This is a genomic window from Photobacterium sp. GB-210 (assembly GCF_003026075.1).
Lineage (GTDB): Bacteria > Pseudomonadota > Gammaproteobacteria > Enterobacterales > Vibrionaceae > Photobacterium.
In genome coordinates this window covers 1-57,671 of record NZ_PYNU01000026.1, presented here as the reverse complement: position 1 = coordinate 57,671, position 57,671 = coordinate 1, and the positions used below count along the sequence as shown (strand labels likewise).

Genomic DNA, 57,671 nt, shown 5'->3' with positions numbered 1-57,671 from the left:
GATTGGACAGTTACTCCTTTTAGCTTAAAAATTAACTCAAAATTTTAACTCATCGTCGCCTTAATACTATTGGCTATAGATTCCGCTTTAGGACCTAAAATTACCTGTGCACTTTTCTTACCAATCCGCACTACACCTTTTGAACCAAGGGCTTTAAGTGCTTCTTCATCAAATAAACTACAGTCATTCACACCTAAACGAAGTCGTGTAATACACGCATCAACAGAGATAATATTACTTTCGCCACCCAACGCTTCAATATAAGCCACAGGATTAAGCCCGACTTCTTGTGATACTTTACTTTCGTCATCATCAACTGAAGGTGTAGGTAATTTAAATACCTTGATAACAAAGTAGAAAATCACAAAATAAATCACAAAATAAGCACCAATTAATGGCACCAGTAACCATGGCTTCGTTGCTAGTCCCCAGTTGAGAACAAAATCAATCAATCCAGCTGAGAATCCAAAACCATGTAAGATACCCAGTGAGTTACAAATCACCATCGATACACCAGATAACAGTGCATGAATACCGTATAAAACTGGCGCGATAAATAGGAAGCTAAATTCAATCGGCTCTGTAATACCGGTTAAAAATGCTGTAAAAGCAAGTGATAACAACATTCCACCGACTAACTTACGTTTGTTTTTCGGAGATGCTAGCGTTAAGGCTAGAGCCGCTCCAGGTAAACCGCCCATCATTACTGGATATGCCCACGCCATATAAACACCAGCAGTTGGGTCGCCAGCAAAGAAACGATTTAAATCACCACGGGTTGTAATATCAGCAATCTTAGTAATAACTGAACCATCAATATTCGGCACCATTTGCCCTATTGATAAATGTGAAACAATACTTGGGTTTAAACAAATCTGATGCAGTGATGAACCGAGTTCATACGACACTTTGGTACATTCGCCAAGACTGAACCAGAACACAGAATGTAGGAAGTAATGTAGACCTAAAGGTATTAACGCACGATTTAATACGCCATAAATAAATTCACCGATATAGCCACTATGAGCTATCCACCCACTGAAATTATCAATGCCTTGCTGCACATATACCCATACTTCACCGCATACGACAGCCATAATTAAACAGCACAATCCAGCAACAATCGGGGTTAATCGCTTCCCTGAGAAAAACGCTAAGAAATCAGGCATTTTTGCTTGATAGGAATAATTATAAGCATGCCCTGAAATAATACCGGCGATAATGCCAGCAAAAAATCCTAGTTTTACGTCAGGGTTAATCGCAGTTGTCGCTTGCGTCAAAATAAAATAACCCACAACCCCAGCTAATGCTGCAGCACCTGAACCGTCTTTTGATAAACCTACCGAAATACCTAAAGCAAAGATTAAAGGAAGATTATCAAAAATACTGCTACCCGCTTTGGCAATAAAAGAGATGTCTAACAAATCGGGTTGTCCAAAGCGCAGCAATAACGCTGCTATCGGTAATGTCGCGATAGGCAGCATCAGTGCTTTACCTAATCGCTGAAAATAAGCGAAATTAACCATATATGTATGCCTTTTTAGAGGATAGATAAGGCAGGTGAAATATAAGGGGGAATTTATATTTCACCATGAAGTATACGGATAACATTCATTGTTTATCCCTACCTTGCCTTTAGCCATACAATAATCCTTTCACCAAACAAGCTTTGATACTTTTTTATCAGTTAGTAGTACTTTTTCATCACAAACGTATTTTTAGCGATAATTTCGATACTATATTGCTAGAAAATAATACTTTTCAATCAGGTCTTATTTTTTAGATAAAATAATCTTAGGAGATCGGAATTTGAAAGCGACATTAGAAAAGGTACCACAACGTATAGGCTGCTCATGGCGATTTAAAAAAATTCTCGAGCCAGTAAAAGATTTCAGTTGGCATTATCACCAGAAAGAATTTGAGTTACTGATCCACCGTAACTTCCGCTCACGCTGTCATATTGGTCATTACCAAGGTGACTTCGATCAAGCCACGATGATCTTAATTGCACCTAATGTGCCGCATGGTATCGAGTCAATTAGCCCTCCTGATAGCAAAGACTATGAAACTTTGGTGGTGTGGTTTAAGCAAGACTGGATCGCGAATATGATGTTCAGTTGTCAGGAGTTAAGGAAAGTTGACTCGCTACTAAAACGCGCAGAGAAAGGCTTACTTTTTAGCCCAGAGACGACACAAAAGGTGATCACTATCGTCGAGGCTATCGATGAAAAACATTTTGATCCGATTAACTTATTGGCTGCCTTGATTCATATATTTGAAGCGCTTTGCCAAGATAAAGCCAGTCAAACCTTGCTCTCCCATAATGTTGAAAGCAAAAACCACGACCAATGTAATAAAGAGAAAATTGAGCGTCTGTGTGCATTTATCGATCAACATTACGCTGAACCTATAACGTTAGAAGATGTGGCTAACTTTATCTGTACCAGTGAAAGCACTATTCATCGCTTATTTGAACAGCATTTTAATGAAACCTTTATCCAATATCTGAAGAAACTTCGCTTAAACCATGCATCTGAATTATTGGTATCAAGCCGTGACCCGATTTCTCATGTTGCAGAGCAAGTCGGTTATCGAAATCAAGCCAATTTTAACCGCCAGTTTAAACAATATAAGAGTATGACTCCGCGTGAATATCGGCGTACTTATAAACTTGATGCTAAGGTCTAAAAGGTGTGTTTTAACTTTCTGGTTAGAAATGATTAGGCCGATTAAGCGTTGATAAATAAACAAACCTTTTATTGTTAAAATGACAATGATTCAATCGCATCATCTATTGCTCTAAACTGAATTTTGGTTAAACACATTTCTGCTTTTGAAAATTCATGGGCTTGAATCAAAGCTGTCACGGCCTCTAATGATAGAGGCTCACCTTGCATTTGAAAGCAAAACGTATTGTTTTTGGAAAGAGTAAACGTAAACTGTTGACCATCACTATCGACGATAACATCTGCATCACTCCAAATAAGTGACTGGCATTCATCCATTAAGTCACTTTCTGAGCCTAGGTAAATGAGTTCATCATCACCTTCTAACTTAAAGAAACACGGCCAATTAATCATCACTCTTACCTCTTAAGTAAGTCGATATTTATCAAAAAAGAACCACAATACAAACACGGTTTACTGTCCGATAAATGGCTAAAATAAGCGCTATACCATGTCACCAAAGATGAGTCGTGCTGCTTTTAAGTCTGTTTCCCTATCAGAACTAAAAATACTTTCATGATATTGCTCACGATTTAGCATATATAAGGTATAATATTCAGAACTCAATACCCTACTCGCTGAAAACACTGCGATTTGGTGTATTGCGAGCGTAAATACGAAGGTAATGAAAACACATGAATTTAAACCAAGAGCTTCAAAATCTTAATAACCGTATGGACAAGTGCCAGCGTAAACTTGCTGCTGCTATTCAACGAGATGACAAAGTTATCATCAAACAGTTTAAAGATGAGCTTACCAAGCTAAATAAAAAAGCTCAAAACGTTAAACACCGTAAATCATCTGAAGTGAGTAGCAAAGGTAAAGATGTTAAGTCTCTTGCTTTTAACCGTGTACTAACTAAAGCTGAACAAGCAGATATGGGCAAACTGAAGAAAACAGTTAAAGGCCTAGTTGTTGTTCACCCTATGACGGCTTTAGGCCGCAGCATGGGTTTAAAAGAAGTTACAGGTTACGCACCTAAAGCATTTTAATAGACTTTAAGTGTCAAAGAAAAAGGCGAACATTCATTGTTCGCCTTTTTGCTTTCTAAACGACTTTCTAAACTATAAGTTATTAAATAAAAATCAACTCAGCTCATCTTCTTTAACCAATACTATACGATAAAAGCATTAAGACGCTTTTGCTGTTAATTCTGCTGATAAATGCTGATCAAAACCGTAACTGACTAAACGCTCAAACGCATCCCATACTTCATTAGGTATTGGTTGTGGTGTTGAGAATCCTAACTCTGGGTAAAAACGGATACGCTGTAAATCACCAACCATCACGTTAATCAAATCACCAAAACTGATTGTATCATTTGCATAATCATCAAAACGAATTACCGGAGATGTCACGATAGCTTTCATGTTAGGCCATTGTTGTTCAAACGTCGCCAGTGTACGTCGCTCCATAAAAGGCTTTTGAACGAGAATAAAGCTGCTCGGTGTCAGCCCTTTTTGCTGTAATAAACGACGGGTAAAAAGGACATTCTCACCTGTATTGGTTGACTCAGGCTCAATCAAAATCGCCTCTTTTGGCACCCCCATATCTAGCGCTATTTTTGCAAAATGTTCGGCTTCTGAAGTGTTAAATAAGCCTTCGGTTAGCTCACCGACGCCACCAGAGAAAATGATACAAGGTGCAAGTCCTTGCTTATAAAGTTCTACCGCTCGCTCAGCGACACGTTCATCGTTACTTCCTAGCACAAAGATACAATCACTCTTTACTATCTCATGATTCAACTGGTGATAATCCCAAATTATGGTTGCTAGTTCATAAATTCGTTTAGGCATAAATCGTCCTTATTCGCAGCAAGATGAATGAATACTCTCTGATATTTCACGCTGTTGATACAGCCCTACATTGTTTTGTAATAAGGGATAAGTGGCATAATGCGTCTTAGTTATGATTGCATAATGACAAAGATAAGAAACTCACTTAATACTGATAAAACTGTTTCAATATTGATAATCATAATTAATCACAACTTACAAAAACGTAAAGCTGCTACTGCTTTATTATATAAGGCACCGACTAATAAAAACTGAATCAAATCATAAAACAAGCAAAAAAAAGGTGACATAGACTCGTCTACGTCACCTAGTATGTTTGGTCTTAACATTATAACTTACGGTATGACACGTTTAACTCGCTACTAATCCACTTCGGGGTTATGTCGTAAATTATTCGTATACAACCAATGTTAAGCGAAACATTTAATAATTAAAATTAGCGCTTCCACCATTCAGGGATGATTGTTACGTTCGCATTCGCCGCACTCAACCAAGCCTGTTCACCTTCGATTGTTAGCTGTAATTGCATGGTACGTTCCACCACACTTTCTAGCTGTTTCAACACTTCATCGCGAATATAGACCACAGAAACATTATCTAATGCATTGATTTTACTTTCATTTGCTTGCCACCAAATAGAAGCTGCATTATCACCATAAGCAAAAATAATCACCTTCTCTGATTTATGTGACGCTTTACGGATACGTTTCTCATCAGGCAAGCCAAGCTCAACCCATAATTCAATATCGTCAATTAAACTTTTCGTCCATAAATCAGGCTCTTCCGTACTACTTACACCTTTTGTAAACTGCAAGTTGTGATCCGCATTTAAGCCCCAAGCAATGACGCGTAACATGAAACGTTGTAAAGTTTCTGATGGATGACAAGCAATAGTATGTTGCTGATCTAAATAGACATGTCGATCCATGTCTGCCACGTTCATTTGTACTTTGTAAATAGTGGCATTGGTAGCCATATAGTAAACCTTATTATTGTTCTGTTGCATGTTATACGCCCTCCGTTGAGGTTATGTCTTACATAATTAGTGCCATTTCTGGCGCGCATAACAGTAAAATTTTTGTCCTTTCGGCTAACTGTTTAAAAACAATTAGTTATCAATATGCTTTACAGCGGATGAGGATTGTATGTTACTGCGGCTTAATTTTGCGGAAATAACAGATAAAGATCAGTGTTTATTTTTATTAACTGTTCTTTGCGTGCTCTAGTCAGTGTTTTTTTTATTTTATATTCAAACACCATCGCATCACGCTTATTGAGTACTTTTTGCGACCAAGCCAATGTGAGTGGTCCTTTTCCTTTAAGGTACTTTGCACCTTTTTTACCGTGTTGATGCTCTGCAAACCGACGATCTATATCGGTCGTTACACCGCAATATAACGTATTAGAGGAAGTTCTGATTAAATAGACATACCAAGATGTTACGTCTTTTGTCGTTTCTTTACTCATCCAATACTCATCTCATGAAAACAAAAACAGGTTCAGCAATGCTGAACCTGTTCGTGTGGGTATTCAATCATGGATGGTTTAATAGCGCAATAAAACAATGCTAAACGTATCCATTTAATCAGATCTATTCAGTTAATGAAGTAATGATTGCCTGTAACTCTGCCACTTTTTGTTTTAATTCTTCTACATCGTTTTCAAGTTGGCTAATACGTTCATTATTGCCTGAACCACTTGTTACAGCTTGTACTGCACTTTCATATGCTGAAATATCAATCTGACCACTTAGCAAATGCATGTAACGACAATCACGTTTACCTGGCTCTCGAGGTAGTTTTACAACATATGGGCCTTTCTCATCACTTGATAGCTTAGTTAACACAGCTTCAGCTTCACGTACGTCCGTAAATTCACATAACCGATTAGTACGAGTACGGATTTCACCGGCAGTTTGCGGCCCTCGAAGTAATAACACTATCATTGCTCCGAGCTCTTGTTTTGTAAATTGTAAACTACCAAACTCGGTATTACAGAAGCGATGTTGAAATTTCGATACTCGACTACCAAAACTGCTGACATCGGCAACCATACGTTTTGCTTTTAATTCCTCAACAGTGTCGAGTACTGTTGCTTCATCAAGTGACATAACAGGTTCACGGCTACTTTTTTGATTACATGCCGTGGTTAACGCATTAAGTGTCAATGGGTATTGATCTGGAGTTGTGATTTCTTTTTCAAGCATACAACCAATTACGCGAGCTTGATTTTGCGTTAAATTAATTTCCATGCCCATCTTTCACCCTTTATAAAACTAACTCATTAAAATTAGATAATATCGATATATTAACGACTACATTGAAGCTTTATTTTTGTTCTTAACAAGAGATTATCACGTTATATGTCAACAGCAAGCTGTAAAATTACAGTTTGTCTGCTTTTCAGACAACAATAACTTACTCTATTAACTCACAATATTAGTTTTCACTTTGATCAACAGGTAGATTAAGGTAATCCGCAGCAACATAATGATTACGCCCTTTTGCTTTCGCTTGATAAAGCAACTTATCTACTTCCTGATATAAATTCTCAATACTTTCTAAACCTGTAGGTATCCAAGAAATAGCACCTTGGCTCACGGTTAAAATTTTCGCTGTATCAGAATATTCATGTTTAATTGCTAAAGAGATAATCCCTTCTTTCAAGCGTTCACACTCTTTGATAGCTTGTTGGCTATTACAATTACTTAGAAGGATAACGAACTCTTCACCACCATATCGTGCACAAATTTCTCCCGCACGGCTGAATTTAGTTTTCAACTGATATGCCAACAGCTTTAAGATAGTATCTCCTTCAATATGACCATAATGATCATTGAATGATTTGAAGTGATCGACATCAAGCATAATAATCGTTAACGGCAAACCATTTCGGCCATGTAGCGACACTAGCTCACTCAATTTTTGATCGAGATAACGACGATTGGCTAAAGTAGTAAGACCATCTTCATTGACTTGCTGTGACAATAGATCATTTGCTTGCTGTAGCTGAATTGAGGTTTGTTTTAATTGGCGTCTCATGACCGATATACGTTGCATAGCTTTAATTTTAGCCGATAGCACCATGCTATTAACAGGCTTGATCAGATAATCATCGCCACCTTTATCAATCGCCTCTGCGATGAGTTCAGGCTCTGAATGCGCACTCAGAAATATAATTGGTACCCATTCAGGAAAACACGCACGTATTTTCTGTGCAAGTTCAGTACCTTGCATATCTGGCATACAGATATCTAAAAGCACTAAATCGGGATCAAAGCTAGCATAACTGTTAAGTGCATCCTGTCCTGAAGAAAAAGCTTTAACCATATGACCCAGATTTTTCAACCTTAGTTCAAGATACAGTCTTTCAGATAAGACATCATCAACTAATAAAATGTTCATCGGTTTCATCAAGATACCTTAAGAGTATTTTTAGTCTAAGTTATTAAGCATTTTACATGCCTAATTTAATTTAGGCTTACAATGGATCAATAGTTGAGATAAAAACAAGCTTTTTAAGCATGATGGGACAATAATCACATCAAGGTAAAACATCGATTTATTACTGTTCTCTACATGATATATTGACATTTGACGTTAGAAATATAGGATTCTCCTCCTTAAACTTATGCTGTAGGAAAAAGCCATGTCTGAGATGAACAAAAACGATGATCAAATCGTTGAAGAAGAAACGTTAACGCTAGAAGACTGTTCACCAGAACTTCGTCAAGTTGTAAAATTTGAGAAAGTACCAGCAGAACTTATTGATATGCTAGTTAATGTCTACAAAGTTTCTGAGCCAAGTACACGCGAAGCATGGAATTCACTGCCTGCAAGTGCGCAAAATGTATTAGATAACTTCGAGCAATTTCATGCTCTAGTTGCACTAAGCCAAAGCTACTCAGGTGTTGATTTCCTAAGTGAAATGCAAGGTACAACGTTCCCTGAAGACATGAGTGCTGAAGAGCAAGCAGAATACAAAGCATCTGCACTTGATAAAGTTCTTCATAGCTGTGTGAAAGATATGTGTAAGCAACTTAAGAAAGCACGTCAAAATCCACCAATGAAACGTGAATTCAATATGATCTTTCAAAAGTAGTTATATTTTTATAACTATAGAACATAAGGAGTAGCATTTGCTGCTCCTTTTTTTGTTGGAAAAATGAAGTGCGAATGTAATCAAGATAACAAAGGAATAAGCATAACATCAATTTATAAAATGATATTCAACGCCTCAATTTGTCTTTTTGACTGCTGATATTGTTTTCATTTTACTAATCATACTCTACGGTTAAATCCCCTCTTAATTAAAAAGTTGCAACAATTTAAAATGCTCAATGCAAACTTAATGCAGCAGTTTTACATAACTTCGTGATATTATACAAAATTGAATGATTTCAATAGTTAGAGGTTCATGGATGCCAAATACTGAGCAGATAAGATTCCAGACAAATGTGTGTTATGTAGAGAGCCAAGGCGTTCTTAAAACACCAGAATCTACGCTCAAGTTAAACTTATCTGAGCAATACATTTTATCGTATCTCATAGATAATTATGGTAAACCCGTAACAAAAAATGAACTCTTAAATGTAGGTTGGCCCGATCGCATTGTAACTGAAGCTTCTTTATTTCAAGTCATTCGCGCTCTACGTGTGAAGCTGAATGAAGAAAAAAAAGGTGATGTAATAGAAACATTGCCACGTGTCGGTTATCAAATTCGAGAATTCACTCGAGAGACGGTTGATTTATCAGACTCTCAACGTTTATCTCCATTAAAGAAAATCGGAAAAAAAACAATCGCTCTTTCCGCCATTAGTTTAGTGGTGATTATCAGTGGAATCGCTTGGATGAAATATCCTTATTCTGGATCGCCAAAATACTATTTAATTGATAAAGATCGAGTTGGTAGCAATGATTTTACTTATATAGCGTCAAATGCTGAAGATCTCGCAGATCTACGGGGTAAAGTAAAAGAGATTATTAATCAACAAGTTAATAAGTTCGGTTCAATTACGACTAAAAATCAACGAGTCTATCTTTATAAGACAGATAGTTTTTATTCTGCGGCATGGTGCACTGTAGACAGCAATAAAGTTTGTAAAAAAAATAGTGATTTTAGCTATAAAATAGTACCAAATGAGTGGTCGACATTTGCTGATATTGTCGTTAACAATAAAAAGAACTATCACGGTACACCGATTATTCATACTGAGAATACGCAAGAACCAACGTCAATTGCCTACACGTCATATATTGATAAATCAGGTATTCAATCAAAGGTTACGCATCTCTTTCTTACTCCAACAAATAAAAACGGCATCTTTAATTATTCAATGATGTCTTTTATTCAAGAGAAAGAGAGTGGCATGTTTCACCCTCTCTCTATCAGCGCAGCCAAAGCAATATTGTATGATAAAGGTTCTCAATTTTTGAAAACGGTAAAAATTGAACCTGAAATGTTTCACTGGTCTTATCAACCAAGTGTAAATTTTGATGAAAAGAAATCACTAGCTTTAAAGCATAGTAGTTTAGTTGAACAAGGTTTTCAAAATAATAAACCTTTTTTTAGTTACTTAGTGTACGAGCAACCTCATCTAGTATTAATGCTTGATAATACAACAGGATTTGTCTGGAATAACACCAGTGAAGCAAATCCTTATGCGATTTTTTCATACTCTTCATCAAGCTCAACAAATAAATAATTAAATGCGCAGTACTCTGTACTGCGCATTTTTTATTATGAAGGTTTTACAATTAAGGTTATTCCTTCTACATCAACGACCACAACCTTCTGCCCTTCAACTAAATCAACGTCTGTTTTAACACTCCATGTGGTATCACCAAGTTGCAATCGGCCATTTCCAGCATTCATTGCTTTTTCTACTGTAATAATTTGACCAATCAATTGAGCGCCACGTTGATTTAATTTTGAAACAGAGGCATCCGTTTTGTCTTTTTTATGCTGGTATCTCCACCATAACCAAGTGGTAAATAGCGCAAATACTGCAAAACAAACCCACTGTAAGGGCCATGAAACAGGTAACATTATTAATAAGACGCCGACTAGAACAGCTGAAATACCAAGCCATAATAAATACCCAGCAGTGCCAAGTAGTTCAAGTAGCAATAACACTAAGCCTAATGCTATCCAATGCCAGAAATTCATTTGTTCTAGTAAGTCGATCATGCATTCCCACCTTTATCTGTTTTATTACCCCATAACTCGGCAATACCGGCAACAGAACCCATCAAGCCCGTGGTTTCTAATGGCATCATGATGACTTTACCATTCTCAGACTGCCCTATCGCTTTTAGTGCTTCCGTATAGCCTTGCGCGACAAAGTAATTAATTGCTTTAACATCACCGTTCGCTATTGCATCTGATACCATTTTCGTTGCTTTGGCTTCAGCTTCGGCTTCACGCTCTCTCGCTTCTGCTTGCAGAATCACTGACTGTTTTTCACCTTCAGCTTTTAAAATTTCTGATTGCTTTTGTCCTTCAGCACGGAGAATTTGAGCTTGGCGCACACCTTCAGCTTCCAAAATTTCAGCACGTTTGTTTCGTTCAGCTTTCATCTGCGCGTTCATTGCTGCGGTTAAATCTGTAGGCGGTTGTACGTCTTTTATTTCAATACGAGTGATCTTAATACCCCACGGATTGGTTGCTTGATCGACAATTGTGAGTAGGCGGCTATTAATGGTATCTCGTTGCGATAACATTTCATCAAGCTCCATAGAGCCCAACACCGTACGCATATTCGTTAACGTTAGATTACGAATAGCGAGTTCAAGATCTGATACTTCATATGCTGCTTTTGCCGCATCGAACACTTGAATAAAACAAACTGCATCAATTGTTACTGAAGCATTATCACGAGAAATAACTTCTTGCGCAGGAATATCTAACACTCGCTCCATCATATTCACTTTATTACCGACTTTATCAATAAAAGGAATAATCAAATTTAGACCTGGACGAAGTGTTTTGGTATAGCGTCCAAAACGTTCTACTGTCCATTCAGATCCCTGAGTAACAGTTTTGACACAGGATGCAATAATGACTATCGCAACAAAAATAAATATAGCAATGGTGATTAACGAATCGTATGGCATAGCGTCTCTCCCTAATAGGCGTTAAAGCATTGTACCATCGGGGTAAGTAAATATGCATCAACACACAAGAAATGAGACATAGTTAAAACAGAACAGTAAATCGTAGTTGACCAGAAAAAGATAACGCCAAATGAATAAACATTTGGCGTTTAATTAAGTACTTATTGTGTATTGGTGATTGCTACATAATTAGCATTTACGCATAGTTACATCTTCAAACTCACCATCAATCACTGTATGTGCTGATTGTTGACGGTAATCCGTGTCAACTTTGCGATCTCGTCCAGCAAAACCTTCACTAAAAGTACGCTCTTCAAATTGAACACCTTCTGATGCTAATTTGCGTTTAATAAATGGTTTTGCAATTAATGCCACGACGCCCATTAAAAGAGCCATTATCGCAGCAAAAGAAACAGTAAATAATCCAATAACTACAGCAACAAAACCAGTAAGTAAATTTTTCATGGCTAAGCCTCTCTCTATAAAATTTAGATAGAACAATAGTTAACTCACTTGTTACTATTTTCTTTCTAAACTGATCTGCACTCTCTCGTAGCAGTTATTTTTAGCTTACAACTAAATTAACTGACTGAAGATGAACCGAAGATGAACATATAACCTATTGTTCACAATCTACGTATTCTCTAACGAAAACTGAAACTTACAAAAGACCGTTAGTGATAATACAAACTATAAAGAGCCTGTTTCTATATAAGGTGGGAGGTAGGACTATGGAATACCTACAACAATGAGTCAGCTCCGATCTCATCGAACCTTAATCCCGCCATGTCGGCGATGTCCTAACTTAACGTCACCGCAAGTTAGGTCGGCACAACCCGTGATAAGCCAGATTATAGTCGCTGATTACTATTATTCTCTGCACTCCCTGCTTCAAGCCGTCGCCTAAAGCTTTAAAACTATAACACTTTAAAATTTATAAAAGCAATAATAAACAGCGAGTACGTGTTGTTTTACACAGCTTCCACTGATACTTCACACTGTATGCGGCTAATCTTATGATCTGCTAATAAAAAAAATGCATTTTGTGGTAAATCTTGCTCAAAGGTTTCACTGTAGCTCATGGCAGCATATACCCCTCTGAACACTGCACCTGTTAGACCATGTGAAACAACGATAAGATGATCAGGAATTAAGTCATCATGTAAAAAATCTTTAATTCGATGAACAACTGATTCATATGATTCACAATTTGGTGCTGAGAGATACCAATCACGATGATTCAATAGCTTCGGATTATTCTGAACTAAATCAGGAATAAAACATTTTTCCCAGTCACCTAAACTAAACTCTTTTAAGCGCTCATCAGTCGTTATTAAATTGCTATCTATTCCTAACTCTTCACAGACTATTTTGGCTGTTTCTATCGCTCTGCCAAGTGGACTGCAATAAACAGCCCAATGCTTTTTATTACCAATTTTTAGATTGATAGATGAGCCAATCATAGATGCTTGTTCTTTTCCTAATTCCGTCAAGCCTGAGTTACAATGTCCTTGTAAGCGTTGTTGAGCGTTAAACGTTGTTTGACCATGGCGTAATAGATAAATGCTTTTTGACATTGTATTCCCCTTGCGATAAGAAGAAATTACACCACTTACTACCTTACGACAAGTTGAATAGCCTTTTAATAGCAAAAAGGCATACATCAAGCCTTAACATAATGAACACAATGGGAATGGCTTGGTTTACAGGAACAAGAACGAATCAATAGTCTAACTGTTCTAAATTAAAAGTATCGTCTATATAGATCAAGACAACTCCTCCTTGAGGATAGTCACAACGCAGATTGCTAAATCGACTACGTGCATGTGTGCAGAAGGAGAAAGGAAAGAGAGGGAGAATAGTGAGTAAACCTTCTCCCATACATATGGTATAGCTATATATTTAGCGGCTCATCCAAATATCACTGAAGCGCTGTGTTGATATATGAAAAAACAAATCATCTTTTTGCTTATAAACATTAACAAATGTTTTTTCTATATCTACAAATTCTGTATTTCTAAATTGAGATACAACAAAGGTTAAATCATTATTAGTTTTAGGTGTATAAGCCCAGTAATTCAAATTGTCTTCATTTCTCTTACAATGCTTTTCCATCTCAATTTTCTTGCCATTAATGAGCATGGATACGGTACCATTAAGACCTTGAATATTGCATTGACTTAAAAAACGCTCAAAGCCATTATTGTTATACTTCGCTTTGTAGAGTTTAAAGAATAACTTTTTTCCACCGAGTTCTGGTGGCGTGATCAATGCAGATAAAACGTAATGTCCGTCAATACTTGATGAGTTCCAATCCTCTGCTTTCACATTTAATGAACACATCATCATTAATAAAGATGCGATACATAACAGCTTACTCATATTATTCCTTTAACATCAATAACAGCCACAATAAAAGAAGAACGTTCTTTTTAATCAGTTTAACAGCAATGTTATGCGTCATCAAAAGAATCATTGGACCCATTAAAGCTAAACATGAAATTTTTATACATACTTTCTGTATTTTATTACCAACCTGTAAGGTAATTAATATTATGAATAGACATTGAACTGTATAAATCTGGGATTTATATCACTTTAATCTTCAGTCAATATTACTATTACATACTTAAATTTGCCCCTTATCGCAAAATGGTCAATTAAAATTTCATTTAATTTATGAGAGATTAACCGCACAAAATAACAACTAAGTAATCAAATTACTTGCTTAATTGTGAATCCTTTTCAGATTTCTCAATAGTATAACCCCATGTTAAGACTAGTAATATATTGACAAAGATAATACTAAATTCTCTATAAAAATAATTATTGTCAACTCCACTGCCTTTAAATGAAGGGATTTAATACCGCAGTTAAACCACTACTTGATGTTATATTTTTACATATATCCAATAAGTACCACGCCTGGCAATAAACTACATACTTAGCTTTTCCATTTTTTATGTCAATAGAATAAAAAAAGTACGTATTAAATATTATAAATACGTAGATTACTTGATATAACTTAATGATAGCGTTTGTATATACCGCGTATTCCAGTAATAGAAAACCAATATAATATATTAATAACTATCTTTTGGATTCGACTAACTAAAACCCTAAGTTATTTAAGTCTAAATACTGCTCTACTGCATCTGCAATTATGTTAATCCCATCTTCTTTCGTTTGTTGAAAATCAGAAGTTCGGATATCTGTTAAACCAGCCCAAGCTAAGATTTCATTACAAGCCGATTGCAGCTCAAAGATCCCATGTAAATACGTACCAAAAACTTGATTATCTACACCTAACATACCATCCACTCCATCGATGAGTTTAATAGGCGCATCTTGCTCTGTTTCAACAGACGTAACCCCCGCATGGATCTCGTAGCCTGTGACAGCAACGGTATTATTCGCGGTTAATGTTAAGGAGCCAGAAACTTGCTTAAGTTGCTTATGCTGCTTAATTTCAGTCGTTATAGGTAAATACCCAAGCCCTTGTGTATTTCCACTTTCCCCTTCAATACCATAAGGATCTGAAATTGACTCTCCAAGCATTTGATAACCGCCACATATTCCCATCACTTTGCCACCGAAACGCAAATGACGTTGTATCTGTTTATCCCAATGTTGAGATCGTAGATAATCTAGATCGCTGCGCACACTTTTAGAACCCGGTAAGATAATTAAATCAGCAGGGGGGATCGCTTGTCCTTTACCAATAAATTGTAGGTTAACCTGTGGGTGCATCCGCAACGGATCAAAATCGGTATGATTACTTATACGTGGAAACACGGGCACTATAACCGTAATAGCATTATCTTCTGCATCGATTTGTTGAACGTTAATGGCATCTTCAGCCTCTAGCATTAGACCATGCAGATAAGGCAACACACCAATAACCGGTTTACCTGTTTTTTTCTCAAGCCAATCAAGCCCTGATTCTAATAATTTAATGTCTCCTCTAAATCTATTTATAACAAAGCCTTTCACTCGCGCTTGTTCAGATTCAGATAATAGAGCTAATGTGCCATAGAGATGCGCAAATACTCCTCCTCTGTCTATATCAGCAACAATAATCACAGGGACATCCGCTTCTTCAGCAAAGCCCATGTTGGCAACATCATTTTCACGAAGATTTATTTCAGCAGGACTACCAGCGCCTTCTATGATTACCGCATCATATTCTTCCGTCAGCCGCTGGAAAGATTCTAATATAGGCTTCATAACAACTTTCTTATAGCTGTTATAGCCAATCGCATTCATATCTTCCAACACCTTACCCTGAACGATTACTTGGGCTCCAATATCCGTATTGGGTTTTAATAACACTGGATTCATATGAACGGTGGGCTCAATACCACAAGCGAAAGCTTGTACGGCTTGTGCTCGACCAATTTCGCCGCCATCTTTCGTTACAGCACTATTAAGCGCCATATTTTGTGATTTAAATGGCGCAACACGAATGCCTTTACGCGCAAGTACACGACATATTCCAGCGACAAGCACACTTTTCCCTGCATCTGATGTTGTGCCTTGAACCATTAATGTCCGTGTTGTATTCGCTATTTTATCCATGTTTTGTTTTATTAAATCCTATAAAGATATTGCAATTAATCACAAAATGGCGGCCATTGTAGCTGAGGCCAATCTTGTTGATTATCATGATAGACAGTAATGCGCATTCTGGCGGCATAAGGTAAATGAATGCGATGAAGGTAGGTGTTATTACGTGGCATTTCTAGTAACAGACGTAACAGCTGACGCATAACGCCAGAATGCGTAACCAATAAGATTTTTTTTCCTTTTTGCTGTGTTAATAAATCTTGCCAAGCTCGCTTTATCCGAATATCAAACTGCTCTAGCGTTTCGCCATTATGTGGCGCTGTTCCGTCTTCACAAACGTGCCAGGGATCGTGCCAATAATGGTCAATATTATCCCCAAGTTGTTCAACTAACTGCTGACGCGTTAACCCATCCCAATCTCCAAAATCCATTTCTCGCCAACTATCGCTATGCAAAACATTAATCATGAATTTTTGTGCCATAAAATCAGCAAATGAAGAGCAACGTTGTAATGAGGAGCTTACAATACAATCAAGGTCTTTGAGATTTTCGATGGCCACCTTCATTTGCTCAAAACCTTGTTCAGTTAGTACAAAATCAGTGTGGCCTCGTAAACAATTATCACCTTCAGGTAAACCATGCCGTAGAATATCTATTTGGGTTATCTTTGCCATTAGATCCTCATCCTTTTATACAACGCTTAACGTCGGGCCTTTTAATACTTGTGGTATACCAGCAGTTACAAATATTACCCGTGCAGATTGTTTCGCAATCGCTTGATGCAGCCAACCACTCTCATCGACAAATCGACGAGAAACTTCACCTAGCGGCACTATTCCTTGCCCTACTTCATTACTCACTAAAATGATATGCCCTTTTGCTTCACTAATAGCGTGTAGAAAGTCTGTTTTTGCCTGTTGCCATGAATGGTTACCAATAGGTTGAAATAAGCAGTTATTTAACCATAACGTTAAACAATCGATCAGTAAGCATGTCTGATTGTTACTATGTTCACGAATAATATTTGCCAAATCATAAGGCTCTTCAATCAGCATCCACTTAGAAGGACGTTGCTGTTTATGAATTAGAATGCGTTCAGCCATTTCATTATCACAAGCGGTTGCTGTTGCTACATATTTAACAACCAAGCCAGATTGTTCTGCGAGCTGTTCCGCTAAACGACTCTTACCAGAACGTGCGCCACCCAAGATCAATTCTGTACCCAGCAACGGCTTTACATGCATAATAAACCTATTAATTATATAAAATACAGAATGTTAACTTATTAATACCATGCTGTATTGTGGCATTTCACAGTTATGAACATGGATAGAAAATATTTACAGTCACCAAATTTCAAACGGCAGCAATAGAAGCCAAAAGTGTCTTAATTTCAAGATTGCCTAGCAATAAAAATTCTCTTTCATTATGAGTAAATTTGATTTTTATTATTAAAGACTAATACTTAGACTATGAATTAAACAATCTATTAGGAAGAAATTATGGCTTCTCAACAAGTACGACTGGTTGATGTGTTGAGACTTCCAACGGTTTTGCTTTCCTTAGATTCAAGATCTCTCTACCAAATTATTACGGAAGCTCGATATTTATCATTACTAGGACAATTAAAAAAAACCTGTGAACGTAATGAAATTTGGCAAGATCTTCCTCTTTTCTTCCAGCAACAGCTAATTTCAGGCTTTCATAGTTATGAAAAACAAAAGCAATCATTAGAATTTGAACATCAGGAGTTAACCAAACAGTTTCAAGGTATATTACCGTCATGGCGCTATATTCGCGGTAGCGCATTACAACTTTCTGAAGTTGAGGCATTTTCAGGTAGGATTAAAAACAATATTGAGATATTAATTTCTAAGTCATTTGTAGAAGCTGTTTTACAACGGTTGTTAAATAATGGATGGCGTTATAAATATATAACCGACTACGAGGAAACTTTCTATTGTCGTTGGTCTCAGCAAACGACGCCGTTAGTTCATAAAGAAAGACGAACTGAGTTAGCTATTCATTATCATTTATTACCTAAAACACTAACCCATAAATTAAAAGAAGCACCTTTACTTCACCATCATATATCTCCCAGTATTGCCCTACCAGCAACGCTTTTATCTCCTGAGGCTATGGTACTTCATCAGGCTATTATGCTCTTTAATCAAGTTGATTTTCATCATGGCTTACGTGATATATACGACTTAAATTTACAATTTCAGCATTATGGACAACAGCGATTATTCTGGCATAACTTAATTCAACTTCACCAGCAAATTGGAAAAGATAACAGCCTGTATCTTGCACTTTCGTTATGTCACAAATTATTCGATTTACCGATTCCTAGCAACATGCAGCAATATTTAAATCAATCACAATTCCAGCGTACAATTTTCTGGCTTTATAAAGATAGATTTACTGAAGTTATCAATCATGCTTTTCCAAAACACCAAAACTCTCATTACCATTTTGCAGTTAAATCATTACGCTTTCGTGGCCGTTTAAAACGTATGCCTATTTATGCAATTGTGCCGCACATTATTAAACGGAGTGTGCTTAATTTGATGCCACATGAGGAAGATGAAGAAATCATTTACTAATGCATTTCTCTTTAATCAAAAAACCTCTTAAGCACTTTCAACCAATAAGTAGTCTAGTGTGTTTAAGAGGCTTTATAGCGAAGATCTACTTTAGAACTTTAAGTATTTCTTCATTTTACCGACGCTTTTTTCGCCAAGCCCTGTTACCTTTTCTAAATCTTTACTACTTTTGAATTTTCCATTCTTTTTGCGGTAGTCAACAATCGCTTTTGCTTTTGCTTCACCAATACCAGGAAGTGATGCTGCAAGCTCTGAGGCTGAAGCAGTGTTCACATTAACGGCTTTAAGTTGCTTTTTAACTTCTGTTTTTGACTTTGTCGTGGACGCTTTTTTACTATCAGTGACTTTAGATGAAGATATCTTTTTTGCTTTATCTGCTTCTTTTTTCGCAGACTTCTTCACCTTGGTAATACAATCCATTTTTTTCTGCTTATCTGCCTTATATTTGGTTTCACATTTCTTGATAAGCTTAGTGGTATCGGTTGTAGCAGCCTGAGATGCAAATGGCACAATGAACGCAAGTGTTAATAATAATTTTTTAAACATTAGAAAACTCCTTTATAGATAATCCAGTGTAGATTAAAGACGATTGATACAAAAAAATAAAATAAAACATCATAAAGCGTTTAAACCATCGTTTTTATTCACCTTTACGGCTTAAACCATCAGTAAAGACTCTCACTTTCTTTTATTTATAGATTTATCCATATGTTTTTAAAGTGATTTTTATATCTAGTAAAGAAAACATAGCATGTAGTTTAATTTGTGTTCAATGTAGTGTTGGGTTATGCGATCTTGTTAGAATTATTACAATTATTCATTACTAAGTGGCTACCTTTGGCTATAAGATAGCTATCTTGTGGTCAGGTGAGCTAATAAATAACACCATGCTATGATTCACGCTTCTTGCGTATAAAGGACTTTTGATGACAGACAACATGCTTTTTTATAAAACCTACCCGCACCCAAGCAGTAATGAATGGGTAGTGTTTGTGCATGGTGCCGGTGGCAGTTCAGCAATTTGGTACAAACAGATTAAAGCGTATAAACAACACTTTAATTTGTTACTTCTCGATCTACGTGGTCATGGTAAATCCAATAACATGTTCAAAGACATGATCGCTAATCCCTATACCTTTAAAAGTGTGACGAAAGATATCGTTCATGTACTTAATCACTTGAAGATTCAATCAGCACACTTTGTCGGAATATCTCTGGGCACAATCATTATTCGTAACTTAGCAGAGATAGCACCAGACAGAGTTAAAACGATGATTTTAGGTGGCGCAGTAACACGTTTAAACACTCGTTCTCAAATTTTAGTGAAACTAGGTAATATGTGTAAGCACATTATTCCTTATATGTGGTTATATCGTTTATTTGCCTATGTTGTTATGCCGCAAAAAAATCAACGCGAGTCTCGACATTTATTCGTCAGAGAAGCGAAAAAGTTGTGTCAAAATGAATTTAAGCGATGGTTTAAACTGGCAACAGAAGTAAACCCCATCATGAAGTATTTTAAAGAAAAAGAACTGTCGATACCGACATTGTATTTGATGGGGGCAAATGACTATATGTTTATCAAGCCAGTAAAAGAGATGGTTCAACGACATAAATTTAGTTTTTTGACTGAATTAAAAGATTGCGGGCACGTTTGCAACGTAGAAAGACCGGATGATTTTAATCAACACTCGATCGAATTTATTAAACAACATAAAGCCAGTTATACGGCTTAACATTTCTATTATAAAAAAGGCATAACGCTGCTTAATGATCTTTTTCTAGATCTTTAAGTGCACGTCATGCCATTTTTTTCTGTTTATTTATTAATTAGCGTTCAATGTGCTTAGCTAAGAAAGCTTCAAGTTGCTTGGTTACAAATTCAGGTTGTTCCAAGTTACTAATATGCCCAGCCTCTGGGATCAATACATATTCGCTATCTTTGATCTCATCATGCATCAACTGCGCTTCTAGTGGCGGACGTGGATTATCTTCCATACCTGATAAAATCAAAGTAGGTGCTTTAAGTTGCGCTATATCGTCAAACGTATCTCGACGACCAAACACCATTTTACCCACTTGTGCAATGGCTACTGCTTTATCACCTTTCAGAGACACTAAATGTTGTCTAAAACTATCAACAAGCTCTGGCGTATATTGCTCGGCTTGACGACGGAAAAATAAAGGAACAACACTATCAATAATTGCCTCAGGAATAGCCTGCTGCTCAATAATTGTATTTAACATTGCAAAGTATTTAGCATGTAATACTTCAGGCTCGTAACCTAAAAAAGTATCCATCAATACTAATGCTGTAACACGTTGAGGTACTTTTATGGCAAGCTCTGCTCCCCACATGCCTCCCACTGATAAACCAATAAGCGAAAAGTTATCTATCTTAAGGTGATCAAGTAGTGCAATAACATCATCAGCGTAATCACGCAGCGTACGTGTTTTTTCAGGTGCAGCATCAGCCTGACCATGTGCCCATAACTCAGGCACGATACAACGATAATGCTGACTCAATGCCTCTATTTGTGGTTGCCACATTTTGCTGTCCCACAAATAGCTATGGCCCAAAACGAGTACAGGGCCTCTACCTTGATCTAAATACGTTAATTTACGATCTTCAATTACATAACTTTGCATGCATATCCTTGTCATCATTTATACGTGTTTCACACGCTATCTTACTGCATCTACTTCAAATTGATATTTTTTATCGATCAAGGCAAGTCCCTTTCGATAAAAAATCCATGCGCTGATCCCTGCCGCAAAATTACCAAGCATTGCTCCAGTAAATAGACCTGGAAGACCTGCAAGTTGCGATCCTATCCATAAAATCGGTAGGAAACAGATAAACAAACGCCACGCTGAAATAAATAATGCGCGCATCGGCATTGCTAGCGCATTACAAATCGATACCATAATCATACAAACACCCAATGCGCCTAGACTAATAGGAACGCGTGTTAGGTGCATTAAAAGCACTTGCTGTACTTTGACATCAGATGACAATAATGAACTTAATGGTGACGACAGTAAGAAAATGATGATTGCTATAATAAATTGCCATGCAAGGACAAAAGAGACGGCAATGTTGATCAAAGTTTTGATCCCTTGAATATCTCGTTTACCTAACCGCTTTCCTACCATCTGAGGCATAGACATAGTCAAAGCCAATACAACGACGATAGAGAAAAATTCAATTCGCGACCCCAAAGCCCAAGCGCCGACTGTAGCGGCACCAAAACCTGCGACTAATTTCGTCGCTAACATAGAAGATACAGGAGGCAATAATTGACTCATCATGGCCGGTGCCATGATATGTCCAAGCTCTTTAATCGACTGAATAATATTCAAGCCAGCCCAATGAAAGCTTAACCATTTTTTTTTCATCACTAATGGGAAAACCACCAGCATACCAATAGTAAATGCAGTAATCGTTGCCCAAGCAGCACCATTAATACCCAGTCCAAATTTAAAGATGAACAACGGATCTAAAACAATATTCAATAAGCTTGTTACCATCATCATGGTACCCGGTAACAAAGTATTACCATTTGATCGACATAAGCTATAAGCAAAATACAACATCGAACCACACCATGCACTCATTAGCCAAATAGGCCAATAAGTATCAATGATAGGAAGTACATTTGCTGGCGCATCAAGTAAATGCATGATCACATCACGAAGTGACCAAATGACACCACAGAGTAAAGCGATACCAATACCGCCAACAAGCACAACTAAACCGCCGAGTTGTTGCGCTCTTACTTCTTCATTGGCACCTAACACTCGTGAAATCAATGCAGTAGTCGCGATACCTAAACCAACTTGAAGACCAATAACCACCATTTGCATTGGTAGTGTAAAGCCTTGAGCAGCGAGTGGAAGTACACCAAGCTGAGCGATAAAGGCACTATCTACAAGTTGAAAACTCATCAGCGATAACACACCGAATAACATCGGCCATGTCATTTTAAAGAGGTCTTGAGTTAAAGTTCGAGTATTAGAAGGTAGTTTCATAGATCACTTCTCTTACTGATATAAATAGTTATTACATAAAAACAAAAAATCCCCGCATGAGCGAGGATAGTTGTTCTAATTAAACAATTAGCGGATAACAAGTTTGACCAAATCGGCAGGTCGATAATAAACCGATTTTAGTACCTTACCTTGACGAATAATTTTCCCATCAAGATCTACATCTTGAGCACACTTAGCAATAATATAATCACCTTTGGTGCTAGCCGTTAGTGCAACGCCCTGCTTTGCATAAAACGCTTCAGTGTCTGCGTATTCCTCAGCATTACGGCACACTTTACTCATATTGCTAGAATGGACTTCATTCCAGCAAGCCATAAAATCAATACCTAGGCGAGCTGACATTTGCAACAGAATATCAATCAAATAACTAATACCGATATTATCTTCTACTTGTTTATCACCTAGATGAACTAAGCGCCCCATTAACACATAAACAGAGTCAACGATCGCATCCGCTTGCTCAACTAAAGAATCCGCTTCTGCTAGTTCTGTCATTTCTTCAACAGCAAGTGATGTATGTAAGGCGTCTGCTTTAATATCTAGTGTTTGAGGTGATTCGATATCAAGATCGAATGTAGAACGAAACTCTCTAATATCGCGGTAAAGATGATCAAAAAGAGGTTGGTCTAGCACTGACAGTCTCATTCGTTTTCCTTGTCTCAAATTATAATGGTCTAGTCATTAAAAATACGACGTAAATAGTAACGATAAATATTTTTAATCAGACAACCACAGAATACTAATCTAATCAGAGACTAGATACAAAACCAATTATGAAATCAGTTTTCGTTTGTTGCTAAAACCATCACTTCAAAGATATGCAACGTAACCCTTATGTCTTGTTAGTAGAGAAAAAATCATTGAATGTATGTGTACAAATGTAACAAAATGACATCATGATATTGCGATATTAACACTTGATTGTTCATTAAAATAGATGAAAATCAGTTTGTTAATTTACAACCCATGGTTATTTATTTTGGACACTCATATGATTGCAGGACACCGTGGTGCACGCGCTGTTGCACCAGAAAATACATTGATTTCCATGAAAGCTGCCGCTGATGCAGGTGCAAAATGGATTGAGACGGATACTCAACTTTGTGAAGATTTAGTGCCTGTTATTATCCATGATAAAAGCGTACGTCGATGTACGAATGGTTCAGGGAGTGTTCGCCATAAAACGCTACAGGAATTGAAACAACTTGATGCTGGCAGTTGGTTTTCACCAGAGTTTGCAGGAGAAACCATCCCTACGTTACATGAGCTACTTGCCGCTTGTGATGAATATGGCCTTAATCTTAACCTTGAAATAAAGGTACATTACGAAGAAGAAGTGGCCTTACAAGTAACAAAAACAATTGAAGCGATAAAAAATTATGGCTTTGATCCAGAACGTCTTATTTTATCTAGTTTTTCTTATAACGCGGTTCATCAATGCTTAGAGCAATGGCCTGAAGTACGCCGAGGGTTAATTATTGAAGATTGGGTACCTGATATTGAACGATTAGATGAAAAATTGAAGTTGTACAGTATCCATCTCGATCATCATCTTCTCAATGAAAAACTTGCAAAAGAAATTATCCAAGCCGGTAAAGTACTGCAAATTTGGACAATGAATGACCCTAAAAAAGTAGCTAAATTTACTCGATGGGGCGTATCAACAATCATCACAGATGATCCTGCATTACTCATTTCAGTGCTTAACGACTAACATCTTTTCTGTATAAGCGCTTATTGGCAAGCGCTTATCTCCCCCTTACAAGCTAAGGGCTAAATTATAATTCAAGCTATATTTTTGATTATTTATATTCCGAAATAATACAAATAATTCTAATAGCAATCTGTATAAAATGTTTCAATATGTGTGGGTAATATTAATACTATATGAATGATATATTGATAGTGATTCTCTCTGTTTGAAAAATCGCTCTATATTATAAATAACCGTAACTGAATAATATTGTCAGAAAATAATCAGAATTGGGAGAAAAATCTTCATGTCAGTATATGACACTATATGTATTATGGCGGCAATTGCAGTCTTTATTTCAATAATTAACCATAAGATTGGACGTTTTCAAACAACCATTGCGATTACAGGTTGGTCTATCGCTATATCGCTTATTCTTTTAGCATTAACTAGCTTTGGTTATATTTCAATAGATAAAGAAAATGCGTTAATAGAGCTTATTCAACATATAAAATTTGAAGACTTCTTACTAAAAGGTGTGCTTGGTTTCTTATTATTTGCAGGTGCACTAAATATAGATTTAAACCATTTAAAAGACCAAAAATTTGAAATTACCTTTCTTGCTCTTGTCGGCACGCTATTTTCTACTTTTTTTATCGGCATTGTCATATGGTTAATATTCAATCTTATCGGTATTGACCTCAATTTTATTTATTGCTGTTTATTCGGCGCACTTATTTCTCCTACCGATCCAATTGCTGTATTAGCAATTGTGAAAAAATTAAAGGCGCCACAACGTATTTCAACTCAAATTGAAGGTGAATCATTATTTAATGATGGCGTAGGTTTAGTTATTTTCGTTACTATTTTTGAAGTCGCTTTTGGAAAAACAACGCCAACGGTATCTGGTACTGCACTACTTTTCATTCGTGAAGCCCTTGGCGGTATTGCTTTTGGTGCAGTGTTAGGCGGTATATTCCACTACCTAATTAAAGGTTCAAGCGATAATATGATGCGCTTAATATTAACCATGCTTATTCCTACCTTTGGTTATGTATTAGGTGAACATTTAGAAGTTTCAGCCCCTCTTGCAATGGTTGTTTCAGGGATCCTAATTGGCAATATCACGCGTAAATACATTTCAGAACAATCGGCAGACCAAATGGCACATTTATGGGAATTGGTCGATGAAATTTTAAATGCCGTATTATTCCTTCTTATCGGTTTTGTGATGATCACCTTTAGCTTCCACCGCATTGATATCATCGCGGTAATTATTGCAATCCCACTCGTATTATTAAGTCGTTATCTAAGTATTCGTCTCTCTTATATCGGTTTTACACGTTACCGCCAATACAACCCAGAGTCTGTTAAAATTCTTACATGGGGCGGCTTACGTGGTGGCTTAGCACTTGCTATGGCGATGGCTATCCCAGCCCATATTTACTTACCATCACATCCGGATGTCAGTGTTAAAGAAATCATTGTCTTAATGACTTACGCTATTGTGATCTTTTCAATATTGATCCAAGGCTCAACCATTACCCCAATGATCATGAAAGCAAAAGCGGTTGACAATAAACCATTCTAAGGAGAGAACATGTATTGGATCCATCACCATCACATTATTATTGCATTTGTTGGTCTAATTGCTGCCTTTGGTGCCGGCCTTATTGGGCTTTATAAGCAGAAATAAGAACAGCAAAACCAGAGACAAATCCATACAAAAGAGATAAAGAACCGTTATGTTTTTATCTCTTTTTTTATGATCAACGTCTAATTCGAGCAAGTATTGCATTGATCGTTACTTTTGAATAATTAACTACATTTTTACAATCAACCATTGTTAATAAAATCGCTTCCTTTATGATATTTTTAATCACTTTAAATAAGACATATATTAATGACCACCAGCAATGAGAGTTTAATTCCATTAGGCGCACGTTTTATGCTCCTTTCTGCCCTCGGTTTTGCCTTAATGTCTTCTACCGTTAAATACGTTAACCAAATAGGCATTCCAGTCTTTGAAATTGTTGCGGCGCGTGCTGTTGTTTCTCTTATCATTAGTTATTTAGATATTAAGCGTAAAGGCATTTCGGTCTGGGGGAATAATAAGCCATTATTAGTTGTTCGAGGTATTGTAGGTACTATTGGACTCTCATGTGTTTATTATGCTGTTACTACACTTCCCCTTGCCGAAGCTACCATTTTGCAATACACCAATCCCGTATTTACTGCTTTACTTGCCGTCATCTTCTTAAAAGAGCGCGTTCAATTTTCAACGCTAGTGTGCATTTTTTTGAGTATCTTAGGCTTATTTTTTATCGTTAATCCAACAACATTAACATCTGGAAGTTCTCACCTGCCCTTATTTAGCGTCATGATTGCATTAATCGGTGCTTTCGTTAGTGCTATTTCATATATTATTGTGAAAAAACTCAGTAGCACGGAAGATAGCTCCGTCATTATCTTTTACTTCCCGCTGATCACCTTACCATTAGCCCTACTTTTGATCGCTGATAACTTCGTTGTCCCTGATTTACCTACCACTATCTGCCTAATATTAGTCGGCATTTTTACACAAGTAGGACAAGTCGGCTTAACAAAAGCGATGCAAACTCAAACAGCAGGAAAAGCAACAGCTTACTCTTATGTTCAAATTGTCTTATCAATCATCCTTGGATTTATAATCTTCAAAGAAGTCCCATCTATTTGGACCTACCTCGGTGGTGTACTGATTATTTCGGGAGCTGTTGTGAATCTGTTTGGCCACAACATGATGAAAAAGATTAAACGCACCACGGTATAAGTATTGAAGAAACATAAAGAGTGATGGATTTTAACAATATCTTAATGATAATCTAATGAAAGAATTTTCATGATGATTTACGGTCAAGGAATGACCGTTTACAACATAATCTATCAATGTAGTACGCAGGAAGCGGTATGATCGAATGTTATAAAAATAGACTTTGGTATCAAGATTTTGCCATGAAAACCAACGGTATTGCGGTTGGTTGTAAAATGACAGTGATAAAATTAGACGATGATCGTTTGTTTATTCACTCCCCTGTTGAACTCGACAATGCATTGAAATCAACCATAGAGCAACTGGGTGAAATTGTCGCCGTTGTCACTCCCAATCAAAGCTATCATCACTATTTATCAGAGTGGTGGCTCGCTTATCCAGATGCCTATTTCTTTGCCGCTCCTGGTTTACAACAAAAACGTGGAGATCTAACGTTTGACGACGTATTACGCCAGTACACTCCCGCTTTATGGCAAGGACAACTATTACAAACCTTAATTAAGGGTAGTGACAACTTTGAAGAAATCGCCTTTTGTGATCCTTTATCAAAAACATTAATTTTGGGTGATTTACTTGCATGGATGGTTGATAAGAAGCACCCACTGAGTATAGGTTATGGGCTTCTAAACGGTTGCTATATTCACCCAGCCATGCCTTTCTATTTACGACTCAGTTTTACCGACCGCGTAAGATTACGCCAATCAATTCAAGAGATCTTAACATGGCCTTTTGACCGTATCATTTTTGCAAAAGGTAAAGTTATTGAGACAAACGGCAAACAGTTATTCTCAACAGCTTTTCACTGGTTATTCCACGCTTAGCAAAATAATGCTTATTTATTCATCTGTCTCACAGTAATTGTGAGACAGATCAATAAATACATTCAACCTAAAGCGCATAGTATTCTGATTATTATCGCCATGCTTATCACTTTTTCAGATAAGTTTGATTCGGAACCATACTATGAATCCAATAAGAATTTATATTCGCGACATTTTAGGCCTTGGTGTTGTCGGTATGTTTATCTTAGCAATACTTGGGATTATTTTTGCGGCTGTTGGAGCCATTCACTATATGACAGGGGCAACAGATTTAGTTGCTAAAGATCTTCATCTTGCGATGACCCACATTGTTTTTTTAGTCCCAGCATTGTTACTCGGCTATGCTATCAACCGACCAAAATGGATAGCGGAAACAACACAGTTTCGCTTAGTAAAAGCCAAGAAAGAGTCTGCATAAGCTTTAATAGAAAAAGAGCCTGACATCTAATTGTCAACATACACTGATATTGTTTCTTTTTTATCTTTGTGTGTGAGGCTCTTTTGCTAAACGCTAAAACTTCCCCGATTTCAACGTTATTACCAGAACTCTTACAACTTGAAACGTTAATTGAAAGGTTAAGCCAGTACAAATCCCCTGTTCCATTTCACTGTAATGTATTTGCCCACATCCCTTGCAATGATCATTTTCCTCAGCACAATAAAAATAACTTACCACTCTATGCGATTCATCTTGGTACGCCTGAGCCAAATGCACCATTAATGCTATTTGTAGGCGGTGTTCATGGTTTGGAACGGATTGGCACTCAAGTACTGCTGTCATATCTGCATACAATCATCGAACGCATAACATGGGATACCACGCTACATCATCTTTTACAGCAGATTCAAATCGTTTTTATTCCTTTAGTAAACCCTGTAGGGATGGCGAAAAATTACCGTTCAAATGGTAATCATGTTGATTTAATGCGAAATGCACCTTTAAACAGTCAAGAAAATACAGCTTTTTTAATTGGTGGACATCGCTTATCTCCTCGCATCCCTTGGTTTAGAGGAAACAACAGTCAACAAATGGAATTAGAAGCAGAAGCATTAACCCGTTACGTTACCGACTTAACAACATCTCGACCTGTAACACTGTCGTTAGATTGTCACTCCGGCTTTGGTTTAAAAGATAGAATTTGGTTTCCTTATGCCCATAGTGCAACACGAGCCTTCCCTTATATTGGTGATGTTTACCATCTCCGACATAGATTTATGACGACTTACCCTAATCAAAATTATATTTTTGAGCCTCAGGCTTTGCACTATCTCTGTCATGGGGATTTATGGGATCACATCACCCTACAATGTTTAAGGCAACAACAGGCTATACTACCACTAACATTAGAAATGGGATCTTGGCGTTGGATAAAGAAAAATCCACTTCAAATTCGGCAAGCATTGGGTATTTTTAACCCCATGAAACCTCAACGCATACAACGCGTATTACAAAAACACATTGTGCTGATGGATTTCATGATCAATGCGACTGCAAACTACCCGTCATGGTTCAATCACGCAGATAACCCTTACTACAAACAACAAGCATTATCTCGCTGGTATAAAAAACAACAATAAACTACTGTGGCTTTTAAATATGACCAAACAACACACTATTATATTATTGCGAGGATTATTCCGAGACCAATTTCATTGGGGGGACTTTCGGCAAACGCTGAAATCAAACTTTCCCCGCTCAAATATTGTTTGTCTTGATATTGCAGGCAATGGCACTCGTAATAACGAAAAAACACCATCGAGCCTTGAAGACATTGCTCGAGATCTGCACCAACATTTCCATGCTTTACAGCCAGATCATCAAGCCGATATTATTGCAATTTCTATGGGAGGAATGATTGCTTTAAAGTGGATGACATTATTTCCAAATGATATTCGTAAAGCGATATTGATTAATACCAGTACCCAAAGCCTTTCTCCCTTTCATCAACGTTTACGTTGGCAGCGCTATATCGATATTTTCCAAATTTTATGGTTACCAAACTTAAAACAAGAAGAAAAAATCATTCATTTAACATCAAATAAACAATGGGATAGCGTTGAACTTATTGCTTTATCTCATCGCTGGGCTAACTGGAAAGAACAACATCCCATTTCATGTCTCAACATGTTTAATCAACTCAATGCTAGTCGTGAGTTTATATTACCGAATAAGCTATCTCAGCCAATTAGTTTACTTACAAGCGAGCAAGACAAGCTCGTAAATTACCAGTGCAGTATTGATTTAGCTAACTATTGGAATTTGCCTGTTCATATTCACCCCACAGCAGGTCACGATATACCGCTTGATGACCCACTGTGGGTTTGTGAGCACGCTAAACGTTTCTTATAATCTCACGTATTCTTTCATTATCAGTTTAATCACTTTGAAAATTGCTCACGTAGTAATTCAATCATGGCTCGTGTTTTTTTCGGAATAAAACGACGGGATGGATACACTAACGTCATAACAATATCTATTTCAAAGGTATCTGGAAGTACTGGAATTAAATCGCCGCTGGCAACTTTATCTTCAAATAAGACAACTGGCAGTATAGCGATTCCTCTACCTGATTCAGTTAAGTGATTAATTAAACCAAAATCTTCTGAAACTAAACGAACATTCATTCTTTCTGGCAATAACGTTGAGTTATATCGGCTCGTTAAAATCGGGTGTTGATAAAGCGCTTCCATCGTCGTTGGTAAACGGTATGACTCAAGATATTTAGGAGAACAATACAAACGGTTCGCTGAACTCAGAAACGTTTGTTGAACATAGTTTTCGTTAATCACATCAACAATGTTTGGCAATAGCTGTAAATCGATATTCTCTCTTTTTAAATCGATGCTTTCATACCGATGAATAATATCTAATGTTACATCTGGAAATTGTTCTGTGTATCGATCCAATATTTCAAGAAAAACAGAGGATGAAATAAAGGCTGCTGGAATCGCCATTTTAAGCACACCACTGAATGCTTGTTGCTGGCTTTTCACTAAATTCACCGCTTGGTCAACTTCACTTAATGGCTGGTTGATATATTGATAAAACAACCGTCCATTTTCAGTTAATTCAATTTGTCGTGTTGTTCTTATCAATAACTGACAACCAAGATCTTTTTCAAGTTGTTGTATTCTTCTGCTAATTTTAGAACGTTGTAATGAATGTGCTTTTGCCGCAACACTGATCCCACCATGTCTGACCGTTAACATAAATAAATAAATATCATCTAACGATGCTTTCATAACACATACAACCATTGTCCTAAAAATAGAACGCAAGTGTAATACTTATTAGTCTATTTAATCAAATACACACACTTTATAATAATGTGATAAAGATCACTATAAAAAGAGACGCTCATGGCAAATGCTGACACAACATTCCGTCACTGGATGAAAGGATTAATCATCCTGTTTTTACTCTTCATGGGGTATATCATTGTTGCAGATAGGCATATTCCACTTACAACAGAAAGCCGTGTTCGTGGCTATGTCGTTCAAATTGCTCCAGAAGTCTCTGGCAATATCACCTCAGTTTCGATCACTAACAATCAGAAAGTAAAAAAAGGTGAGGTGTTATTAACTATAGATCCATCTAAGTATGAGCTTGCCGTTGACCGCGCAAAATTGGCATTACAACAATCTTTGGAACAAGAAAAATCTTTGTTAGCACAAGTTGAGGCAGCAAAAGCGAATGTTGCCACCAGCCAAGCCAATTATGACAACGCAAGAAATGAATATGGTCGTATAAATAAACTGGCGCAGAAGAAATTAGTCTCTGCGTCTATGCGTGATTCAGCATTCGCGAAAGATCGTAGTGCATTATCGACATTACATGCAGCACAACAGCAACTGTTAGCCGTTAAAGCTAAATTAGGAAATACAGTCGGTGAAACAACACCAGTCATGTCCGCGAAAAATGCTCTACAACAGGCAGAACTTGATTTAAAACATACTAAAATTATTGCACCAAGTAACGGCGTCATTACTAATCTACAAGTTGATGTAGGTACAATGGCTACAGCAAACAAACCTATGCTTACATTTATTCCAACAAGTTCTATGTGGGTTTCAGCTGATTATCGTGAAAAGTCTACAGCATTAATTAATAAAGACTCTGTTGCCTATGTCACCTACGATGCATTACCCGGTCAAGTTTTCAATTTCCATATCGCTAATCGAGACTTTGGTGTCGCCGCAGCACAAGAAACACCAAACGGTCAATTAAGTGCTGTTGAGGTTAATAACCGCTGGGTACGTGACGCACAGCGTGTGCGCGTTAATTTAACCAGTGATACGCCGTTACCACATCAATTGTTTATTGGCTCACGTGCTACTGTTGTTATTTATTCAGATAACAGCTTGTTATGGCAAACCTTAGCGAGTATTCAAATTCACCTAGCGAGTTGGTTGCACTACATCTACTAACCGCAGTGCGATCAACCTTATGGTTGATCGCCCTTTCTTATCGCTTAAAAAAGGAGCTAATAATGAAAACAATGCGGATCTGGTTTGGATGTATTTTAGGGCTCGCTATTAGTATGATTTTTGGTTGGTCTTATGGTTTTTTCGCTGCTTTACTGCCAATAATGGTATTAATGAAGGCAGAACGCTGGAATTTATCATTGCTTGTGCAACTGATTTTAGGAATTATCTGGGTTACAGTACAAGTGACTTTTATTTCAGGTTTCTTGCAACCCTACCCTGTTTTAATGACTATCGCTGTTGGTATTATGCTAATGGCAAAATGCAAAGCGATGATAAACCCTACAACCTATTTATTTGGGTTCACTGGTTTGTTAGTTGGTTCAATCGCGCTTAACTTTGCGAGTTATACCGGATTTGATCTTGAAGAATTCAATATCACCTTGTGGATGAGTGGATTAATAACTGCACCTATTTGCGCCCTTGCGTATTTTCTTTTCCCTGAATCTGATAAAGAACAAACAGCACCTAGTATAAATAATGACACACAGCGCGTTGATCATATCGGGATGATCCGCCAAGCCGCACTGGGTTGGATAGTTGCAATGGTTGCTTTTCTTTTGTTTCAATTTGGGGATTTACGCGATTCATTATCCGCGCAAGCTTCTATTTTCATTGTGCTCGCGCCAATGACACTAATAGGCTCCATCGCTGTCGCTAAAATACGTATTACAGGGACATTTTTGGGGTGTTTAGCGGGTATGATTATCCAGTTAGGGCTTTATTCATGGGTTAATAACGGCATATTATTTCTGATGGCTTATGCGATAGCTGCAGGCTTTTTCTGTCACTGGATTGCACAAGGTACCATAAAATCAAGTATTGCTTTTTCTGCGATGTCGGCCTTAACCGTACCGCTTACAACATCATTAATACCCGAGCAAAAAGATGCCTTTTTCTCTATTTTATATCGCTTCAGCTCTATTTTCGTTGCAGTGATAGCAACTTCAATCGTAATTTGGATCACCCACCACTTTTTAATTCGGGTAATCAAAGCCCCTAATGAGCAATTTTAAAAACGATAAATAGACCAGCTAGTATCAATACTACGTTGGTTTTTCTCTATCATCTTGCGATTATCACTATGCTAAATCATCTTTAGTCACACTTACGCCTTTAATTTGCGCATAGACTTTATCGCCAATCTTTAACGCTAATTCATCAGCAGCCCATGTAGTAATATTTGCCCATAAATGCGTTTCACCAACACGCAATTTTACTTCGACACGTTCACCTTCAGCATAATGAATTTTGTCAATGCTTGCGGCTAAGATATTACGAATACTGGTTTGAGTGGGTTGTTCACGAGCAATAGATACATCATTTGAAAAAATACGTACCCTCACCCATTCACCTCGCTGCTGCTCTAATCGGCTGACCCATAAGAATGAATCATGACTTAACATTACCTGCGTTAATGCATATTTAGGATGATTATAATTAATCCGTGCACTGAGTAATGAACTTTGCTCTTTAACAGGTAACCAAGGGCGCATTTCAGGTGAACTCCACACTGAATTCACATGACCCGAAATTAATACCTTACCTTGGTTAAGCATCACCATAGAATCGGCAAGGCGTAAGATTTCATCAAGGCTATGGGTTACATAAATAATCGGTGTGTTCACACTCTTAGCTAAACGCTCAAGGTAAGGCATTAGCTCTTGTTTCCGCGGCATATCTAATGATGCTAATGGCTCATCCATCAGCAACATATCAGGTCTAGTTAATAACGCACGTCCAATCGCGACCCGCTGCTTTTCGCCACCGGAGAGTGACGAGGGATAACGGTGTAATAACGCTTCAATACCAAGCAGTTTTACGACATCATTAAAATGCGTTTCATCAGGCACTTTCACACCGTAGTTTAAGTTACCTTTGACGCTGTAATGAGGGAATAAACGCGCATCTTGAAATACATAACCAATTTTGCGTTTATCTGGCGAAAGAAATATCCGCTCTTCACTACTATAAAGGGTTCTATCACCAAGCTTAATAACCCCGTTATCTGGCTTTGTTAAGCCCGAAAGAACATTCACTAACGACGTTTTACCTGCTCCTGAACGACCAAAGATCGCAGTGATCCCTTTCATGGGCACATCGAGATCAACATCTAGCGACAAATCACCCAACTGTTGTTTAAATTTAATTTTTAATCGTTTATTAGTTGTCATTACATTACTTCCAACCGTTTTCTAGCAAGCCGTGTTAGCCACTCAGAAGCAAATAATGAAGACAAGGCAATCACGATCGCGACCACGCATAAACGGGCCGCTTCACTTTCAGCCCCTGGAGTTTCAATAAAGGAATACATTGCCAATGGAATCGTTTGAGTTTGACCAGGAATATTAGAAACAAAGGTAATCGTTGCACCAAATTCACCTAGAGCACGAGCAAAGGCTAAAATTGTGCCTGTTAAAATACCAGGGATCGTTAATGGTAACGTAATGGTGACAAATACACGTAGGGGGGATGCGCCTAGTGTACGAGCAGCTTGTTCGAGCTTTTTATCGACCCCTTCTAAGGCAAGGCGAATAGAACGCACCATTAATGGAAAAGAGACCACGGCAACCGCTAAAGCTGCCCCTCGCCAACTAAAGCTAAAACTAAAGCCAAACCACTCATAAAGCCATTTGCCTATGGCGCCTTGTCTTCCCATTGAAATTAACAATAAATAACCAATCACAACAGGAGGTAAAACAAGGGGTAAATGAATGAAACCATCTAATAATGATTTACCCCAAAAATCTCGACGAGCCAATAACCAAGCACAAGCAATACCCAAAGGAAGGCTAAATAGCACAGCAACACTTGAAATTTTAAGGCTTAATAATAACGCTTGTAATTCATAATCAGTGAGCAAAGCGAACAATCCTGTGTTTCAATCTAAACCCATGCTCTTTTCTGCATGAGATTCGTAATAATAGCGATAGCATAAGTAATCATTGCGTCATAGTCAGTAACGATGTGTATAAAACTTCGTAGTTGCTCTATAAATAAACAAAAAAGCACGGAGCGAAGTGCTCAGTGCCTCGTTTTATCTATAACGTCGTTTAACCATAATATGATTGATTTATTACCTAACTTTTTGTCTTAATTAACAAAACCAAAACCATATTGTTTAAAAATAGCTTTGGCTTCGTCATGCTGTAAGTATTCATAAAACGCTTTTGCCGCAGGCGTCGCATTACCTTTGACTAATGCCATTGGATACGTAATTGGCTTATGTGAATCAGCAGGGAAAGTCGCAACGATTTTTACTTTTTTAGAAATCTCTGCATCGGTTTTATATACAATTCCAAGTTTCGCTTCGCCGCGTTCAACTAACACTAATGCCGAGCGTACGTTATTCGCCATTGCCAATAAGGGCTCTGCTTGCTGCCATAATTTTAGATACTCTAACGATTGCTTAGCGTAACGTCCTGCTGGAACATTTGCCGGATTACCCACCGCTAAACGTGTACCGTCTAAGGCTTTAGATAAATCCCAGCTTGCTGTCAGCTTGATATTATTTTGTGGATAATCAGTAGGCGCAACCATCACTAAACTGTTTTTTAGAACATCGACACGGCTATTATCAATGACCGCGCCCTGCTGCTCTACATAATCCATCCACTTTTCGTTAGCTGATAAATAAATATTTGCTGGTGCACCAAGTGCAACTTGCCGCGCTAGCGCTGAAGATGAAGCGAATGAAAGCGTGGTTTTAACCCCAGTCTCCTTTTGATATTTAGCTGCAATGTCATTTAACGCATTGGTTAATGACGAAGCCGCAAATACCGTAATGTTGCTATCAGCAGCAAAAGAAGAAAAAGAGAGTGTTGAGAGTAACGCTGCTGTTGCGAAAGCTAATTTACGTGTCATGACGATGCTCCTAATATTTCGATGTATAGTAAACTACATATCGGTTATTTCAAGTATTATCTGTGTCATAGAAATTTAGTGTTTAAACTACAATATATCTGTCTTCAACATCACTTTTTATTGTCATCTGAAAAGTAATTAATTCTCTCACCTTCCAATAGCAAACGATTACACGCCTTTTATTATCGCTGAAAAGCATAAAACACCCCAGTCATAGCGATTTTGATCACAATTAAAAGTAATAACTGAAATTATTATTTTCAATAAAAAATTACTCAGTATTATCTGCGAAAAATACCTTCCTTCGGTGATACTCGATGTTAAAGAAAACATTACTTGCTGCATCATTAGCAACTTTATCTCTTCCAAGCGCTTCTGCTTTTGCGATCGAAAATGTTGATCTATTAATCAAGAATGGTCACATACTGACCATGGATCGTGAAAAAACGATTTTTGATAACGGTTTAATTGCAATTAAAGATAATAAAATTGTCGCTGTTACTGATGGCTCAGACATTAATGAGTATAAATCAGTAAAAACAATCGATGCTGATGGCGATATTGTGATGCCAGGTCTTATTAATACCCACACTCATGCATCTATGACTGTTTTCCGTTCATTAGCAGATGATGTACCAGATCGTCTTCACCGTTACATTTTCCCATTAGAAAAAAAGCTGGTATCACGTGAAATGGTACGTATCGGTGCTCAATTAGGTAACGTTGAAATGGTGAAAGGTGGCGTAACAACTTACGCTGACATGTATTACTTTGAAGACGAAGTAGCTAAAACCGTAGATCAAATTGGTATGCGTGCGATTTTAGGTGAAACCATTATTCAATTCCCTGTAGCAAGTGCTAAAACACCGGAAGATGGCATTAAATACGCAGAAAAACTGATTAATGAATATAAAGATCACCCACGTATCACAATGGCATTTGCGCCACATGGCCCATACACCAACTCAACAGAAACTCTGCAAACTATTGCCAAACTTTCGATGAAATACGATGTTCCAGTGATGATGCACTTAGCTGAATCAGATCGTGAGCGCGAGGTTATTGCAAAACGTTCTGGTGGCCTATCTCCTGTAAAATACATGGAGTCTATTGGCGCACTAAACGAGAACTTAGTCGCAGCACACGTTATTGATGCAAACGCAGAAGATATCGCTATCTTAAAAAAGTACGATGTGGGTATTGCACATAATATGAGTGCAAACATTAAATCAGCAAAAGGTGTATCACCAGCATTACAAATGTTTAATGACGGCTTACGTATAGGCTTAGGCACTGATGGTCCAATGTCAGGCAATACGCTAAGTACTATCGATGAGTTTAACCAAGTTGCAAAAGTACATAAGTTAGTTAATAAAGATCGTGCAGCCATGCCACCTAAAAATGTAATTGAAATGGCAACGATCGGTGCTGCTCGTGCACTCCATATGGAAGATAAAGTTGGTTCTTTAGAAGTCGGTAAGTTGGCAGATGTTATCGTTATTGATACCAAAGCGCCAAATATGGTACCTGTCTATAATCCATATTCAGCACTGGTTTACTCTGCTTACGCAACGAACGTAAAGCATACGATTGTTGACGGTAAAGTGATTATGGAAAACAGAAACGTACTGACTGTTAATGAAGATAACATTCGTAAAGAGGCGCTGCAGTTTGCAGATAAAGTACGTCAAACCGTTATTGAAAGCGGTGAAATCGTACAGTAATTAACATCTTTTATCTCATCTTATAGGGCAGTATCAGCTGCCCTATTGCAATTCTTAGTATAAAAGTGGCTAACGCTTAATGTTTTCAAGATAGTATCCATAAAGCTGCTCGACATCACCGCTACACATAACTTGCATCGCTTGTTTCAGTTGCTGCTCTGACCAATTCCACCACTGCATTTCAGTCAACATCTCAATTTGCTTTGCCGTGAATCGCTGTTTCACCACATGATTATTCGCTACAACCACGCTATAAGGCTCAACATCTTTGGTGATCACCGCCCTTGATCCAATTACAGCACCATTACCAATTTTTACTCCAGGCATGATCATCGCTTCAGAGCCAATCCATACATCATTGCCAATCACGGTATCGCCTGCTCGCTTAAAACCACTGGGCACATCTTCACCAAAATCATTACCAAAGGGAAAGGTTGAAATCCAATCGATACGATGTCCTTGATTACCCGCCATCATAAAAGTCGCGCCAGAAGCAATAGAGCAAAATTTACCAATGATCAGCTTATCCACTTCGCCAAACATACCGCTTTGCCAAACCTCTTTGGTTGGCTTATCGCCAAGCAAATAGCGTACTGCTTGATCTTCAAAAGATTTATCGTGGTAATAACCAGAATAATAACTGTAATCACCAACTTCTATGTTGGGGTTAGTAATGGTGTCTTTTAATTTTTGGCTTTCAAGCCATGTTTCAAACTGCATATTAAACGTCCTGTTGATTGATTGCAGTTAGTCTAATTGTTCTTTATTCTTACCAGAAGCGACCATTTAGAGATTAATAATTACCATATGGAAATAAAGTGGCTAAGTTACGTACCCATCTATTTGGCGTTATGTGAAGAAAAAAGCATTGCAAAAGCAGCGCTAAGATTGAATTGCTCAAGCGCGCATATCAGTCGACAGTTACGCCAACTCGAAGCACTACTCGATACTCAGCTTATACAGCGAACAACTCGCCAATTTCACCTCACCTATGATGGGCTTGAATTTTATAAGCAAGTAAAAGCACTGTTTGCTCATGCAGAAGCCATAAACGAAGGATTAGATGTCACTAATTCGGTTTATGGCAAACTTCGTATCGCAGCGTCTGCTTCTTTTGGCTCGATGCTATTAAGTGAACATCTTGCCGATTTCAATTTGAGTCATCCAAACATTGAATTAGAAGTCGCTTTTACTGAAACCCCATTAGATCTAATAGAGCAAGGTTTTGATGTCGCCATTTATTTCACTGAGACGCCACCAGAAGGCTATGTCGGTCATTATATCCGTCACCTTCAATGCCAACCCTTTGCTCATGAAAGCTACTTAGCAGATCATCCAGCGATTACTCATCCATTGGATTTGCGCGATCATCACCACATTATTTATAGAAATAGCGAATTCACGCTCGATAAATGGTGCTTTATTAATCAAACAACACAAGAAAAGACAAATATTATCCTTAAACCTGCCATGAGTTTTAGCCTAGTCACCGTCATGATCGAGGCTATGATCAAAGGCTGTGGTATTGCTATGCTTGATGAAATGGCGCTCAGTCACTTAGATAGTGATAAACGAACACATATTATTAATATCTTGCCTGATTGGTTTACACCTAATCGTTTGCCTTTATATATCCTTTATCCTAAACGTAAACATCTTGCCCAACGTACAAGTCTATTTGTTAATTTTATTCGTCAAAAATTTGATAAAAAAAATGAGAATTAAAAATAGATTGAAAGAAATAAAAAGAAGAATACGGCCTTTAAAATACTAATATTGGCCTGACAACGCTTAACTACCCATATTTTATTCGTAAAAGGCATAGGATATAATTAAGAAGATTTGTATAGTGATTATAAAAAGTGAATACAATAGCTGCTCAATGCTGTTGCTTCGCAATACACCTGAGTGATAAATAACTTTTACCCTACTTATTTATCTTTTCAAAAATATATTCAATTTTCTCACATAATCATTAACTGCAAATAACCAAGCAATCTTGCTGCCCAGTAAATAAATAACAATAGAGGCAATTAATGGTTACTATTAATATTGATGGCAATAGCTATCAAGTCGACAAAGATCAAAACTTATTAGAAGCAGCAAAACAATGCGGTATTGAGATCCCATCACTCTGCGACATAGACACATTCACAGATGAATGCGCACTTTGTGATGTTGAAATCGCAGGTAAAGGAATTGTGAAAGCGTGCAAAGTTAAACCTACTGATGGAATGGTCGTCACTACCTCATCGCAATTACTGTCAAATATTCGAAAGTGCAATTTAGAGCGAATTTTACAACGCGCCAATACCAACTGCAGCGTACCGCCTTGTCAGATCGCCTGTCCTGCAAGCGTTGATATCCAATCCTATTTATACTTTATCGCTCACAATGAACACTTAAAAGCCATAGAAGTAATAAAGAAAACATTACCTATGCCACTTTCTATTGGTCGTGTTTGCCCTGCTTTCTGTGAAGCAAAATGCCAACGTAACTTAGTCGATGAACCACTCGCGATCCGTCAATTGAAACGTTACGCCGCTGACATTGACCTTGAAAAACTAAATAGCTACACCCCAATCAAAAAAGACGATACAGGTAAACGTATTGCCATTGTGGGTGCAGGACCTGGCGGTTTAAGTTGTGGTTATTTCCTTAGTAATGAAGGTTACAACGTCACTGTGTATGAGGCGATGCCACAAGCCGGTGGATGGCTACGTTACGGTATTCCTGAATATCGTTTACCTAAAGATATTCTAGATAAAGAAATCGATATTATGTGTCGTAACGGCATGAGTATCGAAACCAATAAAAAGTTAGGTGAAGACTTTACCCTCTCTTCGCTCAGTGAAGAATTTGATGCTGTTTGTTTAGCGATTGGTGCATCACAAGCCAGTGAGATGAAGTATACCGGTAGTGATTTAGCAGGCTGTTATCTTGGTGTTGATTTCTTAAAAGATCAGACACTCGATAAACAATATACTATTGGTAAAAAAGTCGCGGTCATTGGCGGTGGTAACACTGCAATTGACTGCGCCCGCTCTGCATTACGTTTAGGCGCAGATACCACACTTATTTATCGCCGTACGCGTGATGAAATGCCAGCTGAAACCTATGAAATTGAAGAAGCAGAGCACGAAGGTGTTAAATTTCACTTTCTAACCAATCCTGCTGAAAATATTGCAGATGACAATGGTCATGTTTGTCAGATAAAACTTGAAAAAATGGCATTGGGCGAACCTGATGCCTCTGGTCGTTGCTCACCAAAAGCAACCGGCGAATATTTTGTTGAAGACTTTGATACCGTTATCGCTGCTGTCTCGCAAAAAACCGATACCAGCTTTATTGCTAACGAAGATATCGAACTTTCATTTAGTCGCTGGAACACCATCAATGTTGATGAAACAACGATGCACTCTGGGGTTAAAAATATCTTCGGTATTGGTGATTTTCGTCGAGGGCCAGCAACAGCGATTGAAGCGATTGCTGATGGGCGAAAAGCGGCAAAAGGGATTGATGAGTTCTTTGGTGGCACCATGGAAAAACTCTATACCGAGTCATTCCGATCTCGCAATGTTGAAAGAAGTCATCTTATTCAGCCTGAACATATTGAAAAGTTAAAACGTGTTATGGCAAGTATTGCCACTGGAGATAACGCTAAGCAAACCGAACAGATGTTAAATCACGCCCTAGCTAAAGTGTTACGCGCTAAAATGCCAGAGCTAACACTGGCACAGCGTCATTTGAGCTTCAATGAAGTTGAAACCGGGCTATCACAGCAAGCCGCTATTGATGAAGCTAACCGTTGTTTAAGTTGTGGTTGTGATGAAGGCAACGACTGTAAACTTCGTCACTATGCAACAGATTATAAAGTTGATCGTAAATTGTTTATCAACCGTGCCGTACCTTTAGCGAACTAAAAAATCACGGTCAACAATGACGTTTTATATCGTCTTTGTTGACCGATTTTCATTAAGACGCTAGCTGAAAATCACCTAGCAGCGCGTTATAAACATCTTTGTTATGTAACACCCCAACCAATTGATTATTTTCAACCATGAGTAATGGTTTATTATTCAGTCGCTTCAGCTCAATGGCATCTCGCATACTAATATCAGGGCTGACCATCACTATAGTGGTGTCACTTATATGGCTTGGAATAGCATCTGTAATTTGCCATGAAAGGCAATCAAGATTACCTTCATTCACGATAGACAACGTATCCTCATTTTGGGCGATCCAAAGCTCATCAGCATCACACACTTTATAAGTATTTCCCCGTTGCTCTAACGCGGTTAATGGCGTCATTAATGAGCGTCCTTTCAATACATTTAACGGATTAGTATGTGCGACAAAATCACGCACATAATCTGTTTTCGGATTGAGCACGATTTCTTCCGGTTTTCCGTGTTGAATCAGCTCCCCTGACTCCATAATCGCGATATTATTACCGATTTTAAGTGCTTCATCTAAATCATGACTGACAAACAAAATCGTCTTATTTAGCTTACTTTGCAGTGCTAATAATTCATCTTGTAACTGCGCACGGATTAACGGATCAAGTGCTGAAAAAGGCTCATCCATCAGTAAAATATCGGTATCCATAACAAATGCACGTGCAAGACCCACCCGCTGCTGCATCCCGCCCGATAACTCTGATGGGTATTTATCTTCCCATTCAGCCAGCCCCACCATTTCTAACTGCTCTCTTGCGCGCTGATGGCGTTCTTTCTTTGGGACATTTTGCATTTCAAGTCCAAAAGCAACGTTATCTAACACGGTTAGCCATGGCATTAAGGCAAATTTTTGAAATACCATCGAGACGCGATGAGTACGAAGATGCTGTAACTGGGCTTTTGAGCAGTTCGCTAAATCTACGGTTTGTTCACCATCTTTAATCAATAGTTCGCCACGACTTATATCATTCAATCCATTAACTGCGCGTAATAGACTTGATTTCCCCGAACCAGACAACCCCATTAGTACACAAATCTCGCCTTCTTTGATTTGCAGGCTAACGTTATTTACTCCAACCACTTGGTTTGTTTCATCAATAATTTGTTGACGGCTTTTTCCTTGATCTAATAACGCTAAGGCTTGTTGCTGTTTATCGCCAAACACCACATCCAGATTGTTAATCGTTATTGCATTCATGATCACAGCTCCTTCTGTGCTGGGGTTTTACATAATCGGTCTAAAATGATCGCGACCAATACAATCGCAAGTCCCGCTTCGAATCCTTGTGAAATATTCACGGTATTTAGCGCACGTACAACAGGCTTTCCTAATCCATCCGCGCCGACTAACGCGGCGATAACCACCATGGATAAAGACAACATAATACATTGGGTGATACCCGCCATAATACTTGGCATCGCCGCCGGTAACTCGACTTTTAACAGTAACTTCATCCGACTTGCACCAAACGCTTTACCTGCTTCAATTAAATCTTCAGGCACTTTCGTGATACCTAAATACGTGAGTCGTATTGGCGCTGCAATAGCAAAAATAATGGTAGAGATAAGCCCGGGCACAATACCTAGTCCAAACAAAACCAGCGTTGGAATTAAATAGACAAACGTCGGCACCGTTTGCATTAAATCTAAAATAGGACGCATCAAGGTATACAACCACGGACGATGCGCAGACATGATCCCGATTGGGACACCAATAAGCACTGAAATACTTGTGGCAGCAAAGACCAACACAAAGGTTTCTAGCATTTCCTGCCAGTAGCCTAAATTTAAAATAACTAATAATGCTGCAACAACGAAAACCACTAATGAAATTTTACGGTGTAAATACCATGCTAACGCCGCGGTGATTAAAATAGGCAGTGCTGGCGGCATCCACTTAAATACATCAACTAAAAATAGAATTACGGTTTCTAAGAAAAATGAAATGGCGTCAAATAACCCTGCTGCATTGATAGTTAACCAATCAACACCTGCTTCCATCCATTGACCCAAAGGGATTTTATTATCCGTAATGAAATTCACACTTTTGCCTTTTATTTGATAAGACGATGCTTACCACCTTATTTTTATGAAGTTTTACAATAACTAATAGCAAAGAAGTATCTGCGCTAATAAATAAGAAGCGATTATTAACGCAGTATTTTAAGAAAGGATTAAGATTGCTTTAAGTAATCCAACACCGCAGTGGTGGCCACTTTACCTTCGCGAGTTTTGACGTCTTTTAGCCATGCTTCCACTTGCTGTGGATTTTCACTCAGCCATTGACGTGCTGCTTTTTCAGGTTGAACCTTTTGATTAAGGATCGCTTCCATTAAGCTATTTTCCATTTCTAAGCTAAATGATAGATTTTTCAGAAGTTGTCCAACGTTTGGACACTCGGTTAAATAGTTACTGCGAACATTGGTGTAGACATTGGCACCACCATAGTTAGGTCCAAAAAAGTCATCACCACCAGCAAGGTATTCCATTTCAACGTTGCTATTCATTGGGTGTGGTGCCCAACCTAAATAAACAATCCACTGATCACGGCGTACAGAGCGAGAAACTTGCGAAACCATCCCAGCTTCACTTGATTCCACTAAACTAAAGTCTTTTAAACCAAACGCATTCGTATCAATCATTGATTGAATCAAACGGTTACCATCATTACCAGGTTCAATACCGTAAATACGGCCTTTAAATTTATCCGCATGTTTTGCCAAATCTGCAAAGCTCTTAACACCTGCGTCATAAACATATTTAGGTACAGCTAACGTATATTTTGCACCTTCTAAATTCGCTTTTACTGTTTCAACCGTTTTGGCTTCACGATATTTCGCAATATCGCCTTCCATGGTCGGCATCCAATTACCTAAAAAGACATCAATATCACCATTCGCCATTGATGAGTACGTCACGGGCACTGACAATAAATCAGTTTTAGTGTTGTAACCCATTCCTTTTAAAAGCTCAGAAGTTACCGCTGTGGTTGCCGTAATATCCGTCCAGCCTACATCAGCAAAACGTACCGTATCACATTGGTTAGCATAGCTATTAAAAGCGACTGAGCTTAACGCTAAGGCAAGAAGTGTTTTTTTAGTAACAGACATAATTATTCCTTTGTCTTTTTATTTATCATTATTAAGTACGTATCTCCCACGTACTTATTGTGAATTGTTTCGTTGGGTCGTTTCCCAATTAGGGGCAATCCATACAGGTACATTGCCTGCAGGAAGCGGGGTTCTCTGTAAAATAAAATCAGCGGCTCGCTCAGCAACCATGATTGTTGGCGCATTAAGGTTACCGTTCGGAATCGTCGGGAATATGGAAGAATCAACAACACGTAAGTTTTCAATACCGCGAACACGACACTGTGAATCTAAAACCGCCATCACATCGTTATCATCGCCCATTTTACAGGTACAAGATGGATGATAAGCGCTCTCTACATTTTCTTTTACCCACTGATCAATAGCCTGATCAGATGTGACATCTGCTCCCGGTTGAATTTCATCACCACGGTATTGATCCAATGCTGATTGCGCCATAATTTCACGGGTTAAACGAATACAATCGCGCCAATCCTGCTTATCTTGCTCGGTAGAGATGTAATTAAATTCAATTTTAGGTTTCGCGTGTGGATCATTAGAAATAACTTCTACCGACCCTCTGCTTTGTGGCTTATTAGGCCCCACATGAACTTGGAAGCCATGACCATCAAATGCAGCACGGCCATCGTAACGCATCGCTGCAGGTAGGAAGTGATATTGAATATTTGGCCACTTTAACCCTTTACGTGAGCGAATAAAGGCACAAGATTCAAAGTGGTTAGTCGCACCTAAACCTGTACGAGTTAGTAGCCATTGCGCGCCAATTTTACCTTTGCTGACTAAATCTAATTTACTGTTTAAGGTAATGGCTTCATTACAGTGGTATTGGAAGTAAACTTCTAAGTGATCTTGTAAATTAGCCCCCACCCCTGGAAGATCGTGCACAAGGTTAATCTTCGCGTTCTCTAATACTGCAGCAGGTCCAATGCCAGACAATTGTAATAACTGGACTGAACCAATGGATCCAGCACTAGATATCACTTCTTTTGTTGCAAATACTTGAGATAGCTTACCTGACTGTTCAAATTCAACGCCTACCGCTTTTTTGCCATCGAGTAAAACTTTGCGTGCCACAATGCCTTTTTTCAACGTCAGGTTTGAGCGTTTTAATGCTCGACGTAAATAAGCGTTAGATGTCGATGCACGCACACCTTTATCAACTGTCATATGCATGGCACCAAACCCTTCTTGTTGGTAACCATTGTAATCATCCGTTTCGGGATAACCGGCTTCTTTACCTGCATCAATAAAGGCTTGGTAAAGTGGATTGAGTGCCATGTCATTACCATTACAAGTCCCAACTGGACCTTTGCTACCGCGGTAAGCGTTACCACCTTTTATCCATGTTTCAGCACGACGAAAATACGGTAAACAAGCTTGGTAATTCCAGCCTGTTGCGCCTTCTTGTTCCCATTCGTCATAATCACATGCGTGCCCACGTACATACACCATGCCGTTGATAGATGAACTACCGCCTAATACTTTGCCTCGTGGACAATGTAATTTACGCCCGTCTAAGCCTTGTTCTGCTTGAGTTTCAAACTGCCATGCATATTTGTCACTGTTCATTGGGTAAGACAATGCCGTTGGCATTTGAATAAAAATACTGCGATCACTACCGCCAGCTTCTAGCAATAACACATCATATTCACCGCTTTCACTTAAACGGTCAGCTAATACACACCCTGCCGAACCCGCGCCAACAATAATGTAGTCATAGTGTTGGGGGTTATTTTGCTGCTTATTTTGATCCATCAAAATCGACTCCATCCGTTAAGCATAAGGACTTTGGTAATCGCCCAATTCAATAAGTACACTTTTGGTTTGGGTATAATGTTGTAAAGTTTCTATTCCGTTTTCGCGTCCAATCCCTGATTGCTTATAACCACCCACAGGCATTTGCGCAGGAGAATCCCCCCATGTATTAACCCAACAGATCCCTGCTTGTAATTGATGGATAACACGGTGGGCTTTCGCTAAGTTTTGGGTAAACACACCCGCAGCTAAACCATAGTGAGTATTATTGGCGCGAGCGATAACATCGGTTTCATCGCTAAACTTAATTACCGACATCACAGGCCCAAAAATTTCATTTTGAACATGAGACATCGATTCATCACAATCAATAAAAACGGTAGGTTGAACGAAATTACCTTGTGCTAACCCATTATCAGTACATTGGTATCCGCCAGTCAGCAAGGTGGCACCACTTTGTTTAGCGGCATCAATGGCTGATAACACTTTTGATAAATGTGATGTTGAAATCAATGCGCCAATTTGAGTCTCCATATTCATAGGATCACCAACGATTAATAACTCAGTTCGACGCTTAAGTTGCTCTATAAAGGTGTCATAAATAGCCTCATGAACATAAACACGTGTGCCATGTGTACATACTTCACCTTGGGTATAGAAGTTAGCCACCATTGCCGCAGAAACAGCATGATCGACATTAGTGTCATCAAAAATGATCATTGGCGATTTGCCACCTAATTCCATCGTGACCGACTTTAAGGTTTGAGCACTATCAGCCATTACCGCTTTACCTGTGCCGGTTTCACCTGTAAATGACACTTTAGCGATCTCAGGGTGTGCCGTTAGCATCTGCCCTACTCGGTAATCACCTTGTACAACGTTAAATACGCCATCAGGTAGACCTGCTTCAGTAAAAATCTCAGCAAGTTTTAGAACCGAAAGCGGTGTTTCTTCTGATGGCTTGAAAATCATGGCATTACCGGCTGCAAGCGCTGGCGCTGATTTCCACATCGCAATTTGGATCGGATAATTCCACGCACCAATACCTGCACAAATGCCCAATGGTTCTCGACGCGTATAAAAGAACTGATTTTCACTTAAAGGTTGCTGCTCACCTTGAAGCCCAGGTGCTAACCCGGCAAAGTACTCAATAACATCCGCACCCGTTTCTATATCAACCGCTATCGCTTCTTGTAACGGTTTACCAGTATCTGTGACTTCCAATACCGCTAATTCATCATTGCGTTCTCGCAGTAACGCAACAGCACGTAATAAAATACGGCTACGTTCAGTTGGCGTCATAGCCGACCATGTAGCAAAGCCTTTTTTAGCAGCACTAATGGCTAACTCAAGATCCGCTTGAGAAGCTTGTCCAATGGTTGCTATCGGTTGACCATTAGCTGGATTAAACGTTGTAAATTGAATATCAGAAGATGCAGCAACATAGTTACCATCGATATATAGTGATTTCATATCCATTTGAAACTCTTAGAATTTATAATTTTGAATAAAAAGACAATTGCTTTTCTAAATAATCATTAATGATCATGCGTGCATTACTCGCATCAATACCTCTAGGGTTTAATGTCCCGCGCAACCAAATACCATCAATTAATGAAGCGATACCATGGGCAACTAATTCAGCTTGAGAAGATGGTAATAACCCTTTAAGTTCAATCTTTAAATGTGATAGCAAACGTTTTTCATTAACTTGCTGTAGGCGACCCAACTGTGCGTCATGCATAGCGTAAGACCAAAATGCTAACCATGTTTTCGCTACTTTATTTTCAGCTTGGTAACCATCAAAATTGCTCATGATAATGGCATTAATTCGAGCTTGATGATCATTGCGGGGGATTTGGCTTAATGATGTTGTAACACTCATTGACAAACGACGTAAAATTTCACGCATGGTCTCTTCTAATAAACCATGCTTACCACCAAAATAGTGATTGATAATACCCGTTGACACCCCTGCCTCTTTACTGATCAAAGAGATACTTGCTGCATGTAAGCCAACTCGTTCAATCACTGCCATCGTGGCATTTACAAGCTGTGGTTTACGAATATCAGGCATTCCAACCTTTGGCATAATGCTCCCATTTATTTTTATTGAACGATCAATTAAGTATAAATGTGACATATTTTTTACATTAAATCAAAATAAAACCAAAATCACAGTTTAAAAAACCATCAAAACAAAGAAAATCGCTAGATTATCAACACAATATCGAATGTAACAAAATATTAACAGTGAGTGTATAAATTAAAAAGTGATACATACTAGTCGAATAACCGAGACATATTACGAGCAATTATTAAACGTTAAGAAATGATATGTAACGAGAGAAATGAAATATTAGTAAGGTGAGCTCTATAGCATAAACTCAATTTGTTTTTTTTATTTAGTTATTTTGGTTTATAGTATTCAAGCTAATAACTAGAAGTTCATAGACAATGAGTATAAAAAATAGAATTAATAATGTTTACCGTTACTTTGAGCCTAATTTAATCATTATAGGCTATCTTGGTAGCATTGGTTTTCCACTATACTTCTTTGTTTGGCATTATCTTTTTCCTCAACCTTATGAGAACTTTTTACTCAGGTTATTTTGTGGCAGTTTGTTTATCCCATTCATTTTAAAAGATCACCTTCCTTATTGGTTTTTACGTTATAAGGCGATTCATTTCATTGCTACAATCACCATAGGACTGCCTTTCTTTTTCAGCTTTATGCTGATTATGAATGATTGGTCTATCCCTTGGGTCATGTCTTTCATGGCTGCACTATTTTTATCAATACTATTGATTTACGATGCTTATATTATCAGCGTAATCTCCATTATTGGTATATCATTAGGCGCATTATTTTCTTATGGCTTCCATCCGATAAACAGTGATAATTTTCATTGGGGCTATATTGCAGTTATTAGTTTTTCATATGTGACAGGTATTGCTTCACATTATAGAAATCACATTCATTACGAAGATCAATTACTTTTTGCTCGTAGCTTTAGTGCCGGTATTGCCCATGAGATGAGAAACCCTTTTAGTTCTCTTTACTCTTCCATGGAACTCATGCTTGATATTCTTCGCCAAAAAAATGATAACCAAAAAGATAATGCTAATGAGCTAAAATCTATCATTAGAAGTAATATGACTGTTATTAATAATAGTAATGAAACAATTAACTTACTATTAAGCTCTATTAATGAACACGCTATTTCAAAAAATACATTTCAAGAATATTCTATTGTTAATATTATTAAAAGCTCTGTAGAAAGCTATGGCTATCAATCTTCACAAGATAGAAGTTTAGTTTCAGTTAATTTCAATAAAGACACAAATTATTTTGGTAGTGATATTTTATTTCGTTATGTCATTTTCAATCTTATGAAAAATGCATTTTATTACAAAGAAAAGAATAATTTCAGTATTGATATTAATATCGATATTAATAAAAACAATAATATTATAAAAATAAGAGACACAGGTATTGGTATTCCAAAGAATAATCTTGATGCTATTTTTGATGATTTCTTTACACATGGTAAAAAAAATAGCTCAGGTTTAGGTTTGCCTTTTTGTAAAAAAGTGATCACAGCATTTGGTGGGGTAATCAGCTGTCAATCCAAGTTAGGTGAATGGACTGAGTTCACTATACTTTTACCTAAAATCGATTCAAAATCAGTCAATAAGCTAAAGTATGAGTTAATGTCTAAAAAACGCCTATTATACATAGGTGATAACAACAGTGATGTTTTTGAACTTCAGAAAAACTCCTTTTCTCATGGCTACAATTTTAACACGACTAGCCCATTTAAATTAATTGACATGTCTCTTGATCAAGTAGATATGATTATTGTTAATCTGGATAGTTACACTGAACATGATTATTACTTCTCTAAGTTACAAGATAAACTCGCATTATTAACAACGAAAGTCTTGTATTTATACCGTGAACCTAAAGCAATAAATTTAATATTAAATGAAAAAATTAACTACAAACTAATCAATGCTAGTAAAATTGAGAATGATTTCACTGATCATATCTGTCGATTCTTTTTTATTCACTTTAATAATCCAAAAAGTACACCACGATCTACAACAGAGACAAAAAGTATTCTACTTGTAGACGATAATATGTCATTACGCATGTATACAGGAATACTCCTGCAACGCAGTGGCTTTCATGTTATTCATGCCGAGAATGGTATTAATGCACTAAAAAGTCTTGAGCTAAGTCAAGTAGATCTTATTATGATAGATTTAGAAATGCCTTTAATGGGAGGCTTAGAAGCAACAAAACAAATTCGTTCAAATAAAAGATATGAATCACATAAAAATACCCCCATTATTTGTTTCTCAGCCTCACTTGATGAAAAACAACAGCAAGAGCTTAGCAAAGTCGGTATGAATGGATTTATTTTCAAACCTGCAACTAAAGAGCAAATATTTTCCAGTATTGAGCGCTTTATTAACTAGAATACACTTACCCACTATCGTTTACGTAAACGTAAAGCAATAATGGGTAAGAATTTATTCTATTACTTTAACGATAGCTCCTCTCGCATCTCTCGACACACAGTAAGTAACGTCGATATTTGTTCGTCACTCACATCACTATTTAAAGAAAAGCGGATCACATTTTTATTTTTAGGGGTCGCTGGTGAGCAGAACACAGAACCAAATACATCTCGAGATTCTAAATAATCACGGATCACTTCTGTATCTTCATCATTACCACTTTCAAGTGCAATAATTTGTGACTGGCTCTTAATCTTATAACCAAGATGAACTAAACCACTACGTAATTTCTCAGACTGAATAAACAGCTGGCTACGCTTATCGTCTGCATCTTTAATGACATCCAATGTCGCTTTTAAGATTTCTAGCTCATGATTTAACAGCGCTGAACTGAAAATGGCAGGATACGCCGTAAATGGGAACGATTTCGCTACATCTTTACTGCATAAAATCGCTCCTGCTCGGTAAGCGAAGGCTTTTGCTAAACTCGCCGTTAAGAAATCAACTTGATCGGTTAAGCCTAATTCAGCGACTAATCCTGAACCATTTTTACCGTGTGTGCCCAGCGAGTGAGATTCATCTACCAATAAGGCGCAACCATAACGATTAGCTATTTCAACTAAATCATGCAATGGTGCAACTGTACCGATTGTACTGTACACCGAATCAACCATGATTAACCCAGGACCTTCACGTTTAATTTGCTTTTCAAGATGACGCATATTGTTATGCAGAAATGTTTGAATATTTCCCTCTGCACGTTTTGCTCCATCCCATAACGACATATGAGCAAAGAAATCGATATAGATCGGTGTACCTTTAGGGATCAGAGTTTGAATTAATCCGACATTTGCCGCCCAGCCCGACTGGGACAGCACACATTTTTCAAAACCTGTTAACGCAGCTAATTGTTCTTCAAATGTATCGCCACTTTCAGCTTGATGCTGGAAGACCGCAGACATCACTACTTCATGTTTATGATCTGTGATGGCTTTTAAGTGCTTCTGACGAATATATTCATGCCCTGTGATGGCGAGATAATCATTACTTTGTAATGTAATTGAAGTATCGGAGGGAATTTTACCTAATACTAAGTGCTTTTTATTTTTTCGGGAGTAAATATCTGCCTCTAGATGAGCATCAATTTTTTTTTATAAAGTTTGGAAGTGATTTTACGTTAATATTTTTCATTTTTATTACTCTTACTTTTGTTAATAGGAGTAACAATATTAACAATAATACTTTCCTCATTCTAAATAATAATATTATTAATCATTTTTTTCATAAAAAATTAACATTAATCTCACTAACTAATTTGTTTAAATTTACAAATAGTCATATTTAAATAACTGCATTTTATCTGTAAAATATCACTTCTTTATTTATAAATTAGTTAATAATATGACATACAACGCTGCTATTTTCGACATGGATGGTTTATTACTCGATACAGAGCGTGTCTGTATGGATATATTTAAACAAACCTGTCAGGACTTTAACCTTCCCTACCTTGAACAGACCTACTTAAATATCATTGGACGCAATGAGGCTGGCGTTGAAGATCTATTACGAGTCAGTTATGGCGAAACCATGGACTACCCTGTATTTCGCAAGCAATGGAAACAGGCTTACTTAAACATTGTTGAAAATGAAGCTATTCCTGTAAAAGATGGTGTTATTGATCTACTTAATTGGTTACAAACACAGAATATACCTATGGTTGTAGCAACCTCCACCAATCGGCAATTAGCATTAAAAAAATTAGCTATGGCTGGTTTAAGTGGCTATTTTTCAGCGGTGACAGCTGGTGATGAAGTGACAAATGGCAAACCTGATCCTGAGGTTTACTTACTCGCAGCAAAGCGTTTAAACGTGATCCCTAGTATGTGTATTGCTTTTGAAGATTCAAATAATGGTGTTAAAGCTGCAGTTTCAGCTGGCATGGAAACATTTCAGGTAATTGATTTAGTGCAGCCCAGTGAAGAGGTAAAAGCATTAGGTCATGGAATATATACATCAATGAATGAAGTACTTACAAAGCTTAAACAGTAACTCATCACAGATAAAGATAAGGGCTATCACCATCCAACTGCGATGCCCTTTTCTTATATTGACTATACCTATAATTCAGCACCCAATTTTTCGCGACAATGTGGCTCAGAAAAGTCTAATACAGGCCCTTTAGGAATGATACGCGTAGGGTTAATGGTTTCATGGCTGCCATAGTAATGGGCTTTGATATAATCAATATTCACCGTGTCCGCAATACCGGGAACTTGGTATAAATCGCGTAAATATCCCCAAATGTTTGGGTAGTCGACCAAGCGTTTAAGATTACATTTAAAGTGTCCTACGTATACTGCATCAAATCGTACTAACGTGGTAAATAAACGCCAGTCAGCTTCTGTTATTTTATCGCCAAGTAAGTATCGATTTTCCGTTAAACGCGCTTCAATCGTATCTAACGCATTAAACAGTGTTACAACGGCTTCGTCATAGGCTTCTTGAGTTGTAGCAAAGCCAGCACGGTATACACCATTATTTATATTTACATAGACAAAATCATTTAAGGCATCAATTTCTGTTTGTAGTGCTTCTGGGTAAAAATCATTGCTATTTGCGCCAACATCATCAAAAGCACTATTGAACATACGAATAATTTCGGCTGATTCATTTGTTACTATGGTTTGATTTTGTTTATCCCACAGCACAGGTACCGTAACTCGCCCTGTATAATGAGGATCTGCATGGGTATAAATTTGATGCATAAACTCAGCATTAATGATGGGATCGACAACTACATCATCACCTAATGCAAAATTCCACCCGTCCTCGCCCATGAAAGCATTAACTACAGACATTGAAATCAAGGGCTCTAACCCTTTTAATTTACGATAAATAATCGCTCGATGCGCCCAAGGGCAAGCAAGGGAAACGTATAAGTGATAACGATGAGGTTCAGCTTTAAAGCCCGCTTCTCCAGAAGGCCCCGCTTGGCCATCTTTCGTTACCCAATGACGAAAGCTTGAAGCTTTTCGTTCAAACTTGCCTCCCGTCGATTTAGTGTCGTACCAATCAGTGTGCCATTTCCCATCCACTAATAATCCCATACTTCCCTCTCATCAATGTTCTTTCTTATTAATCAACCTAATACATAGACGCCTATTTTCAAACTTTAACGATTCACTTAGCGTGATTGATCAACCTGATTGGCGTGCTGCTCTATTTGTTTACAAAACATTGAGCTATATAACAATAATAAATAGTTAAAATAATTACTTACGTCTTTATCGCACCTTGAAGTTACATCGCAGGGTATTGTTGTGATAATTTGCTCACATCGCGCATTTAAAAATACATACAAAGGCAGATTATGTTTAAAAAATTAAAAGCCTCATTAGGTATTGGCTCTGCAAAAGTAGACACTATTTTGCATAATCCTTCACTTTATCAGGGAGATATATTACAAGGAAATGTGCATATTAAAGGTGGAGATGTAGAACAAGTCATTGATGCTATTTCATTAAAGCTTTGTACTGAAATGAAAGTAGAACTAGAAAATGGCCACAGCTATCAAACCTTTGTGTTAGGAACGATAAAAGTTAATCAACCTTTTACGATTCATGCCAGTGAGGAGAAGTCGCTGCCTTTTGAATTTAAACTGCATGATGAAACACCTATCACCCAACTTAACACTCAAAATAACCAATCGAAAGTATGGTTAGAAACAACGTTAGATATTGATTTCGCTATTGATCCTTCTGATCGTGATTTTATCGAGGTAAAACCTCTCCCAGCTATCGCTAGTGTCATTGCGAGCATTGAGAATGCAGGCTTTAATTTAATCAAAGCTGATGTGGAAAAAGGTTTTCTACAAGGCGGACACTTTGCTTCACAATCGGGCTGTTATCAAGAAATCGAATTTCGAAATAGCGGATTTTTTAACAGCAAAGAAATTGAATTATCTTTTATTTTAGATGGCGCTGTCATTCACTGTCTTGCTGAAATTGATCGTTCTATGTCTACCCGAGGCGATCAATACACCTCATTCAGTATAAGTAGAAATGCATCCCCCTCCGATATTAGTTATCAATTAGATACGCTGTTAAGAATGTAGTTTAAGTATGATGTAGGAAAGTACAAGCTGCCTTGTTATCAAAGGGGATGTTTAAGAAGTTGAGGTTATCTTTAACGTCAGCGACTCATTAAAATATTTAATTTATCGTTATCCCCTTTAATTCCTAAGCGAGTTTATAACCTGCTGCTTGATATATTACGTGGTTAACATGAAAGTGATGTATCTAGTTGGCAAGTAATGCGACGAAGTACACGACTATAACTATCAATTATCGCAGGAGGTTTAGCTTATGAATTGATATAGATAATATAGTGTTAAAATTGATATTCTTAACGGCATGATAGCGCTGTATTCATGATAAATACTTCAATGTGAAAGGTATATTTGCAGTCATTGAAATTGTACGATTTCATTCGGCCCTGTATAACGGTTATTTCAGATAACGTCAAAACCGTACCTAAACCAAACGTTAAGAATATAAGTTAACAACATCATTATTTATATAAATCATTAGAGGTGTTACATGGGTATAAGTACTATTTTGATCATAGCTTTGGCTGTCATTATTATTTGGTCAATTAAAACATACAATAAATTACAGTCTGGTAAACAATCAATAATTGAACAAGCGTCAAATATGCAAGTATCCTTACAAAAACGCAGAGATCTTGCGTCCAGAGTTTTAGATATCGCTCAAGGTTTTGGTGATCACGAAAAATTAACTCATTTAAAAATATCATCGAACCAAGATGCTAGCACAGAGAGCTTAGCCGCTCTCTCTCAAAGTTTTCCTGAATTAAAAGCAAATGAAACCTATATACAGTTAATGAAACAACTCGAAGAGTTAGAAAATAATATTTCAGATAAACGAGAATCTTATAATGGAATAGTTAAAGTATATAACAGCTATCGTTCTAGCTTTCCTACAATGCTTGTTGCAAATAAACTAAGTTTTGAACCAGCACCATATTATGATGCTGCAAATGAAGATTCATTAAGTCAACTGGCAACATTTACTCGTGATGATGCAGCAGCTGTTAAAAACCTCATTAATGCATCGTCAAAATCTATTAAGAAATCAGCAAATAGTTTAAAAGATACTGCATCAAATAAAATTGAAGGCGCTATAAACTCTGAAATAGTAAAATCAGCGGTTGCCCAAGGCGATATTGCTATGGGAAAAGCCGTTGAAGTCGTCAAATCAAAAGCTGGAGAGATTAACTCTCCAACTGAAAACCGTAATGAGAAAACAAAAGTTTCAGAAGATAAATAATCAAATCCATTTCTTCTATATTGTAGAGTTGGTCGCATGACTAACTCTACAATCTTCGTTGACGACGCCAATAACAGCATTGTCTATTTAGCATTAGCTCTTATTATAATTAGTGCATTACGCTACTTTTTAGCAAGCTGAGCTACCCGCTGATTCCATTTTGATTTTTTATCTTCCGTCGCATTAATTATTGGGCCAATATAGGTCTTAGATACTTTTTCAAAGCTACTAAAACCTAAAATAGTGCGCTTCATTTGCTTGTAAATAGGATCGCCATAAATCCAACGATAATAAAATGGTGGCGAGTCCATTGTAACTATCAGCTCGGCCGTTCTCCCTTTTAATAATCGCTGTGGTGTTAAGTTTTTAGCTTCAAATTTAAACGCAAAATTGGGAAGAAATGTTCGATCAATTAACCCTTTTAATTTTGCAGGCATTCCTCCCGACCACAGAGGAAAAATAAATACCACGTGATCTGCCCATAGAAGTGATGATTGGAAATGCTGTAGATCTGGCTCTAGCGGTTGTACTGCTTCATAGCCACTTACTAAATTGATATCAAAATCCATCATACTTAAATTTAACTGTAGTGGTCAACAAATACTAGCCACGGTTTTAGAGGTTAACCAATATAATCGTTCTGATTCATTCGGTGTTAATCCGCCATTATATTGATGTGGTCGTAATTGGCTGTAATAACCAATAATATAT

54 protein-coding genes and 1 pseudogene are annotated in these 57,671 nt (G+C 37.6%); 22 read left to right on the top strand and 33 right to left on the bottom strand.

The window, feature by feature from the left end; translation table 11 throughout:
* Positions 1–44 precede the first annotated feature (44 nt).
* Positions 45–1,526, bottom strand: coding sequence for an N-acetylglucosamine-specific PTS transporter subunit IIBC (gene nagE / locus C9J38_RS19460; RefSeq protein WP_107208543.1), 1,482 nt, complete (start codon positions 1,524–1,526; stop codon positions 45–47).
* A 283-nt stretch (positions 1,527–1,809) separates the two neighbouring features.
* Between nagE and C9J38_RS19455 the strand changes: the two genes are divergently transcribed.
* On the top strand, positions 1,810–2,688 hold the full coding sequence (locus tag C9J38_RS19455) for an AraC family transcriptional regulator (protein ID WP_107208542.1): 879 nt from the start codon (positions 1,810–1,812) through the stop codon (positions 2,686–2,688).
* A gap of 74 nt (positions 2,689–2,762) precedes the next feature.
* On the opposite strand, the gene C9J38_RS19450 is transcribed toward C9J38_RS19455, so the two are convergent.
* On the bottom strand, positions 2,763–3,080 hold the full coding sequence (locus C9J38_RS19450; protein WP_107208541.1) for a DUF4144 family protein: 318 nt from the start codon (positions 3,078–3,080) through the stop codon (positions 2,763–2,765).
* A 281-nt stretch (positions 3,081–3,361) separates the two neighbouring features.
* Between C9J38_RS19450 and C9J38_RS19445 the strand changes: the two genes are divergently transcribed.
* Positions 3,362–3,718: a YibL family ribosome-associated protein gene (locus C9J38_RS19445; RefSeq protein ID WP_006643799.1), complete on the top strand. Its 357-nt coding sequence runs from the start codon at positions 3,362–3,364 to the stop codon at positions 3,716–3,718.
* A gap of 138 nt (positions 3,719–3,856) precedes the next feature.
* Here C9J38_RS19445 and C9J38_RS19440 read toward each other — a convergent pair whose 3' ends face one another.
* The 5 genes from C9J38_RS19440 to C9J38_RS19420 form a co-directional block, all read right to left on the bottom strand.
* On the bottom strand, positions 3,857–4,522 hold the full coding sequence (locus C9J38_RS19440; RefSeq protein ID WP_107208540.1) for a YdcF family protein: 666 nt from the start codon (positions 4,520–4,522) through the stop codon (positions 3,857–3,859).
* A 436-nt stretch (positions 4,523–4,958) separates the two neighbouring features.
* Positions 4,959–5,498 (bottom strand): YaeQ family protein, encoded by a 540-nt coding sequence (locus tag C9J38_RS19435; protein WP_199187085.1) that lies wholly within the window; start codon positions 5,496–5,498, stop codon positions 4,959–4,961.
* 182 nt (positions 5,499–5,680) lie between these two features.
* Entirely contained in the window at positions 5,681–5,989 is a 309-nt protein-coding gene (locus C9J38_RS19430) for a GIY-YIG nuclease family protein (RefSeq protein WP_107208538.1), read from the bottom strand.
* A gap of 124 nt (positions 5,990–6,113) precedes the next feature.
* Positions 6,114–6,773: a YceH family protein gene (locus C9J38_RS19425; protein WP_199187080.1), complete on the bottom strand. Its 660-nt coding sequence runs from the start codon at positions 6,771–6,773 to the stop codon at positions 6,114–6,116.
* Positions 6,774–6,960: 187 nt separating this feature from the next.
* Positions 6,961–7,935, bottom strand: coding sequence for a diguanylate cyclase (locus tag C9J38_RS19420; RefSeq protein WP_107208536.1), 975 nt, complete (start codon positions 7,933–7,935; stop codon positions 6,961–6,963).
* A 235-nt stretch (positions 7,936–8,170) separates the two neighbouring features.
* On the opposite strand from C9J38_RS19420, the gene C9J38_RS19415 reads away from it, so the two are divergent.
* Positions 8,171–8,623, top strand: a complete 453-nt coding sequence (locus tag C9J38_RS19415) for a DUF3069 domain-containing protein (protein WP_107208535.1) — start codon at positions 8,171–8,173, stop codon at positions 8,621–8,623.
* Between the two features lie 319 nt (positions 8,624–8,942).
* Positions 8,943–10,226 carry a winged helix-turn-helix domain-containing protein gene (locus tag C9J38_RS19410; RefSeq protein WP_107208534.1) on the top strand — a complete coding sequence of 428 codons (1,284 nt, stop codon included), beginning with the start codon at positions 8,943–8,945 and terminating at the stop codon, positions 10,224–10,226.
* A gap of 35 nt (positions 10,227–10,261) precedes the next feature.
* Here C9J38_RS19410 and C9J38_RS19405 read toward each other — a convergent pair whose 3' ends face one another.
* From C9J38_RS19405 to cobU, 8 genes are all read right to left on the bottom strand, one after another.
* A complete protein-coding gene (locus C9J38_RS19405; RefSeq protein WP_107208533.1) occupies positions 10,262–10,711 on the bottom strand; it encodes an NfeD family protein in 450 nt (149 codons plus the stop codon).
* Positions 10,708–11,637, bottom strand: a complete 930-nt coding sequence (locus C9J38_RS19400) for an SPFH domain-containing protein (protein ID WP_107208532.1) — start codon at positions 11,635–11,637, stop codon at positions 10,708–10,710. Before C9J38_RS19400 ends, C9J38_RS19405 begins: the two co-directional genes overlap by 4 nt.
* 189 nt (positions 11,638–11,826) lie before the next feature.
* Complete coding sequence (locus C9J38_RS19395) at positions 11,827–12,102, bottom strand: hypothetical protein (RefSeq protein WP_105062330.1); 276 nt, start codon at positions 12,100–12,102, stop codon at positions 11,827–11,829.
* A gap of 506 nt (positions 12,103–12,608) precedes the next feature.
* Complete coding sequence (locus C9J38_RS19390; RefSeq protein ID WP_107208531.1) at positions 12,609–13,214, bottom strand: histidine phosphatase family protein; 606 nt, start codon at positions 13,212–13,214, stop codon at positions 12,609–12,611.
* 325 nt (positions 13,215–13,539) lie between these two features.
* Positions 13,540–14,019, bottom strand: a complete 480-nt coding sequence (locus C9J38_RS19385) for a hypothetical protein (protein ID WP_107208530.1) — start codon at positions 14,017–14,019, stop codon at positions 13,540–13,542.
* Positions 14,020–14,748: 729 nt separating this feature from the next.
* Positions 14,749–16,215: a cobyric acid synthase gene (locus C9J38_RS19380; RefSeq protein WP_107208529.1), complete on the bottom strand. Its 1,467-nt coding sequence runs from the start codon at positions 16,213–16,215 to the stop codon at positions 14,749–14,751.
* Between the two features lie 35 nt (positions 16,216–16,250).
* A complete protein-coding gene (locus tag C9J38_RS19375; protein ID WP_107208528.1) occupies positions 16,251–16,877 on the bottom strand; it encodes a histidine phosphatase family protein in 627 nt (208 codons plus the stop codon).
* Between the two features lie 15 nt (positions 16,878–16,892).
* Entirely contained in the window at positions 16,893–17,447 is a 555-nt protein-coding gene (cobU, locus tag C9J38_RS19370; protein WP_107208527.1) for a bifunctional adenosylcobinamide kinase/adenosylcobinamide-phosphate guanylyltransferase, read from the bottom strand.
* Positions 17,448–17,705: 258 nt separating this feature from the next.
* On the opposite strand from cobU, the gene C9J38_RS19365 reads away from it, so the two are divergent.
* Positions 17,706–18,809 (top strand): nucleotidyltransferase family protein, encoded by a 1,104-nt coding sequence (locus tag C9J38_RS19365; protein ID WP_107208526.1) that lies wholly within the window; start codon positions 17,706–17,708, stop codon positions 18,807–18,809.
* Positions 18,810–18,899: 90 nt separating this feature from the next.
* Here C9J38_RS19365 and C9J38_RS19360 read toward each other — a convergent pair whose 3' ends face one another.
* Positions 18,900–19,355, bottom strand: coding sequence for a helix-hairpin-helix domain-containing protein (locus C9J38_RS19360; protein WP_107208525.1), 456 nt, complete (start codon positions 19,353–19,355; stop codon positions 18,900–18,902).
* Positions 19,356–19,735: 380 nt separating this feature from the next.
* Between C9J38_RS19360 and C9J38_RS19355 the strand changes: the two genes are divergently transcribed.
* Complete coding sequence (locus C9J38_RS19355; RefSeq protein ID WP_107208524.1) at positions 19,736–20,545, top strand: alpha/beta fold hydrolase; 810 nt, start codon at positions 19,736–19,738, stop codon at positions 20,543–20,545.
* Between the two features lie 94 nt (positions 20,546–20,639).
* Here the strand turns inward: C9J38_RS19355 and C9J38_RS19350 are convergent, their stop codons facing one another.
* From C9J38_RS19350 to C9J38_RS19340, 3 genes are all read right to left on the bottom strand, one after another.
* Positions 20,640–21,458 (bottom strand): alpha/beta fold hydrolase, encoded by an 819-nt coding sequence (locus C9J38_RS19350; RefSeq protein ID WP_107208523.1) that lies wholly within the window; start codon positions 21,456–21,458, stop codon positions 20,640–20,642.
* Positions 21,459–21,494: 36 nt separating this feature from the next.
* A complete protein-coding gene (locus C9J38_RS19345; RefSeq protein WP_107208522.1) occupies positions 21,495–22,841 on the bottom strand; it encodes an MATE family efflux transporter in 1,347 nt (448 codons plus the stop codon).
* An 87-nt stretch (positions 22,842–22,928) separates the two neighbouring features.
* On the bottom strand, positions 22,929–23,507 hold the full coding sequence (locus C9J38_RS19340; RefSeq protein ID WP_107208521.1) for a nucleoside triphosphate pyrophosphohydrolase family protein: 579 nt from the start codon (positions 23,505–23,507) through the stop codon (positions 22,929–22,931).
* Between the two features lie 346 nt (positions 23,508–23,853).
* Here C9J38_RS19340 and C9J38_RS19335 point away from each other — a divergent pair, with 346 nt between their 5' ends.
* From C9J38_RS19335 to C9J38_RS19305, 7 genes are all read left to right on the top strand, one after another.
* On the top strand, positions 23,854–24,576 hold the full coding sequence (locus tag C9J38_RS19335) for a glycerophosphodiester phosphodiesterase family protein (RefSeq protein ID WP_107208520.1): 723 nt from the start codon (positions 23,854–23,856) through the stop codon (positions 24,574–24,576).
* 286 nt (positions 24,577–24,862) lie between these two features.
* Entirely contained in the window at positions 24,863–26,146 is a 1,284-nt protein-coding gene (locus tag C9J38_RS19330; RefSeq protein WP_199187082.1) for a sodium:proton antiporter, read from the top strand.
* Between the two features lie 312 nt (positions 26,147–26,458).
* The gene (locus C9J38_RS19325; RefSeq protein ID WP_107208519.1) at positions 26,459–27,364 is read left to right on the top strand and encodes a DMT family transporter; all 906 of its coding nucleotides are present in this window, start codon (positions 26,459–26,461) and stop codon (positions 27,362–27,364) included.
* Positions 27,365–27,501: 137 nt separating this feature from the next.
* The gene (locus C9J38_RS19320; protein WP_107208518.1) at positions 27,502–28,185 is read left to right on the top strand and encodes a DUF4336 domain-containing protein; all 684 of its coding nucleotides are present in this window, start codon (positions 27,502–27,504) and stop codon (positions 28,183–28,185) included.
* Between the two features lie 142 nt (positions 28,186–28,327).
* Positions 28,328–28,603: a hypothetical protein gene (locus C9J38_RS19315; protein ID WP_107208517.1), complete on the top strand. Its 276-nt coding sequence runs from the start codon at positions 28,328–28,330 to the stop codon at positions 28,601–28,603.
* 83 nt (positions 28,604–28,686) lie between these two features.
* On the top strand, positions 28,687–29,763 hold the full coding sequence (locus C9J38_RS19310) for a DUF2817 domain-containing protein (protein WP_107208516.1): 1,077 nt from the start codon (positions 28,687–28,689) through the stop codon (positions 29,761–29,763).
* Between the two features lie 19 nt (positions 29,764–29,782).
* A complete protein-coding gene (locus C9J38_RS19305) occupies positions 29,783–30,535 on the top strand; it encodes an alpha/beta fold hydrolase (protein WP_107208515.1) in 753 nt (250 codons plus the stop codon).
* A gap of 29 nt (positions 30,536–30,564) precedes the next feature.
* Here C9J38_RS19305 and C9J38_RS19300 read toward each other — a convergent pair whose 3' ends face one another.
* On the bottom strand, positions 30,565–31,428 hold the full coding sequence (locus C9J38_RS19300) for a LysR family transcriptional regulator (protein ID WP_107208514.1): 864 nt from the start codon (positions 31,426–31,428) through the stop codon (positions 30,565–30,567).
* 117 nt (positions 31,429–31,545) lie between these two features.
* Here C9J38_RS19300 and C9J38_RS19295 point away from each other — a divergent pair, with 117 nt between their 5' ends.
* Positions 31,546–32,613, top strand: coding sequence for an HlyD family secretion protein (locus C9J38_RS19295; protein WP_107208513.1), 1,068 nt, complete (start codon positions 31,546–31,548; stop codon positions 32,611–32,613).
* Positions 32,614–32,675: 62 nt separating this feature from the next.
* A complete protein-coding gene (locus C9J38_RS19290; RefSeq protein WP_107208512.1) occupies positions 32,676–33,686 on the top strand; it encodes a DUF2955 domain-containing protein in 1,011 nt (336 codons plus the stop codon).
* Between the two features lie 66 nt (positions 33,687–33,752).
* Here the strand turns inward: C9J38_RS19290 and modC are convergent, their stop codons facing one another.
* The 3 genes from modC to modA form a co-directional block, all read right to left on the bottom strand.
* Positions 33,753–34,844 (bottom strand): molybdenum ABC transporter ATP-binding protein ModC, encoded by a 1,092-nt coding sequence (modC, locus tag C9J38_RS19285; protein ID WP_107208511.1) that lies wholly within the window; start codon positions 34,842–34,844, stop codon positions 33,753–33,755.
* Positions 34,844–35,533 (bottom strand): molybdate ABC transporter permease subunit, encoded by a 690-nt coding sequence (gene modB / locus C9J38_RS19280; RefSeq protein ID WP_107208510.1) that lies wholly within the window; start codon positions 35,531–35,533, stop codon positions 34,844–34,846. Before modB ends, modC begins: the two co-directional genes overlap by 1 nt.
* Before the next feature lie 230 nt (positions 35,534–35,763).
* On the bottom strand, positions 35,764–36,534 hold the full coding sequence (gene modA / locus C9J38_RS19275) for a molybdate ABC transporter substrate-binding protein (RefSeq protein ID WP_107208509.1): 771 nt from the start codon (positions 36,532–36,534) through the stop codon (positions 35,764–35,766).
* Positions 36,535–36,851: 317 nt separating this feature from the next.
* Between modA and C9J38_RS19270 the strand changes: the two genes are divergently transcribed.
* The gene (locus C9J38_RS19270; RefSeq protein ID WP_107208508.1) at positions 36,852–38,258 is read left to right on the top strand and encodes an amidohydrolase; all 1,407 of its coding nucleotides are present in this window, start codon (positions 36,852–36,854) and stop codon (positions 38,256–38,258) included.
* 69 nt (positions 38,259–38,327) lie between these two features.
* On the opposite strand, the gene C9J38_RS19265 is transcribed toward C9J38_RS19270, so the two are convergent.
* Positions 38,328–38,978 (bottom strand): CatB-related O-acetyltransferase, encoded by a 651-nt coding sequence (locus tag C9J38_RS19265; protein WP_107208507.1) that lies wholly within the window; start codon positions 38,976–38,978, stop codon positions 38,328–38,330.
* An 87-nt stretch (positions 38,979–39,065) separates the two neighbouring features.
* On the opposite strand from C9J38_RS19265, the gene C9J38_RS19260 reads away from it, so the two are divergent.
* Positions 39,066–39,983, top strand: coding sequence for a LysR family transcriptional regulator (locus tag C9J38_RS19260; protein ID WP_107208506.1), 918 nt, complete (start codon positions 39,066–39,068; stop codon positions 39,981–39,983).
* A gap of 311 nt (positions 39,984–40,294) precedes the next feature.
* On the top strand, positions 40,295–42,181 hold the full coding sequence (locus C9J38_RS19255; protein ID WP_107208505.1) for an FAD-dependent oxidoreductase: 1,887 nt from the start codon (positions 40,295–40,297) through the stop codon (positions 42,179–42,181).
* A gap of 52 nt (positions 42,182–42,233) precedes the next feature.
* On the opposite strand, the gene choV is transcribed toward C9J38_RS19255, so the two are convergent.
* The 6 genes from choV to betI all read right to left on the bottom strand — a co-directional run bounded on the left by choV (position 42,234) and on the right by betI (position 49,174).
* Positions 42,234–43,415, bottom strand: a complete 1,182-nt coding sequence (gene choV, locus C9J38_RS19250; protein ID WP_107208504.1) for a choline ABC transporter ATP-binding protein — start codon at positions 43,413–43,415, stop codon at positions 42,234–42,236.
* Between the two features lie 2 nt (positions 43,416–43,417).
* On the bottom strand, positions 43,418–44,260 hold the full coding sequence (gene choW, locus C9J38_RS19245; protein WP_006645056.1) for a choline ABC transporter permease subunit: 843 nt from the start codon (positions 44,258–44,260) through the stop codon (positions 43,418–43,420).
* A 131-nt stretch (positions 44,261–44,391) separates the two neighbouring features.
* On the bottom strand, positions 44,392–45,327 hold the full coding sequence (locus C9J38_RS19240) for a choline ABC transporter substrate-binding protein (protein WP_107174935.1): 936 nt from the start codon (positions 45,325–45,327) through the stop codon (positions 44,392–44,394).
* 54 nt (positions 45,328–45,381) lie between these two features.
* Positions 45,382–47,082, bottom strand: coding sequence for a choline dehydrogenase (gene betA, locus C9J38_RS19235; RefSeq protein ID WP_107208503.1), 1,701 nt, complete (start codon positions 47,080–47,082; stop codon positions 45,382–45,384).
* 18 nt (positions 47,083–47,100) lie between these two features.
* A complete protein-coding gene (gene betB / locus C9J38_RS19230; RefSeq protein ID WP_107208502.1) occupies positions 47,101–48,561 on the bottom strand; it encodes a betaine-aldehyde dehydrogenase in 1,461 nt (486 codons plus the stop codon).
* A gap of 16 nt (positions 48,562–48,577) precedes the next feature.
* Positions 48,578–49,174, bottom strand: coding sequence for a transcriptional regulator BetI (gene betI, locus C9J38_RS19225; RefSeq protein WP_107208501.1), 597 nt, complete (start codon positions 49,172–49,174; stop codon positions 48,578–48,580).
* Positions 49,175–49,539: 365 nt separating this feature from the next.
* On the opposite strand from betI, the gene C9J38_RS19220 reads away from it, so the two are divergent.
* A complete protein-coding gene (locus C9J38_RS19220; RefSeq protein ID WP_107208500.1) occupies positions 49,540–51,567 on the top strand; it encodes a hybrid sensor histidine kinase/response regulator in 2,028 nt (675 codons plus the stop codon).
* Between the two features lie 62 nt (positions 51,568–51,629).
* Here C9J38_RS19220 and cqsA read toward each other — a convergent pair.
* A pseudogene (cqsA, locus tag C9J38_RS19215) lies at positions 51,630–52,800 on the bottom strand (alpha-hydroxyketone-type quorum-sensing autoinducer synthase).
* 210 nt (positions 52,801–53,010) lie between these two features.
* Here cqsA and C9J38_RS19210 point away from each other — a divergent pair.
* Positions 53,011–53,661, top strand: coding sequence for an HAD family phosphatase (locus tag C9J38_RS19210; RefSeq protein ID WP_107208498.1), 651 nt, complete (start codon positions 53,011–53,013; stop codon positions 53,659–53,661).
* A 68-nt stretch (positions 53,662–53,729) separates the two neighbouring features.
* On the opposite strand, the gene C9J38_RS19205 is transcribed toward C9J38_RS19210, so the two are convergent.
* The gene (locus C9J38_RS19205; RefSeq protein WP_107208497.1) at positions 53,730–54,719 is read right to left on the bottom strand and encodes a glutathione S-transferase family protein; all 990 of its coding nucleotides are present in this window, start codon (positions 54,717–54,719) and stop codon (positions 53,730–53,732) included.
* A gap of 263 nt (positions 54,720–54,982) precedes the next feature.
* On the opposite strand from C9J38_RS19205, the gene C9J38_RS19200 reads away from it, so the two are divergent.
* Positions 54,983–55,726: a sporulation protein gene (locus tag C9J38_RS19200; protein WP_107208496.1), complete on the top strand. Its 744-nt coding sequence runs from the start codon at positions 54,983–54,985 to the stop codon at positions 55,724–55,726.
* 484 nt (positions 55,727–56,210) lie between these two features.
* On the top strand, positions 56,211–56,960 hold the full coding sequence (locus tag C9J38_RS19195) for a LemA family protein (protein WP_107208495.1): 750 nt from the start codon (positions 56,211–56,213) through the stop codon (positions 56,958–56,960).
* Positions 56,961–57,082: 122 nt separating this feature from the next.
* On the opposite strand, the gene C9J38_RS19190 is transcribed toward C9J38_RS19195, so the two are convergent.
* Positions 57,083–57,532 carry an NAD(P)H-dependent oxidoreductase gene (locus tag C9J38_RS19190; protein WP_233218540.1) on the bottom strand — a complete coding sequence of 150 codons (450 nt, stop codon included), beginning with the start codon at positions 57,530–57,532 and terminating at the stop codon, positions 57,083–57,085.
* Positions 57,533–57,671 lie beyond the last annotated feature (139 nt).

Excerpts from the sequence above, each read along its gene's own strand:
- C9J38_RS19270 (WP_107208508.1), top strand. The coding sequence starts at position 36,852 with ATGTTAAAGAAAACATTACTTGCTGCATCATTAGCAACTTTATCTCTT.
- C9J38_RS19210 (WP_107208498.1), top strand. The coding sequence starts at position 53,011 with ATGACATACAACGCTGCTATTTTCGACATGGATGGTTTATTACTCGAT.
- C9J38_RS19435 (WP_199187085.1), bottom strand. The coding sequence starts at position 5,498 with ATGGCTACCAATGCCACTATTTACAAAGTACAAATGAACGTGGCAGAC.
- C9J38_RS19405 (WP_107208533.1), bottom strand. The coding sequence starts at position 10,711 with ATGATCGACTTACTAGAACAAATGAATTTCTGGCATTGGATAGCATTA.
- C9J38_RS19440 (WP_107208540.1), bottom strand. The coding sequence starts at position 4,522 with ATGCCTAAACGAATTTATGAACTAGCAACCATAATTTGGGATTATCAC.
- C9J38_RS19240 (WP_107174935.1), bottom strand. The coding sequence starts at position 45,327 with ATGTCTGTTACTAAAAAAACACTTCTTGCCTTAGCGTTAAGCTCAGTC.
- C9J38_RS19205 (WP_107208497.1), bottom strand. The coding sequence starts at position 54,719 with ATGGGATTATTAGTGGATGGGAAATGGCACACTGATTGGTACGACACT.
- betA (WP_107208503.1), bottom strand. The coding sequence starts at position 47,082 with ATGGATCAAAATAAGCAGCAAAATAACCCCCAACACTATGACTACATT.
- modA (WP_107208509.1), bottom strand. The coding sequence starts at position 36,534 with ATGACACGTAAATTAGCTTTCGCAACAGCAGCGTTACTCTCAACACTC.
- C9J38_RS19375 (WP_107208528.1), bottom strand. The coding sequence starts at position 16,877 with ATGGCAAAGATAACCCAAATAGATATTCTACGGCATGGTTTACCTGAA.
- C9J38_RS19395 (WP_105062330.1), bottom strand. The coding sequence starts at position 12,102 with ATGAAAAATTTACTTACTGGTTTTGTTGCTGTAGTTATTGGATTATTT.
- C9J38_RS19255 (WP_107208505.1), top strand. The coding sequence starts at position 40,295 with ATGGTTACTATTAATATTGATGGCAATAGCTATCAAGTCGACAAAGAT.
- C9J38_RS19415 (WP_107208535.1), top strand. The coding sequence starts at position 8,171 with ATGTCTGAGATGAACAAAAACGATGATCAAATCGTTGAAGAAGAAACG.
- C9J38_RS19265 (WP_107208507.1), bottom strand. The coding sequence starts at position 38,978 with ATGCAGTTTGAAACATGGCTTGAAAGCCAAAAATTAAAAGACACCATT.
- C9J38_RS19320 (WP_107208518.1), top strand. The coding sequence starts at position 27,502 with ATGATCGAATGTTATAAAAATAGACTTTGGTATCAAGATTTTGCCATG.
- C9J38_RS19385 (WP_107208530.1), bottom strand. The coding sequence starts at position 14,019 with ATGAGTAAGCTGTTATGTATCGCATCTTTATTAATGATGATGTGTTCA.
- C9J38_RS19380 (WP_107208529.1), bottom strand. The coding sequence starts at position 16,215 with ATGGATAAAATAGCGAATACAACACGGACATTAATGGTTCAAGGCACA.
- C9J38_RS19220 (WP_107208500.1), top strand. The coding sequence starts at position 49,540 with ATGAGTATAAAAAATAGAATTAATAATGTTTACCGTTACTTTGAGCCT.
- betB (WP_107208502.1), bottom strand. The coding sequence starts at position 48,561 with ATGGATATGAAATCACTATATATCGATGGTAACTATGTTGCTGCATCT.
- modC (WP_107208511.1), bottom strand. The coding sequence starts at position 34,844 with ATGACAACTAATAAACGATTAAAAATTAAATTTAAACAACAGTTGGGT.
- C9J38_RS19445 (WP_006643799.1), top strand. The coding sequence starts at position 3,362 with ATGAATTTAAACCAAGAGCTTCAAAATCTTAATAACCGTATGGACAAG.
- betI (WP_107208501.1), bottom strand. The coding sequence starts at position 49,174 with ATGCCAAAGGTTGGAATGCCTGATATTCGTAAACCACAGCTTGTAAAT.
- C9J38_RS19410 (WP_107208534.1), top strand. The coding sequence starts at position 8,943 with ATGCCAAATACTGAGCAGATAAGATTCCAGACAAATGTGTGTTATGTA.
- C9J38_RS19260 (WP_107208506.1), top strand. The coding sequence starts at position 39,066 with ATGGAAATAAAGTGGCTAAGTTACGTACCCATCTATTTGGCGTTATGT.
- C9J38_RS19330 (WP_199187082.1), top strand. The coding sequence starts at position 24,863 with ATGTCAGTATATGACACTATATGTATTATGGCGGCAATTGCAGTCTTT.
- C9J38_RS19360 (WP_107208525.1), bottom strand. The coding sequence starts at position 19,355 with ATGTTTAAAAAATTATTATTAACACTTGCGTTCATTGTGCCATTTGCA.
- C9J38_RS19345 (WP_107208522.1), bottom strand. The coding sequence starts at position 22,841 with ATGAAACTACCTTCTAATACTCGAACTTTAACTCAAGACCTCTTTAAA.
- C9J38_RS19315 (WP_107208517.1), top strand. The coding sequence starts at position 28,328 with ATGAATCCAATAAGAATTTATATTCGCGACATTTTAGGCCTTGGTGTT.
- C9J38_RS19420 (WP_107208536.1), bottom strand. The coding sequence starts at position 7,935 with ATGAAACCGATGAACATTTTATTAGTTGATGATGTCTTATCTGAAAGA.
- C9J38_RS19450 (WP_107208541.1), bottom strand. The coding sequence starts at position 3,080 with ATGATTAATTGGCCGTGTTTCTTTAAGTTAGAAGGTGATGATGAACTC.
- C9J38_RS19305 (WP_107208515.1), top strand. The coding sequence starts at position 29,783 with ATGACCAAACAACACACTATTATATTATTGCGAGGATTATTCCGAGAC.
- C9J38_RS19355 (WP_107208524.1), top strand. The coding sequence starts at position 19,736 with ATGACAGACAACATGCTTTTTTATAAAACCTACCCGCACCCAAGCAGT.
- C9J38_RS19190 (WP_233218540.1), bottom strand. The coding sequence starts at position 57,532 with ATGATGGATTTTGATATCAATTTAGTAAGTGGCTATGAAGCAGTACAA.
- C9J38_RS19195 (WP_107208495.1), top strand. The coding sequence starts at position 56,211 with ATGGGTATAAGTACTATTTTGATCATAGCTTTGGCTGTCATTATTATT.
- C9J38_RS19325 (WP_107208519.1), top strand. The coding sequence starts at position 26,459 with ATGACCACCAGCAATGAGAGTTTAATTCCATTAGGCGCACGTTTTATG.
- C9J38_RS19400 (WP_107208532.1), bottom strand. The coding sequence starts at position 11,637 with ATGCCATACGATTCGTTAATCACCATTGCTATATTTATTTTTGTTGCG.
- C9J38_RS19390 (WP_107208531.1), bottom strand. The coding sequence starts at position 13,214 with ATGTCAAAAAGCATTTATCTATTACGCCATGGTCAAACAACGTTTAAC.
- cobU (WP_107208527.1), bottom strand. The coding sequence starts at position 17,447 with ATGCATGTAAAGCCGTTGCTGGGTACAGAATTGATCTTGGGTGGCGCA.
- C9J38_RS19340 (WP_107208521.1), bottom strand. The coding sequence starts at position 23,507 with ATGAGACTGTCAGTGCTAGACCAACCTCTTTTTGATCATCTTTACCGC.
- C9J38_RS19425 (WP_199187080.1), bottom strand. The coding sequence starts at position 6,773 with ATGGAAATTAATTTAACGCAAAATCAAGCTCGCGTAATTGGTTGTATG.
- C9J38_RS19290 (WP_107208512.1), top strand. The coding sequence starts at position 32,676 with ATGAAAACAATGCGGATCTGGTTTGGATGTATTTTAGGGCTCGCTATT.
- C9J38_RS19295 (WP_107208513.1), top strand. The coding sequence starts at position 31,546 with ATGGCAAATGCTGACACAACATTCCGTCACTGGATGAAAGGATTAATC.
- C9J38_RS19365 (WP_107208526.1), top strand. The coding sequence starts at position 17,706 with ATGGCTTCTCAACAAGTACGACTGGTTGATGTGTTGAGACTTCCAACG.
- C9J38_RS19200 (WP_107208496.1), top strand. The coding sequence starts at position 54,983 with ATGTTTAAAAAATTAAAAGCCTCATTAGGTATTGGCTCTGCAAAAGTA.
- C9J38_RS19300 (WP_107208514.1), bottom strand. The coding sequence starts at position 31,428 with ATGAAAGCATCGTTAGATGATATTTATTTATTTATGTTAACGGTCAGA.
- C9J38_RS19350 (WP_107208523.1), bottom strand. The coding sequence starts at position 21,458 with ATGCAAAGTTATGTAATTGAAGATCGTAAATTAACGTATTTAGATCAA.
- nagE (WP_107208543.1), bottom strand. The coding sequence starts at position 1,526 with ATGGTTAATTTCGCTTATTTTCAGCGATTAGGTAAAGCACTGATGCTG.
- C9J38_RS19430 (WP_107208538.1), bottom strand. The coding sequence starts at position 5,989 with ATGAGTAAAGAAACGACAAAAGACGTAACATCTTGGTATGTCTATTTA.
- choV (WP_107208504.1), bottom strand. The coding sequence starts at position 43,415 with ATGAATGCAATAACGATTAACAATCTGGATGTGGTGTTTGGCGATAAA.
- C9J38_RS19335 (WP_107208520.1), top strand. The coding sequence starts at position 23,854 with ATGATTGCAGGACACCGTGGTGCACGCGCTGTTGCACCAGAAAATACA.